Annotated in this window: 51 protein-coding genes, 2 pseudogenes and 1 riboswitch (2 of these 54 only partly in view); of the genes and pseudogenes, 22 read left to right on the plus strand and 31 right to left on the minus strand. The window is 45.8% G+C overall.

Features of this window, described 5'->3' with window-relative positions; translation table 11 throughout:
• The 3 genes from lepB to NYE56_RS05240 form a co-directional block, all read left to right on the plus strand.
• On the plus strand, positions 1 to 121 hold the 3' portion of the coding sequence (gene lepB, locus NYE56_RS05230) for a signal peptidase I (RefSeq protein WP_003233128.1). It extends 386 nt beyond the left edge of the window; the window shows 121 of its 507 coding nt (coding positions 387-507); its start codon lies beyond the left edge, outside the window; its stop codon occupies positions 119 to 121.
• 179 nt (positions 122 to 300) lie between these two features.
• The gene (locus NYE56_RS05235; protein WP_133953540.1) at positions 301 to 1800 is read left to right on the plus strand and encodes a monooxygenase; all 1500 of its coding nucleotides are present in this window, start codon (positions 301 to 303) and stop codon (positions 1798 to 1800) included.
• A 76-nt stretch (positions 1801 to 1876) separates the two neighbouring features.
• Positions 1877 to 2404 (plus strand): MarR family transcriptional regulator, encoded by a 528-nt coding sequence (locus NYE56_RS05240; protein WP_041335554.1) that lies wholly within the window; start codon positions 1877 to 1879, stop codon positions 2402 to 2404.
• Between the two features lie 156 nt (positions 2405 to 2560).
• Here NYE56_RS05240 and glcP read toward each other — a convergent pair whose 3' ends face one another.
• From glcP to ntdA, 4 genes are all read right to left on the minus strand, one after another.
• Positions 2561 to 3766 (minus strand): glucose/mannose transporter GlcP, encoded by a 1206-nt coding sequence (gene glcP / locus NYE56_RS05245; RefSeq protein WP_341283563.1) that lies wholly within the window; start codon positions 3764 to 3766, stop codon positions 2561 to 2563.
• Positions 3767 to 3837: 71 nt separating this feature from the next.
• Positions 3838 to 4890, minus strand: coding sequence for a glucose-6-phosphate 3-dehydrogenase NdtC (gene ntdC / locus NYE56_RS05250; protein ID WP_141949383.1), 1053 nt, complete (start codon positions 4888 to 4890; stop codon positions 3838 to 3840).
• 13 nt (positions 4891 to 4903) lie between these two features.
• Positions 4904 to 5752 (minus strand): kanosamine-6-phosphate phosphatase, encoded by an 849-nt coding sequence (gene ntdB, locus NYE56_RS05255; protein ID WP_341283564.1) that lies wholly within the window; start codon positions 5750 to 5752, stop codon positions 4904 to 4906.
• A complete protein-coding gene (gene ntdA / locus NYE56_RS05260) occupies positions 5724 to 7049 on the minus strand; it encodes a 3-dehydro-glucose-6-phosphate--glutamate transaminase (protein ID WP_341283565.1) in 1326 nt (441 codons plus the stop codon). Before ntdA ends, ntdB begins: the two co-directional genes overlap by 29 nt.
• 103 nt (positions 7050 to 7152) lie before the next feature.
• On the opposite strand from ntdA, the gene ntdR reads away from it, so the two are divergent.
• Positions 7153 to 8142 carry an NTD biosynthesis operon transcriptional regulator NtdR gene (gene ntdR, locus NYE56_RS05265; RefSeq protein WP_086343669.1) on the plus strand — a complete coding sequence of 330 codons (990 nt, stop codon included), beginning with the start codon at positions 7153 to 7155 and terminating at the stop codon, positions 8140 to 8142.
• A 212-nt stretch (positions 8143 to 8354) separates the two neighbouring features.
• On the opposite strand, the gene NYE56_RS05270 is transcribed toward ntdR, so the two are convergent.
• A complete protein-coding gene (locus tag NYE56_RS05270) occupies positions 8355 to 9509 on the minus strand; it encodes an AbrB family transcriptional regulator (protein WP_341283566.1) in 1155 nt (384 codons plus the stop codon).
• Between the two features lie 106 nt (positions 9510 to 9615).
• Positions 9616 to 10820 (minus strand): annotated as a pseudogene (locus tag NYE56_RS05275) (MDR family MFS transporter).
• A gap of 113 nt (positions 10821 to 10933) precedes the next feature.
• Here NYE56_RS05275 and NYE56_RS05280 point away from each other — a divergent pair.
• The gene (locus tag NYE56_RS05280) at positions 10934 to 12661 is read left to right on the plus strand and encodes an SgrR family transcriptional regulator (protein ID WP_341283567.1); all 1728 of its coding nucleotides are present in this window, start codon (positions 10934 to 10936) and stop codon (positions 12659 to 12661) included.
• A gap of 29 nt (positions 12662 to 12690) precedes the next feature.
• Here the strand turns inward: NYE56_RS05280 and NYE56_RS05285 are convergent, their stop codons facing one another.
• The gene (locus NYE56_RS05285) at positions 12691 to 13017 is read right to left on the minus strand and encodes a four-helix bundle copper-binding protein (RefSeq protein ID WP_009966950.1); all 327 of its coding nucleotides are present in this window, start codon (positions 13015 to 13017) and stop codon (positions 12691 to 12693) included.
• Between the two features lie 117 nt (positions 13018 to 13134).
• Positions 13135 to 13572, minus strand: a complete 438-nt coding sequence (locus NYE56_RS05290) for a ferritin family protein (RefSeq protein WP_003245806.1) — start codon at positions 13570 to 13572, stop codon at positions 13135 to 13137.
• A gap of 183 nt (positions 13573 to 13755) precedes the next feature.
• Between NYE56_RS05290 and addB the strand changes: the two genes are divergently transcribed.
• The 5 genes from addB (at position 13756) to hlpB (ending at position 25893) form a co-directional block, all read left to right on the plus strand.
• Positions 13756 to 17256, plus strand: coding sequence for a helicase-exonuclease AddAB subunit AddB (gene addB, locus NYE56_RS05295; protein ID WP_103803914.1), 3501 nt, complete (start codon positions 13756 to 13758; stop codon positions 17254 to 17256).
• Positions 17243 to 20941 carry a helicase-exonuclease AddAB subunit AddA gene (gene addA, locus NYE56_RS05300; protein ID WP_341283568.1) on the plus strand — a complete coding sequence of 1233 codons (3699 nt, stop codon included), beginning with the start codon at positions 17243 to 17245 and terminating at the stop codon, positions 20939 to 20941. The genes addB and addA overlap by 14 nt, the downstream gene beginning before the upstream one ends.
• 71 nt (positions 20942 to 21012) lie before the next feature.
• On the plus strand, positions 21013 to 22188 hold the full coding sequence (gene sbcD / locus NYE56_RS05305) for an exonuclease subunit SbcD (protein ID WP_341283569.1): 1176 nt from the start codon (positions 21013 to 21015) through the stop codon (positions 22186 to 22188).
• Complete coding sequence (gene sbcC, locus NYE56_RS05310) at positions 22185 to 25577, plus strand: exonuclease subunit SbcC (protein ID WP_341283570.1); 3393 nt, start codon at positions 22185 to 22187, stop codon at positions 25575 to 25577. Before sbcD ends, sbcC begins: the two co-directional genes overlap by 4 nt.
• A 13-nt stretch (positions 25578 to 25590) precedes the next feature.
• On the plus strand, positions 25591 to 25893 hold the full coding sequence (hlpB, locus tag NYE56_RS05315; protein ID WP_341283571.1) for an HNH nuclease-like protein HlpB: 303 nt from the start codon (positions 25591 to 25593) through the stop codon (positions 25891 to 25893).
• 36 nt (positions 25894 to 25929) lie between these two features.
• On the opposite strand, the gene NYE56_RS05320 is transcribed toward hlpB, so the two are convergent.
• From NYE56_RS05320 to NYE56_RS05355, 8 genes are all read right to left on the minus strand, one after another.
• Positions 25930 to 26148, minus strand: coding sequence for a spore germination protein (locus NYE56_RS05320; protein ID WP_003233096.1), 219 nt, complete (start codon positions 26146 to 26148; stop codon positions 25930 to 25932).
• 31 nt (positions 26149 to 26179) lie between these two features.
• Positions 26180 to 26581, minus strand: a complete 402-nt coding sequence (locus tag NYE56_RS05325; RefSeq protein ID WP_341283572.1) for a spore germination protein GerPE — start codon at positions 26579 to 26581, stop codon at positions 26180 to 26182.
• Positions 26581 to 26757, minus strand: coding sequence for a spore germination protein GerPD (gerPD, locus tag NYE56_RS05330; protein WP_014476380.1), 177 nt, complete (start codon positions 26755 to 26757; stop codon positions 26581 to 26583). The genes NYE56_RS05325 and gerPD overlap by 1 nt, the downstream gene beginning before the upstream one ends.
• Complete coding sequence (locus NYE56_RS05335; protein WP_014476381.1) at positions 26754 to 27371, minus strand: spore germination protein GerPC; 618 nt, start codon at positions 27369 to 27371, stop codon at positions 26754 to 26756. Before NYE56_RS05335 ends, gerPD begins: the two co-directional genes overlap by 4 nt.
• A gap of 22 nt (positions 27372 to 27393) precedes the next feature.
• Entirely contained in the window at positions 27394 to 27627 is a 234-nt protein-coding gene (gene gerPB, locus NYE56_RS05340; RefSeq protein WP_003233090.1) for a spore germination protein GerPB, read from the minus strand.
• 14 nt (positions 27628 to 27641) lie between these two features.
• A complete protein-coding gene (locus NYE56_RS05345; protein WP_003233088.1) occupies positions 27642 to 27863 on the minus strand; it encodes a spore germination protein in 222 nt (73 codons plus the stop codon).
• A gap of 422 nt (positions 27864 to 28285) precedes the next feature.
• A complete protein-coding gene (gene yisI / locus NYE56_RS05350) occupies positions 28286 to 28456 on the minus strand; it encodes an aspartyl-phosphate phosphatase YisI (protein WP_003233086.1) in 171 nt (56 codons plus the stop codon).
• A 145-nt stretch (positions 28457 to 28601) separates the two neighbouring features.
• On the minus strand, positions 28602 to 29525 hold the full coding sequence (locus NYE56_RS05355) for a CotH kinase family protein (protein WP_341283573.1): 924 nt from the start codon (positions 29523 to 29525) through the stop codon (positions 28602 to 28604).
• A gap of 154 nt (positions 29526 to 29679) precedes the next feature.
• On the opposite strand from NYE56_RS05355, the gene NYE56_RS05360 reads away from it, so the two are divergent.
• The 3 genes from NYE56_RS05360 (at position 29680) to wprA (ending at position 33906) form a co-directional block, all read left to right on the plus strand.
• Positions 29680 to 30585: a fumarylacetoacetate hydrolase family protein gene (locus tag NYE56_RS05360; protein WP_003245441.1), complete on the plus strand. Its 906-nt coding sequence runs from the start codon at positions 29680 to 29682 to the stop codon at positions 30583 to 30585.
• 115 nt (positions 30586 to 30700) lie between these two features.
• A complete protein-coding gene (locus NYE56_RS05365; RefSeq protein WP_003244937.1) occupies positions 30701 to 31057 on the plus strand; it encodes a YisL family protein in 357 nt (118 codons plus the stop codon).
• A gap of 167 nt (positions 31058 to 31224) precedes the next feature.
• Complete coding sequence (gene wprA / locus NYE56_RS05370) at positions 31225 to 33906, plus strand: cell wall-associated protease WprA (protein WP_341283574.1); 2682 nt, start codon at positions 31225 to 31227, stop codon at positions 33904 to 33906.
• A 30-nt stretch (positions 33907 to 33936) separates the two neighbouring features.
• On the opposite strand, the gene NYE56_RS05375 is transcribed toward wprA, so the two are convergent.
• A complete protein-coding gene (locus NYE56_RS05375; protein WP_123373639.1) occupies positions 33937 to 34518 on the minus strand; it encodes a DUF2777 domain-containing protein in 582 nt (193 codons plus the stop codon).
• 145 nt (positions 34519 to 34663) lie between these two features.
• Between NYE56_RS05375 and asnB the strand changes: the two genes are divergently transcribed.
• Entirely contained in the window at positions 34664 to 36508 is a 1845-nt protein-coding gene (gene asnB / locus NYE56_RS05380) for an asparagine synthase (glutamine-hydrolyzing) (RefSeq protein WP_335449127.1), read from the plus strand.
• A gap of 81 nt (positions 36509 to 36589) precedes the next feature.
• Positions 36590 to 37418 (plus strand): annotated as a pseudogene (locus tag NYE56_RS05385) (phytoene/squalene synthase family protein).
• 29 nt (positions 37419 to 37447) lie between these two features.
• On the opposite strand, the gene NYE56_RS05390 reads toward NYE56_RS05385, so the two are convergent.
• Positions 37448 to 38815 carry an MATE family efflux transporter gene (locus NYE56_RS05390; protein WP_003233074.1) on the minus strand — a complete coding sequence of 456 codons (1368 nt, stop codon included), beginning with the start codon at positions 38813 to 38815 and terminating at the stop codon, positions 37448 to 37450.
• Positions 38816 to 38938: 123 nt separating this feature from the next.
• On the opposite strand from NYE56_RS05390, the gene NYE56_RS05395 reads away from it, so the two are divergent.
• From NYE56_RS05395 to iolX, 3 genes are all read left to right on the plus strand, one after another.
• The gene (locus tag NYE56_RS05395) at positions 38939 to 39802 is read left to right on the plus strand and encodes an AraC family transcriptional regulator (RefSeq protein ID WP_268554856.1); all 864 of its coding nucleotides are present in this window, start codon (positions 38939 to 38941) and stop codon (positions 39800 to 39802) included.
• A gap of 17 nt (positions 39803 to 39819) precedes the next feature.
• Entirely contained in the window at positions 39820 to 40833 is a 1014-nt protein-coding gene (gene degA, locus NYE56_RS05400) for a transcriptional regulator DegA (RefSeq protein ID WP_003245813.1), read from the plus strand.
• 209 nt (positions 40834 to 41042) lie between these two features.
• Entirely contained in the window at positions 41043 to 42071 is a 1029-nt protein-coding gene (gene iolX, locus NYE56_RS05405) for a scyllo-inositol 2-dehydrogenase (protein WP_341283575.1), read from the plus strand.
• A gap of 50 nt (positions 42072 to 42121) precedes the next feature.
• Here the strand turns inward: iolX and NYE56_RS05410 are convergent, their stop codons facing one another.
• Positions 42122 to 42631, minus strand: coding sequence for a DinB family protein (locus NYE56_RS05410; RefSeq protein ID WP_038428145.1), 510 nt, complete (start codon positions 42629 to 42631; stop codon positions 42122 to 42124).
• A gap of 49 nt (positions 42632 to 42680) precedes the next feature.
• Positions 42681 to 43343, minus strand: a complete 663-nt coding sequence (locus tag NYE56_RS05415; protein ID WP_341283576.1) for a LysE/ArgO family amino acid transporter — start codon at positions 43341 to 43343, stop codon at positions 42681 to 42683.
• A 66-nt stretch (positions 43344 to 43409) separates the two neighbouring features.
• Between NYE56_RS05415 and NYE56_RS05420 the strand changes: the two genes are divergently transcribed.
• Positions 43410 to 44864 (plus strand): aminotransferase-like domain-containing protein, encoded by a 1455-nt coding sequence (locus NYE56_RS05420; RefSeq protein ID WP_341283577.1) that lies wholly within the window; start codon positions 43410 to 43412, stop codon positions 44862 to 44864.
• Between the two features lie 7 nt (positions 44865 to 44871).
• Here NYE56_RS05420 and NYE56_RS05425 read toward each other — a convergent pair whose 3' ends face one another.
• Positions 44872 to 45510, minus strand: a complete 639-nt coding sequence (locus tag NYE56_RS05425) for a pentapeptide repeat-containing protein (protein WP_014479410.1) — start codon at positions 45508 to 45510, stop codon at positions 44872 to 44874.
• 205 nt (positions 45511 to 45715) lie between these two features.
• Here NYE56_RS05425 and NYE56_RS05430 point away from each other — a divergent pair, with 205 nt between their 5' ends.
• Positions 45716 to 46522, plus strand: coding sequence for an alpha/beta fold hydrolase (locus NYE56_RS05430; protein WP_341283578.1), 807 nt, complete (start codon positions 45716 to 45718; stop codon positions 46520 to 46522).
• Positions 46523 to 46549: 27 nt separating this feature from the next.
• Here NYE56_RS05430 and cysC read toward each other — a convergent pair whose 3' ends face one another.
• The 3 genes from cysC to NYE56_RS05445 all read right to left on the minus strand — a co-directional run bounded on the left by cysC (position 46550) and on the right by NYE56_RS05445 (position 49137).
• Entirely contained in the window at positions 46550 to 47149 is a 600-nt protein-coding gene (cysC, locus tag NYE56_RS05435) for an adenylyl-sulfate kinase (protein WP_003245829.1), read from the minus strand.
• A complete protein-coding gene (gene sat / locus NYE56_RS05440; RefSeq protein ID WP_038829192.1) occupies positions 47146 to 48315 on the minus strand; it encodes a sulfate adenylyltransferase in 1170 nt (389 codons plus the stop codon). The genes cysC and sat overlap by 4 nt, the downstream gene beginning before the upstream one ends.
• A 111-nt stretch (positions 48316 to 48426) precedes the next feature.
• Positions 48427 to 49137: a phosphoadenylyl-sulfate reductase gene (locus tag NYE56_RS05445; RefSeq protein ID WP_341283579.1), complete on the minus strand. Its 711-nt coding sequence runs from the start codon at positions 49135 to 49137 to the stop codon at positions 48427 to 48429.
• 186 nt (positions 49138 to 49323) lie between these two features.
• On the opposite strand from NYE56_RS05445, the gene NYE56_RS05450 reads away from it, so the two are divergent.
• Positions 49324 to 50010 (plus strand): 2-phosphosulfolactate phosphatase, encoded by a 687-nt coding sequence (locus NYE56_RS05450; protein WP_341283580.1) that lies wholly within the window; start codon positions 49324 to 49326, stop codon positions 50008 to 50010.
• Positions 50007 to 50765, plus strand: a complete 759-nt coding sequence (locus tag NYE56_RS05455) for a phosphosulfolactate synthase (protein ID WP_021479581.1) — start codon at positions 50007 to 50009, stop codon at positions 50763 to 50765. Before NYE56_RS05450 ends, NYE56_RS05455 begins: the two co-directional genes overlap by 4 nt.
• A 44-nt stretch (positions 50766 to 50809) precedes the next feature.
• Here NYE56_RS05455 and NYE56_RS05460 read toward each other — a convergent pair whose 3' ends face one another.
• From NYE56_RS05460 to NYE56_RS05490, 7 genes are all read right to left on the minus strand, one after another.
• On the minus strand, positions 50810 to 51439 hold the full coding sequence (locus NYE56_RS05460; RefSeq protein WP_009966972.1) for a YitT family protein: 630 nt from the start codon (positions 51437 to 51439) through the stop codon (positions 50810 to 50812).
• Between the two features lie 95 nt (positions 51440 to 51534).
• Positions 51535 to 52650 (minus strand): mandelate racemase/muconate lactonizing enzyme family protein, encoded by a 1116-nt coding sequence (locus NYE56_RS05465; RefSeq protein WP_341283581.1) that lies wholly within the window; start codon positions 52648 to 52650, stop codon positions 51535 to 51537.
• A gap of 8 nt (positions 52651 to 52658) precedes the next feature.
• Complete coding sequence (locus tag NYE56_RS05470) at positions 52659 to 53927, minus strand: MFS transporter (protein WP_047182410.1); 1269 nt, start codon at positions 53925 to 53927, stop codon at positions 52659 to 52661.
• A gap of 111 nt (positions 53928 to 54038) precedes the next feature.
• The gene (locus tag NYE56_RS05475; RefSeq protein WP_341283582.1) at positions 54039 to 54887 is read right to left on the minus strand and encodes a GNAT family N-acetyltransferase; all 849 of its coding nucleotides are present in this window, start codon (positions 54885 to 54887) and stop codon (positions 54039 to 54041) included.
• 5 nt (positions 54888 to 54892) lie between these two features.
• Positions 54893 to 55342, minus strand: a complete 450-nt coding sequence (locus NYE56_RS05480; protein ID WP_029726279.1) for a GNAT family N-acetyltransferase — start codon at positions 55340 to 55342, stop codon at positions 54893 to 54895.
• A gap of 90 nt (positions 55343 to 55432) precedes the next feature.
• Positions 55433 to 57271: a bifunctional homocysteine S-methyltransferase/methylenetetrahydrofolate reductase gene (locus NYE56_RS05485; protein WP_003245847.1), complete on the minus strand. Its 1839-nt coding sequence runs from the start codon at positions 57269 to 57271 to the stop codon at positions 55433 to 55435.
• Positions 57272 to 57360: 89 nt separating this feature from the next.
• Positions 57361 to 57478: riboswitch (SAM riboswitch) on the minus strand.
• 106 nt (positions 57479 to 57584) lie between these two features.
• Positions 57585 to 57671, minus strand: the 3' portion of a protein-coding gene (locus tag NYE56_RS05490) for a YajQ family cyclic di-GMP-binding protein (protein WP_015715659.1). The gene runs 405 nt beyond the window's last position; only the last 87 of its 492 coding nucleotides appear in the window; the start codon falls outside the window, past its right edge; the stop codon is at positions 57585 to 57587.

Genomic DNA, 57671 nt, shown 5'->3' on the forward strand with positions numbered 1-57671 from the left:
CAAGGTGCCGAAAGGAAAATATTTTGTCGTTGGAGATAATCGCATATACAGCTTCGACAGCCGGCATTTTGGTCCGATAAGAGAAAAAAATATTGTCGGTGTGATTTCTGATGCCGAATAAAAAGACGCTAATGGAAGAGGCGTCTTTTTGTATGCCGTTTGGAAAAATGTGTTGAAGAAAAATTTGTAAGGAGCTATAATCAATATTGTTACCTGTGTAACAAAATTTAAATATTTTTTGATTAGAGGGCCGTTTTTATTGATTTTTGTTCGTTTTTCATGAAACAAAAGGAGTGGTGAATGATGATGAAATATGAAGCAGTGATTATAGGAGGAGGGCCGGTCGGATTTATGCTGGCTTCTGAGCTTGCGATGGCCGGAGTGGGAACATGTGTGATTGAACGGCTTGAAAAACCTGTTCCGCATTCCAAGGCGTTGACGCTGCATCCCCGAACGCTGGAGCTCCTTGAGATGAGAGGGATTTTAGAGCGGTTCGTATCCAAGGGAAGCAAGATACCTTCCGGACATTTTTCAATGCTGGATACCCGTCTGGATTTTTCAGGCTTGGATACGAGCTGTCCTTACACGCTTTTGCTCCCGCAGTCCAAAACAGAAAAGCTGCTTGAAGATCATGCACGAAGGCTGGGAACAGAGGTGTTTCGGGGTGCAGAGGCGCTGGCGATAACGCAAGACGGGGAAGCGGTCCAAACGATATTTAAGGATCGGGATGGCAGTGTACGGACGATCACAAGCAAGTTTGCCGTTGGGGCAGATGGCGCCGGGAGTACCGTCCGGAAACAGGCAAAAATTGAGTTTCCGGGAACAGACAGCACTGTCACCGCTGCGCTTGGGGATGTGGCGCTCCATTCTCCGCCGCCGTCAGGCGTGCTGTCCCTTTGCACAAAAGAGGGGGGTGTCATGATCGTTCCGCTTTCTCCGGGCCGATACCGTGTCGTCGTGATCAGCCCTTATCGCACGCAGACGCCGAAAGATGTGCCTGTCACTGAGGAGGAGCTGAAAACGGATCTCATACGAATTTGCGGGACTGACTTCGGTTTAACCGAGCCTTCCTGGATGTCACGGTTCGGGAACGCCGCACGCCAAGCGAAGCGGTACCGCGACGGCAGAATCTTCCTTGCAGGGGATGCGGCGCATATTCATTTTCCAGCTGGCGGCCAAGGGCTGAATGTCGGCCTTCAGGATGCGATGAATCTTGGATGGAAGCTGGCGGCGGCCGTCAAGGGCGCTGCGCCTTCATGGCTTTTAGACAGCTATCATGAGGAGCGGCACCCGGCTGCAGAAGGGCTCCTGAGGAACACGGAGGCGCAGACAAAACTGATTGATTTCACTCAAGCAGGCCTCCATTTGCGGAGTATGATGTCGGAGCTGCTTGCCTATCCTGAAGTGAATCGATATGTAGCGGGGCAAATTTCTGCGCTCGATGTCAGGTATGAAGCTGATCGTACCATGCCGCCGAATCGTTTGAACGGGGCACGGCTCCCTGACATGAAGCTGATTCTTTCCGACGGCAGTTCGGAATGGCTGTACAGCTTTCTCCAAAACGGGTCATTCGTTTTGCTGTCATTGAGGCAGGAAGCTGATGAGCATATCGAAGTGAAAGGCTTACGTACGGTAACCGCCTCGCTTGCCGAACCGAATGAAAAGTTGCGGGATGTGCATACCATATTGGTTCGTCCCGATGGACATGTAGCCTGGGCGGTGGATGCATCAGCGCCCGATTGTGCCGAGGTGATTCAAAAAGGGATCAGCCGCTGGTTTTCCGTCACCAGCCGAATATAATTCAATTCGATTGTTTCATCTGTAACAAAACGGTATGATAGAAGAAACAATCGAATGAAAAAGGATGGAAAACCCGATGAACACAGATCATACGAAACGCAATCTTTTTGAATTGTATGCGGAGCTCATTCATCAGCAGGAGAAATGGGAGGGGCTTATTAAAGTCTTTTTATCTGACGAATTGAGGAAGCTGGATGTAGAGCACGGGAGTAAATCTCAATTGACGATGACAGAAATTCATGTTCTATCCTGTGTCGGGGACAATGAACCAATTAATGTCACGTCGATAGCAGAAAAAATGAATACGACAAAAGCGACTGTATCACGCATCAGCACAAAATTGCTCGGCGCAGGCTTCCTTCACAGAACACAGCTCAGCGATAATAAAAAGGAGGTCTACTTCCGATTGACGCCTGCTGGAAAAAAGCTGCACAGTTTGCACAAATATTATCATCAGAAGGCTGAACAGCGTTTTCTGTCATTTTTTGACCGCTATACCGAGGAAGAGATTCTTTTTGCGGAACGGCTGTTTCGGGATCTGGTGACAAAATGGTATCCGTCGTCAGAAGAAATTGAAGGGGGTCTCCCGAGCATTTTTAAATAAAAAACACGCACTGCGGTGCGTGTTTTTCGCTTTTTTCTATCTTTTTCAAGGCTGTAACGTAAATCAGATTTCCTCTTGAAGAATGAAATTCAAGATGTTCAGGAATTTGCCCTGCTTATACGGTATGTCTATTAGTATCTTTAATTTACACGTTTTCTACTGTGTTTTTGATGCTTTGTTTTCAAGTGAAATAGGGTCTTCTGTTTTAGTTCTTCTAATCTTTACAGAAATACCTACTAGAATGACCGCCATAGTTGTAAATATTCCCATGGTTAATAAGATCGTATCCTGATTTAAACTCCATCCAATTAAGAAAGAGATGATCGCTCCTCCGAAACTTGCCGAGGCAATAAATAAACTTGTAACTTCGTCAACGTACTTCTGAATAATGATTGATGCTAGTGTTAAAGCAATGGGAAATATCCCCGCTATACTTAGGCCAATCAAAAATGTACCACTCAATTGAAGTATTGGGTTACTTATATAAGAGAAGGCAATCAACAAAACAATTAAACAACTACAGCTAAAAAGAAGGTATTTGGAAAAATCAAGCCTTCTACTTACGAAACCAATCAATATTCTTCCTATGATGATCCCTACCCAGAAAAAGGAGACACTTATAAGACTAATTTGTTCATTGTCTTGGTTTATCATGATTGAAGGTAAAAAGTTGGCAAAATTTGTTTCGATTCCAGCATATAGGAAAGCAAAAAATACAAAAAAGCCTAATTGCTTTGATTTTTTTCTATCTCCTATAAAGTATTGAAATGCTCCTCCGTCTGGAAAGGTCACTTGTTGGTTAGCATTCTTAGCGTACTTTCGGTTCTTGGACAAGAAAATGAACCACCCTACGAATAGGACGAATAAAAAGGTGAATATACAGTAATACGGTAAAAACCAGTTATTGATATCTATGAAGGAATTAATTAATAATGGGAAAGATAAAGCGCCTAATCCAAAGAGAACTTCCAGCTTACTCATTTTTTCTGCATTACTTTCGAAATTAGCAATAACAAATGAACCAACTGTCGTTTCTAATGTGCCTGCTCCATATCCTAAGAGAAAAGCCATTACAATAATATAATACCAATCCTTAGTTAGAAAAAAGATACTTAACGCTACAAGCATTATTGTCAAAGCTAAAGTAAGTGTCCTAAAATGACTGTATTTCTTGATCATTAACGGTGCGATTAATACTCCGCTTAGAAATCCGGTAAACTGAAAGAAGATTATGACCGAAATATCATCTGTTGTCTTGTTAAAAGCCTCTAATAGAAATGGTGTCAAACTCCCTGTTGATATATGGATAATACCTACTGTAAAAAAGAAAGCATATCCGAATAAATATGTCCCTCTTAACATTCATTACACCCCTATATGAAAAAGCAGGAAAGTAAATTCCTGCTTTTTTAGTAACTTCTCTCTTTGAAATACTAGTTGACTGCTGAAACAGACATTGGTTGAGAGTTGCTGTCTTTCTCAAAGAACATTTCTAACACTTCCTGAGATCTAAAACCATCACTAAAAGAAGGGATCTCAACCCAATCATTCTGAGTTGATGCAATCCAATTGATTAACTCGCTTCTAAAAGAATCAGCCCATCCATAAAACTCGTTTGGCGGATCGTTTAATAGGCTTTGCGGTACTGGGCAGTCTACCACGTTCAAGCCATCTATGAGCTTGTAAACGTGAGGATTACCTGTGTGGTATTTAAACTCTTTTTTGTGTCCAACTACCTCAATGCTAAAACCACAGTCTTCAGGTGCAGAACATTTTGATGTGATGATATTTACAAATACCTTGTTCTTCAGCTGGCCATAAATTTCTGCATAGTCATCTACTAGTACCTGTTTATCCTCTTTTGTTTTTACATTTGTGTTCATTTTTGCCCTTACTGATTCTGTGATGAAATCACTCTCGAACAAATACCATACCATGTCAATAAGGTGAATACCCAGATCCCCCAATGATCCACTCGTCTTCTTACTGTTAGCGTCATCTCTCCAAGTAAACTTCTTACGCCTAAGTGCACTATTTTTCTTGAAGTGTACTTTTATGGACAGTATGTTACCTAGTTCATTATTGATAATTAAGCTTTTTAAGATATTTACGTAAGATAAATATCTATAATTAAATCCCATACTGGCTCTTACGCTCAACCTTTCAGCAGTATCTTTCATTATGCTTGCTTCTTCAAGAGAAATAGCCATAGGCTTTTCACACAAAACATGCTTATGTTTTCCTAATGCTTGCAAAGCATGTTCTTTATGGCAAAAGTTTGGTGATGCTACAATTAAACCTTCTGAGGCATCAATTAGTTCATCTGCGTTTTCAAATGACTTCCCGCCGAAAGTTTTCACAAAGCTTTCTGCATTTTGTTGATTTATGTCATATACCCCTACCAACTCTGCATTTTTTATTGTAGATAAAGCAGTTGCATGCGCTCTTGCAATACCACCTGCACCTATGATGCCGATCTTCTTCATTTTAATTTCCTCCTCATGATCCAATTAATTTTTTTAAGGTATTAGTAATTCCTTTTGAGTACTCACTATCAGTTATAAGGTGGTGCAAGTTTTTGGCTTCTTGTGTTGCATTTTTTAGCAGATATCCATTCCCTACTGCCTGTAACATACGAACATCATTTCCACTATCCCCAAATGCGATAGCTCTTTCGGTATTTAGGTTGTATTTCTCTAACATAAACGTTACAATTTCATTTTTTCCTGTCCCTATGGGGATAAAATCTACATCATAGCTGTCTTCTGGATCGCCTGCTAAGGGATTACACCGATTTATATTTACTGAAACGCCATATTCCTCGCAGATTTTTTCAATTGCTAATAGGTTTTTCTTGTCGTTTACTTCATCTTGTTCCTGATAGTAGAAGTTATGCTTATACCGTGACTTTCCTAATTGAGTTTGAGGATTCAAAAGAATGTTGTGATTTTCATGTAGCTGTTTCACAAGTTTTTCAACCTTTTCTTTACTAAACCCTTCATTAATGCGACTGTTCCACTTGTTATCTTGCTGACCGAAGTTATGCTCTGAAAAGTACGTAATTTCAGTTCCAAGATCACTAGCTATAAAATGCGGAAAATATCTAAATTTTCCTCGTCCCATTTTATCGAGAATAGATTCTATACTGCTCCCAGTAACCCATCCGATTATTAGTTCCCCATCTTTACTTTTTTGTTCTAGATAGTCTTCGAGTTCATAGATGTCTTGTTGCTTTTGTTCGTCGATTGTATGCGGAAAATACGTTTCATCAAAATCACAAAAAACAATATATTGAGGATGTTCAACCGTGGATAACGTTTTATACTCCGATTTCTTGCTTAATAACATGAAACAGTCCCTCCATTACTCTGTCTTGTTCTTCTAAAGTAAATGACGGATATAAAGGCAAATGCAGTACCTGACTATGAGCCTTTTCCGTATGAACCAATTGGAGTCCTGCATACTTGTCCTGTACTAAAGGAGTTTTTTGCATATGAGACAGTATTGGATAATATACATCTGTTTGAACACCAAAATCTTCATTTAATTTAGTCATGATATCTGCCCTATCTTCTGTTCTTACCTTAATAGGAAACAGATGCCATACATGATCTTCACTTAATTCTGGTAATTCAATAAAGCCTTTATTCTGCAACTCTGCTAATTGGGTAATGTATCTATCCGCCAAGAACAGTCTTTTGAAGTTGTTTAATGAAAGGTACTTCATTCTCTCTAAACCAATTGCTGCCTGTAAATTGTCCATTTTTGAATTAAATCCAAAATTGATGACTTTCTTATTTTTCACATTTACTTCAAAACCATGATAACTAAATTGAATGCATTTTTTAGCGAGTTCTTCATTATCAGTTGCTATTGCCCCAGCTTTGCCACATACACCAAAATTCTTATAGGGATTAAAACTTAAAGTAGTGATGTCTGCATACTTTCCTAAGTCTGTCAGTCCAATTCCTTGGCAGGCATCTTCAATTACTTTTAATTTATAACGATTTGCGATTTGACGGATATGCTGCATGTCTGAATGTTTTCCGTATAAATGCACAGGTAGAATAAACTTGGTATAAGGAGTTATTGCTTCTTCAATTTTGTCAGGATCGATGGAGAATGTTTGTGGGTTAATATCTACATAGATAGGAACGCCTCCCAAAGCTAACACCGCATTTTCAGTAGCTGAAAAGCTATTAGCCGGCATGATAACTTCATCCCCTGGGTTTAACCCTAAAGCCAATAAACCTATCATAATAGCATCGGTTCCACTGCTGGTTGCAATTACATACCTTTTATGTAAATATGTAGATAAAACGTTTTCGAATTGCTCTAAATAGGGACCACTCGTAAATTTTCCAGTTGGCAAAACTTCAGTTAATGTATTTAAGATATCTTCCACTTCATCATTGGTTATTAATCTGTCTACAGGCAAAAAAGGGACTTTACTGATTTCACGATTTTTTTGATAGTTGAAAAGATCATGTTCAATATCTATCTTTTCTTTTAATACTTGTTTCCACCGCTCGTTTACAATACTGTCTTCAATAACAAGTTCTTTTCCTTGTACGTCACCTTTTAAGTGTTTTAATAGTGACATGTTTTCTTTGCTTTTACCTGAAATCTTAACCTGTTTTTGCATGAACAGTACCTCCAATGATTTTATAATCTAAAAATTTATTACAAATTTATCCTAATTTCTGAAATCGGTAACATGTCAACAACTTTTTTAAGGAAGGGAAAATATGCCTACAATTGATGAAATAGCAAAATTATGCAATGTGTCTAAAACCACAGTGTCAAGAGTATTGAATAATCATCCGTATGTGTCGAAAGAAAAAAGAGATATGATCTTAAAGGCAATTAACGAACTTGACTACACTCCCAATTATTTGGCTCGGAATTTTAGGAGAAATAAGACACAAACGATAGCTTTATCGGTTCCGAGTATCGACCATCCATTTTTTGCTCAATTAATAAAAGGGGTTTCTCATGAAGCACTGTTTAAGAATTACAAGGTAATTGTATTTCAGACCTTTTATGACAAACAGACAGAGCTAGAATTATTAGAGTTATTGAAACATAAAGAAGTGGATGGTATTATTCTTGGAACTTTAGAAAATGAATGGGATCAGATATCCCCTTTTTTAAAGTATGGTCCTATCTTATTATGTAATGAATATCATCACTCAGCGGACATAACGATAATTGGGTATGATGAATTTGAAGCTACATACATGGGGGTAGTACATTTAATTGAAAGAGGGCATAAAAAAATTGGGTTTTGTTTTGATACTCCATATAGCGAAGCTCAATGTCAGAGGAAAGAGGGTTATTTGAAAGCTTTACAAGATTACAATTTACATCATAGAAGCGAATGGATATTCGGCGAAATGTTTAATATCGAGGATGGCTTTCGTGTTTTTCATAAGATAAAGGATCTAAAGGACAGACCCTCAGCAATATTTACAGGAAATGATCAAGTCGCCGCAGGGATTATTAAACAGGCAATGAAAAATGGCTTTAAAGTTCCAGAAGACTTAGCTGTAATTGGTTTTGACAACCAATTGATTTGCCAAGTCGTTACTCCGACCATAACAACAATTGATATTCCCGTAATAGAATTAGGCCAACAGGCTGTGTTGAAAATCATCGAGTCCATTTCGGGTAATGCCTCTTTAAACAGAAGAATTATTAAACTGCCAACAAAGCTTATTATAAGAGAATCAACGTAACGATAGATTTCCCTTTATCATTTTATATCTTTATATAAGAAAAAGAGGTTATTCATTTTAACCTCTTTTTCAATAGTAAGTCGTCAATTATTTCTTTCATTTCACCCTCTGGCAGCACTCACTTCAAACCTGATCCATTAACAACGAAATATCCGCTTATATTTCCCCATCTCGATGGTTTGCGAATTAAAAGTTCTTGAACCTTTTTTCAACTAGGCACTACTGCCGCTGATTGAGCTCTTTTTGTCTTTTTTTTCACCATGAAGATGGTGAAGCAGGCGATAAAACGGCGGCAGCAGGGCAATAACCAGAATGACGCGAATGACCTGAACCGCAACGACAAAGGTGGAATCAGCATGTAAGGTAACTGACGTCGTCGCCATCTCTGCAATCCCGCCGGGCGCAAATGCCAGTACAGAAGTGATGAGCGAAATTCCTGTCAGCTCGGAAACGATCACGGCGCTCAAAAACATTGCTGCGATTAAACCGACGGACGAGACAAACCCGACGATGATAATACGGGTGACGCCGGCAAACATGCTTTTGTACATCTTAGAGCCGATCGTTGCCCCGAGAAATACTTGTGATACATGGTTAGCTTGTGACGGCCACCATGCCATCATGTCGTGCCCTGTCACCGCAGCTCTGCCAACATGTACAATTGCTACACCGAGCATGCTGCCGAGCAGCCATGGAGCTGGAAATTTTAAAAATTTCGCAGCTTTGCAAGCTCCCCAGGCAGCGAGAATAAGAATGACGGTCCACAAAACGGGAGCGAGCCTAAAATCTGTCGTTGCAGAAGAAATTGTCTCTGCTGCGGCACTTGCGGTACGATCTTGTTTTGTATAGATCAGAATGACTAAAAACGGAATGGAAAGCACCACGAGCAGCACACGCATCATTTGAACGAGGCTGACTATAGCGGTATTGGCGCCTACTTCCTGTGCGATGCTCGGCATGGCGGAAAGTCCGCCGGGAGCGGTGCCGACAAAGCTAGTCATCATATCCGTTTTGCTGAAACGCCAAAGCACATATCCTGACAGCATGGCCAGCAGGATAGACAATATCAGCATAACGCCGACTGAAAACCAATGGTCTTTGAGAACAGAGAGAACGGATAAATTCAGCTTTTGGCCCAATTCGATGCCGAGGATCATCTGCCCGAGGGCGAGCCATCGTCGGTTAATTCCTTTTTGGTCTGGTGCCATCATCAGCCATGCCGGCCGTATCATGGCGAGGCAGCAGGCGACAATCAGTGTTCCGATCATCCATCCAATTGATATTCCGGTTAATGAAAGAATAAACCCCCCGGCTGCACTGATTGCGATAAACCATAGATCTTTGAGGAGATTTTCGTCTTTCTTCAATGTAAAACCCTTCTTCCTTTTTCACGTAACACTCCAATTGTTCACGTAGTGAATGTATTTATTACTATAGTATATTTTTGTTGATAAAGAAATTATGAATTATTTTCTATAAGCGATTCACTTTTCTTATGACCTTGTGTTCGAGCTTTTCTATTGTGTAAGTCAGAGATAAACCCGCTGCCAGCAGACACACGGCGAGAGCGTAAAAAATCACTTCTCCGCCAAATGATGTCAGGATCAGCCCGCCTGCCAGCGGTCCGATTGAGCGGGATATATCCCAATGCAGACCATAGACAGCATAAAACCGGCCCAGCAAATGAGGCGGCGCCAATTTCGATATGAAGGTCTGGATGTGGGTTAGCCCGATGCTTTCGCCAACCGTCATTACCGCTGCTGTCACTAAAAGCATTGTCAGGGAGGTTGAGCATGCAAAACCGGCAGCCGCAAGGGAGTAGCAAATATAAGTAATGAAGAGGATCGTTTTCATTGAAAGCTTTTCGGTCCCTTTGACAAGAGGTACTTGGAGAACACAGCTGAATAAAGCTTTTGCTGCTGAATAGATGGTCAGCATGGACAGATAATCAGAAAACATGTTTTTGCTGAACAGCCTGTATGTTGTTTCTATTTGTGCATATAACATGCTGATGGGGAGAGAAAGCAGCAAAAGAAGCAGGACAGGCCTGTATATCGTAAAGCTCGCAGACATTTTCGGGTAACAGCTGGGTGTAGCGGCTTTGTCTCAGGCAGTTTCAGTGCGGCGATCAGAAAATAGATAAACAATGCTGCAGCATCTAATGCGAATATCCACACGGGGTTATGATTGTACAGTAGCATCCCGACAAGCGGCCCTGCCGTCAGGCCCGCTGAATAGATCGCATTGATGACCGCAAACACTTCCGAACGTCTGCTTTCCGGCGTGCTTTCAGCGATTTGGGCGCGGGAAGCGGGAATGTACAACGATCTTCCGATGCCATTCATGACATAGAGAATAGCGAAAACATACGCATGCTCAGCAAATATAAACCCTGTCACTGCCGCTGATTGAAGAAGCAATGCGGTCAAAATCGCTGTGCGCCGCCCAATCCGGTCCGCCGCCTTTCCTGCAGCGAGCGTCAGGAAAATATCAGCAAATGGCTGAAGGCTGATGATCAGCATTGGCATCATGATACTGCCGTTTAATTGTTCATGCAGATACAGCACCATAAAAGGTCCCATCATTGCACCTGTCAGGCTTGTCAGCAATTCGCCGAAAAAGCGGAGCCGAACGGGAGCGGTATATCTCGATTTTATAGAGTGAAAACTGGCCAACATGTGATTGCCGCCTTTCGCTGTTTGATATAGTAGTAGTGTATAGAAGGGGCGGCGGCCCAAAAAGTGAAGAAAAGAAGAGATAAAAGTTCCCCTTTTGTCGGGAGGTGCGGGGATTGAAGCTGATAGAGCACTACGTGGCGCTTGTAAAAACAGGCTGCGCCGAGTATGGACAAATGAACGAAATGACGCTCACTGAGATTGCCGACTGTTTATTTTGTACAGAAAGAAATGCAAAGCTCATTTTACATAAGCTGGAGAACAGCAATTGGATTATCCGGGAAAGCGGGGCGGGGCGCGGCCGCAAATCTAAAATCGCGTTTCTTCGGAGGCCTGAGGAACTGCTTCTTCAAACTGCAAAGGAATATACCATGTCAGGAAAGCTTAAAAAGGCAAAGGAGCTGCTTCAGCAGTATCAGTCCGCGTTTCCGGGGCTTCAAAACGAATATAACATGTGGCTTTCAGAGGTGTTCGGATTTGTGACGGAGACAGGCGAGAATGGGGCGAAGGATGTTCTGCGGCTGTTCATCACGCCCGAATCTGTCAGCAGTTTGGATCCATGCCACATATTTTTGCGGTCTGAGGGCCATTTCGTCAAACAGATATTTGATACACTCTTCACGTTTGATTCGGATATGCAGGAGCCAAAGCCTCATTTGGTTCATGGATGGGAAGAGGTCGAAAAAAAACAATGGAGATTTTTTCTTCGAAAAGGTGTGTCATTTCATAATGGACAGCCGCTGACATCGCGGGACGTTGTGTTTACGTTTCAACGCTTTTTGGAACTGGGTGACAACCCGTATAAATGGCTTCTGCACGGAGTGAAACAAGTCTTAGAAAAGAGCCCTTATTGTGTGGAACTCATACTCGATAAGCCGAATGCGCTTTTGCCGTATGCTCTTTGTGATGAACGGCTGTCCATACTGCCGGCAGAACAGGGCGGCGGGAAAAATGGAACAGGGCCTTTTCAGATGAATCAGCAACACAGCGGGATGCTTGTGCTTGAAGCCAATGAGCGCTACTTCAAGGGACGCCCCTATTTGGATCGCGTTGAGTTTGTGTTTTCTGAGCAAGCAGGAGAGATGAACGGTTTTACCATTCAAGAAAAACAAACATGCCCTGAGCAGCAAACTGTTTTTGATGAGCGGCATGTTCAGTATTTGTCGCTCAATCTGAAAAAGAAGGGGCCTCTTCAACATCGAAGCTTTAGAAAAGCGCTCCGGCTGCTGATTTCCTCTGAACGGCTCGTTCGTGAAGCGGGAGGGCACCGAAGAATCCCGGTTACGTCCTTTTTGCAACCGAGTTCTTTTGAGTGGGAGGGCGTTTCGCCATCTGAATTGTTGAAAAAAAGCGGATACGAGGGCGAAACAATCGTGCTTTATACCTTTTCAGAAACGGATCATCGTGAGGACGCCGAATGGATTCAAAATATTTGCGCCCAGCACGGTATCAGGCTTACACTTCAATTCTGTGATTCTGCTGATCTGCGACGGCCGGAAATCGTGCAGATGGCGGATATCATTCATGACAGTGCGACGTTTTATCAAGACAGCGAGTTTGGTTTTCTGCATTTGCTACTGTCGGAGAACAGTTTCTTGTATCAGCATCTATCTGAAAAGCTGACACAGATATGCTCAGGAATGACAGAGCAGATGTTTTCCATGCCTGACCGCTGTTCGAGAATCGACATCCTGCGTGACGTTGACCGGCAGATAATACAGGAGCTGAATGCGATTCCGCTGTATCAAAATGTGCTCCAGGTGACATCAAGTAAAAATGTAAAAGGCCTGGTGCTTGATGAAGAGGGATGGATTGATTTGTACTCCGTATGGCTGTCCAAATAAAAAGAGGGTTCTTTTTTGAACCCTCTTTTTTACGCTGCCATGCTGCGGCATTGTTCAGCACAGGTGAAGCAGGCTTTCGCACATGCTTGGCAATGATCATGATCGTGCTTTCCGCATTCAGTGCCGCATGCTTCACAAATATCGGCGCAAAGTGCACAAATTTCTTTCATAAACGGGCTGTCCGTTTGCATGGCTTTGACCGCCAGCGCGCAAATATCCGCGCATTCCCTGTCGAGCCGGATGCAGCCGCTGAGATGATGCTGCACGCTTTCTTCCAAGCATTTAGTGAAACAATGATTGCAAGCCTTCATACAATCGATGCAAGCCTCAATACAAGCTTCAGAATATTGCTCCATGGTTGATTCCCCCTGTATGACAGTATATGGTTTTATGTTTCCCGGCTGCATTTGAAAAAAACAGGGGAGTGTGTTTTTAGCTAAGGGGATATGTACATATACCCTGAACGGGTATATCTAACGTTCCATCAGATAGTATAGGAACCAGACAGCGTGATTTTGTTCATCACGTGCTGCGCGCGTAAAGACGCCTTTCGCTTTTAGGTTTGACGTTTCCTCGGCCGCACGCAAGTAAAAGTCGACGGTTTCTTGTTCATCTTTAAAAGCGGCGTCCAGTCCTCTTGTGAAATTGTCCGGGCATTCTTCCGTTTGTTTCGGCATGATGTGTTTGCCGGTAATTGATCCATACAGTGTGGAAAATTCACGGAGGTGGCGAATCTCGTCACGCCTGATTTCTTCAATCTGTTTTCTGACTTCATCGCTGTGGGCGAGTTCGGCAAGCTTGCGGTAGCATTGAATTGCACTGAATTCTCCGTTGATGGCCTTCTGCAAATTCCGAATCAAAACAGGATCTTCCCTGTATGGCACCGGATAGGGATAGTAGCTGTAATGCAAGGGGATTCAACTCCATTCTTAGGAATTGGGCTTCTGTAAAAGTATATGTTGGGCAGGGAGAGATGTGCGGAGATAATCAGCTTTTTATATGTGAAAAGGCCGTTTTTACCAATAGATCAGATTGGTCATTTTCGTCAACATTCGATAAAATATATAGAGATAAAAAGAGAGGGGTCTTCTAATTTGGGAGCAGAGTTTTTAGTAGGCAGGTCCGGGAGTGGAAAAACGAAGCTGATCATCGACAGCATTCAGGATGAATTGCGCCGGGCTCCATTCGGGAAGCCGATCATTTTTCTAGTCCCGGATCAAATGACGTTTTTAATGGAATACGAGCTTGCTAAAACGCCAGATATGGGCGGGATGATACGCGCTCAAGTGTTCAGTTTTTCACGATTGGCCTGGCGCATCCTCCAGCATACGGGAGGAATGAGCAGGCCGTTTCTGACGAGCACCGGCGTACAAATGCTCCTGCGGAAGCTCATTGAGGAGCATAAACAGGAGTTCAAAGTCTATCAAAAAGCGAGTGACAAAAGCGGGTTTACCGCACAGGTTGAGCGGATGCTGACAGAGTTTAAGCGCTATTGTCTGGAACCGGAGGATATCCGCCGGATGGCGGAAAGCGGAACGGCTTCTGAGTATCGCGGAGAACGAGTTTTATCTGAAAAGCTCCATGACTTATCAATTCTGTATCAGCAAATGGAAAAAAGCCTCGCAGACCAATATCTTCACTCTGAGGATTATTTGACATTGCTGGCAGAGCATATCCCGCTTGCGGAAGATATAAAAGGCGCCCATATCTATGTGGATGGCTTTTATCAGTTTACACCGCAGGAATTCAGGGTGTTGGAGCAGCTTATGGTTCATGCGGAGCATATCACGTTTTCGCTCACAGCGGACAAGCCGTCATATGAGCGGGAGCCGCATGAACTGGAATTGTTCAGAATGACGGGGAAAACCTATTACCGCCTGCATCAGAAGGCGAAGGAACTGAATTTGGACATTACGTATAAAGAGCTGAGCGGGACTGAGCGGCATACAAAGACGCCGGAATTGGCGCATCTAGAGGCACAGTATGAAGCGCGTCCGGCCGTTCCATACGCAGAAAAACAAGAAGCCCTTACTGTGATGCAGGCCGCAAACAGACGGGCTGAGCTGGAAGGCATTGCCCGGGAAATTCACGCCCTAGTCAGAGAGAAGGGATATCGCTATAAGGATGTAGCCATTCTTGCGCGCCAGCCGGAAGACTACAAGGATATGGTGAAGGAAGTTTTCGCAGATTACGAGATTCCTTATTTCATTGACGGAAAAGCATCTATGCTGAACCATCCGTTAATTGAATTTATCCGGTCAAGCCTTGATGTTCTGAAAGGGAATTGGCGTTATGAAGCGGTGTTTCGCTGCGTGAAAACCGAACTGCTATTCCCGCTCAATGAACCGAAGGCCAAAGTGAGAGAACAGGTCGATCAGCTCGAAAATTACTGTATCGCCTATGGTATTAAAGGCGACCGCTGGACAAAGGGCGATCGGTTCCAATACAGGCGTTTTGTGTCATTGGATGATGATTTTGCGCAGACTGATCAGGAAATCGAAATGGAAAACATGTTGAATGACACCCGCGATTGGATTGTTCCGCCGCTTTTTCAGCTTCAAAAACGCATGAAAAAAGCGAAGACGGTTCAAGAGAAGGCGGAGGCGCTCTATCGTTATTTAGAAGCGACGGATGTGCCGCTGAAGCTGGATCAGGAAAGGCAGCGTGCTGAGGATGACGGCAGAATCATTGAAGCGCAGCAGCATCAGCAGGCGTGGGACGCAGTCATTCAGCTGCTTGAGGAGTTTGTTGAAATGATGGGAGATGATGAGATTTCTCTTGATTTGTTTCAGCAAATGATAGAAGCCGGCGCGGAGTCGCTTACATTTTCTCTAATTCCGCCTGCGCTTGACCAGGTGTTTGTCGGCAATATGGATTTGTCCAGAATGTATGGCACCTCCTGCACCTTTGTGCTCGGGGCAAACGACGGCGTTCTGCCGGCACGCCCTGATGAAAACGGAGTCCTGTCGGATGATGACCGGGAATGGCTGAAAACGATTGGGGTTGAGCTATCCTCAGGCGGACGGGAGCGTTTGCTTGATGAGCATTTCCTCATCTACATGGCGTTTTCAAGTCCGTCTGACCGGCTTTACGTATCGTATCCGATTGCTGATGCGGAAGGAAAAACGCTTTTGCCGTCGATGATCGTTAAGCGGCTGGAAGAACTGTTTCCGCATCATAAGGAGCGCCTGTTAACAAATGAACCTGAACAGGTCAGCGATGAGGAACAGCTGATGTATGTCGTGAATAAAAGCGTGGCACAGTCCTTTACCGCGAGCCAGCTCAGGTTATGGACACGGGAATACGACATCAGCGACGTCTGGTGGAGCACGTACAATGTGCTGATGAGTGAGCCGGACAGGCTGCAATCGAAAAAGCTGTTCTCAAGCCTGTTTTTCCGGAATGAAGTGAAGCAGCTTGAACGCAGCGTGTCGAGACAGCTCTATGGAGAACGCATTCAGGGCAGTGTATCGAGAATGGAAACCTTTAACGCATGCCCATTTTCCCATTTTGCGTCACACGGGCTGCATTTGAAGGAACGGCAATTCTTCAAGCTTGAAGCACCGGATATCGGCCAGCTGTTTCATTCCAGCTTAAAGCTGATTTCTGACAGGCTGCGTGAGCAAAAGCTGGATTGGCGTGATTTAACGAAGGAGCAGTGCGAGCTGTTTTCCTATGATGCGGTAGAACGGCTGGCACCGAAACTGCAAAAGGAAATTCTGCTCAGCTCAAACCGGCATTATTATGTGAAGGAAAAACTGCAAAAAATTGTGACACGTGTGTCCGGCATTTTAAGCGAGCATGCGAAAGCGAGCGGATTCGTACCGATCGGGCTTGAACTGGGCTTTGGAGGAAAAGGGCCGCTTCCGCCGCTGACCTTTCAACTGAAAAACGGCTGTACGATGGAACTCGTCGGGCGAATTGACCGTGTTGATAAGGCTGAAAGCTCAAAAGGCCTGCTCCTCAGGATTGTCGATTATAAATCAAGCGACAAAGGCCTTGACTTAGCGGAAGTATATTACGGATTGGCACTGCAAATGCTGACGTACCTTGATTTATCGATTACACATTCAGCTGACTGGCTCGGGATGAGGGCGACGCCTGCCGGAGTGCTGTATTTCCATATTCATGACCCGATGATTCAATCTAATCTCCCGCTTGGGCTTGACGAGATTGAACAGGAGATCTTTAAGAAATTTAAAATGAAGGGCTTGCTCCTCGGTGATCAGGAAGTGGTTCGCCTCATGGATACAACCCTTCAAGAGGGACGGTCAAATATCATAAACGCCGGCTTGAAAAAAGACGGATCTCTTAGATCAGACTCGGCAGCAGTCGGTGAAAAGGAATTTGATCTTTTGACAAAGCATGTGCGCCGCACCTTCCAGGAAGCGGGCGAACAAATCACCGACGGGCGCGTATCCATTGAGCCGTACAAAATGAAGAACAAGACGCCGTGCACATACTGTGCGTTCAAATCAGTATGCCAATTTGATGAATCACTGGAAGAAAACGAGTATCGCCCATTAAAGGCTGAAAAGGACAAGACAATACTTGAGTGGATAAAAAAGGAGGCGGATGGCAATGAACATTCCTAAACCGGCAGACAGCACATGGACAGATGACCAATGGAATGCCATTGTTTCAACCGGCCAGGATATTCTTGTGGCAGCGGCTGCGGGCTCTGGTAAAACCGCTGTGCTCGTTGAACGAATGATTCGGAAAATCACCGCGGAGGAAAACCCAATAGATGTAGACCGTCTTCTCGTTGTGACATTTACAAACGCCTCAGCGGCAGAGATGAAGCACCGAATCGCAGAAGCCTTGGAAAAAGAGCTTGTACAGCGCCCCGGCTCGCTGCATATCAGACGCCAGCTGTCTCTTTTAAACCGGGCCAGCATTTCGACGCTTCATTCCTTTTGCCTGCAAGTGCTGAAGAAATATTACTACTTGATCGATCTTGATCCGGGCTTTCGGATAGCTGATCAGACGGAAGGCGAGCTGCTCGGTGATGAAGTGCTTGACGAGCTGTTTGAAGACGAATATGCAAAGGGTGAAAAGGCGTTTTTTGAGCTTGTTGACCGCTATACGACAGACCGGCATGATCTGGATCTGCAATTTCTCGTTAAACAGGTGTACGAGTATTCCCGATCCCATCCCAACCCGGAGGCGTGGCTGGAAAGCTTTGTTCATTTGTATGATGTATCAGAAAAGAGCGCCATCGAGGAGCTGCCGTTTTATCAATATGTCAAAGAAGATATTGCAATGGTGCTTAACGGGGCGAAGGAAAAGCTCTTGCGCGCGTTTGAGCTGACGAAAGCGCCGGGCGGTCCGGCGCCGCGTGCTGACAATTTTCTTGATGATCTTGCGCAGATTGATGAACTGATTCAGCATCAGGACGATTTCAGTGAACTATATAAGCGGGTGCCCGCCGTCTCTTTTAAGCGTGCCAAAGCAGTAAAAGGGGATGAGTTCGATCCAGCGCTCCTTGATGAGGCGACAGATTTGAGAAACGGCGCAAAAAAACTGCTTGAAAAGCTCAAAACCGACTACTTCACGCGAAGTCCTGAACAGCACTTGAAAAGCCTAGCCGAGATGAAGCCTGTCATTGAAACGCTCGTACAGCTTGTCATCAGCTATGGAAAACGGTTCGAAGCCGCGAAGCAGGAAAAATCAATCATTGATTTTTCTGATTTGGAGCATTACTGTTTAGCGATTTTGACAGCTGAGAATGACAAAGGTGAACGTGAGCCGAGCGAGGCTGCGAGGTTTTATCAGGAACAGTTTCATGAGGTGCTCGTTGACGAATATCAGGATACCAACCTCGTGCAGGAATCGATTCTGCAGCTCGTCACAAGCGGGCCGGAGGAGACTGGTAACCTGTTTATGGTAGGAGATGTCAAACAGTCGATTTATCGATTCAGGCTTGCCGAGCCGCTTCTTTTCCTCTCTAAATACAAACGGTTTACAGAGAGCGGAGAAGGCACGGGGCGGAAAATCGATTTAAATAAAAATTTCCGAAGCCGGGCTGATATTTTAGACAGCACAAACTTTTTATTTAAACAGCTGATGGGCGGCAAAATCGGTGAGGTCGATTATGACGAGCAGGCTGAGCTGAAGCTTGGTGCAGCGTATCCGGACAATGACGAGACGGAAACAGAGCTGCTGCTGATCGACAACGCAGAAGATACGGATGCAAGCGAGGAAGCAGAAGAGCTTGAAACGGTGCAGTTTGAGGCAAAAGCCATCGCTAAGGAAATTCGCAAGCTGATTTCATCGCCATTTAAGGTGTATGACGGAAAAAAGAAAACACATCGCAATATTCAGTACCGAGATATCGTGATTTTGCTCCGTTCGATGCCGTGGGCTCCGCAAATCATGGAGGAGCTGAGAGCACAGGGCATACCGGTTTACGCCAATTTAACGTCAGGCTATTTCGAAGCGGTCGAAGTCGCCGTCGCGCTTTCTGTGCTGAAGGTGATTGATAATCCGTATCAGGATATACCGCTTGCCTCTGTGCTGCGCTCACCGATTGTCGGAGCAGATGAAAACGAGCTGTCTTTGATCCGGCTTGAAAATAAAAAAGCGCCGTACTATGAGGCGATGAAAGACTACCTGGCTGCTGGTGACCGGAACGATGAGCTTTATCAAAAGTTAAATACGTTTTACGGACATCTGCAAAAATGGCGCGCGTTTTCGAAAAACCACTCAGTATCTGAGCTGATTTGGGAAGTGTACCGCGACACCAAATATATGGATTATGTCGGCGGCATGCCGGGCGGAAAACAGCGCCAGGCCAATTTGCGTGTTCTTTATGACAGGGCGCGTCAATATGAATCAACGGCATTTCGCGGCTTGTTCCGTTTCCTGCGGTTTATCGAACGCATGCAGGAGCGGGGCGATGATCTTGGTACGGCGAGAGCGCTCAGCGAGCAGGAGGATGTTGTCCGCTTAATGACGATCCACAGCAGCAAAGGGCTCGAATTTCCAGTCGTGTTTGTAGCAGGTCTCGGCCGGAATTTCAACATGATGGATTTAAATAAATCGTACCTGCTGGATAAGGAGCTCGGATTTGGCACGAAGTATATTCATCCGCAATTACGCATCAGCTATCCGACACTTCCGCTCATTGCGATGAAGAAAAAAATGCGCAGGGAGCTGCTGTCAGAGGAATTGCGTGTGCTCTATGTTGCATTAACGAGAGCGAAGGAAAAGCTGTTTCTGATTGGCTCATGTAAGGATCATCAGAAACAGCTCGCAAAATGGCAGGCATCCGCGTCCCAAACTGATTGGCTCCTTCCGGAATTTGACCGCTATCAGGCGAAAACGTATTTAGATTTCATCGGACCGGCTCTTGCCAGACACAGAGACTTGGAGGATTTGGCTGGCGTGCCAGCACACGCTGACATCTCAGGCCATCCGGCTCGTTTTGCGGTTCAAATGATTCATTCCTATGATTTGCTTGATGATGATTTGGAAGAAAGAATGGAAGAAAAAAGCGAACGTCTGGAAGCGATCCGCCGAGGTGAACCAGTTCCCGGCTCGTTTGCGTTTGATGAAAAAGCCCGCGAGCAGCTGAACTGGACATACCCGCATCACGAGGTGACACAAATTCGGACAAAGCAGTCGGTTTCTGAGATCAAGAGAAAAAGAGAGTACGAGGATGAATACAGCGGCAGGGCCCCTGTAAAACCGGCTGACGGAAGCATTCTGTACAGACGTCCCGCTTTTATGATGAAAAAAGGCCTGACAGCGGCAGAGAAAGGGACTGCCATGCATACGGTGATGCAGCATATCCCGCTGTCAAATGTGCCGTCGATAGAAGAAGCTGAGCAGACGGTTCACAGGCTTTATGAAAAAGAGCTTCTCACTGAAGAACAAAAAGACGCTATTGATATAGAAGAAATCGTGCAATTTTTCCATACAGAAATCGGCGGACAGCTGATCGGTGCTAAGTGGAAGGACCGGGAAATACCATTCAGCTTAGCGCTTCCGGCCAAGGAGATCTATCCTGATGCACAGGAGGCAGATGAGCCGCTTTTAGTGCAGGGTATCATTGACTGTCTCTATGAAACTGAGGACGGATTATATCTATTGGATTATAAGTCGGACCGAATTGAGGGCAAATTCCAGCATGGATTTGAAGGAGCGGCCCCGATCTTGAAGAAACGATATGAAACGCAAATTCAGCTGTACACGAAGGCAGTGGAGCAAATTGCAAAAACAAAGGTAAAGGGATGTGCGCTTTATTTCTTTGACGGAGGGCACATTCTGACATTATAGCGAGATCCATAAGCTCCGGAATTTCAGGCGGAGCGGGTCTCGTTTTCTATATAAAAGAGAGGTGAAAGCATTTGCGGATTTTACATACGGCTGACTGGCATCTTGGAAAAACGCTTGAAGGAAGAAGCAGGCTGAGTGAACAGGCCGATGTGCTGGATGAAATGAATACGATTGTAAAGGATGAGCAGATCGATGCCATTGTAATGGCGGGGGATGCATTTGACACCGTAAACCCGCCAGCTTTAGCCGAGCAGCTGTTTTATGAAAGCCTGTCTGCGCTTAGCGACAGAGGAAAGCGCCCGATCGTAGTCATTGCCGGAAACCACGATAATCCTGACCGTTTGTCCGCCGCTTCACCGCTGACACATGAAAACGGCATTCATTTAATCGGTTATCCGACAACAGAGCCGATTCATATTGAAGTGCCTTCAGCAGGAGAGCTTTTGGCGGTTGGAGCGCTGGCGTACCCATCTGAAGCGCGGTTAAATGAAGTGCTATCCGATACGTTTGATGAAAAGCTGCTCCGTGATCACTATGATGTGAAAATCAGGCAGGCGTTTGAGCATATGACAAGCCGGTTCCGGAACGATGCAGTGAAGATTGCCGCCAGCCATATTTATGTGGCAGGCGGAAACCAAACCGATTCAGAGCGGCCGATTGAAGTCGGCGGTGCATACACGGTGGCTGCTGAAAGCCTGCCGGCAGATGCCGCTTACGTTGCGCTCGGCCATTTGCATCGCCCGCAAACGATCAAGCGGGCGCGGACGCTTGCGCGTTATTCAGGATCTCCGCTTGCCTACAGCTTTTCTGAAGCGGGCTACGCTAAATCAGTGACGATTGTGGACGCAAAGCCTGGGGAAGAGGCCACTTGGCAAGAGGTGTTATTATCAAGCGGCAAGCCACTTGTGAAGTGGAAAGCGGCAAATGGATTAGGTGAGGTGTACAGCTGGCTGGATGAAGGCAGAGACCAGAATGCTTGGATTGACCTGGAAATCCGTGTCGCGGACCAGCTGTCACTTGAAGAGATTCACAGGCTGCGGAAGGCTCACCCGGGCTTTATCCATATCAGGCCGGTTTTTGAAGAACAGAACAAAGACCGGGAACGGATCGAGGTTAAACATGTCTCAATCGAGGCCCGCTTTAAGAAATTTTATGAAAAACAAACTGGCGGTGCGGTGCCGGATGAAGAAATGGTGAAGCTGTTTTTAGAGCTTGCATCAGGCGTTGAAGAGGAGGATGCGAAATGAAGCCGATCGCCTTAAGCATTAAGGGGCTCCACAGCTTTAGAGAGGAGCAGACGATAGATTTTGAAGGCCTTTCCGGTGCCGGTGTTTTCGGCATTTTCGGCCCGACAGGAAGCGGTAAATCCTCTATTCTCGACGCAATGACGCTTGCTTTATACGGAAAGGTGGAACGGGCGGCGAATAATACGCACGGTATCTTAAACCAGGCGGAAGATACGCTGTCTGTTTCCTTTACCTTTGCGCTTCAGACGAATCACCAAATCTCATACAAAGTCGAGCGTGTGTTTAAGAGAACGGATGAAATGAAGGTAAAAACGGCACTTTGCCGCTTCATCGAAATCAAGGACGAGCATACGGTGCTGGCTGATAAAGCCAGCGAAGTGAATAAAAGAGTGGAGGAGCTCTTAGGGCTGACGATCGATGATTTTACGAGAGCGGTGGTGCTGCCCCAAGGGAAATTTGCTGAATTTCTGTCTTTAAAAGGGGCAGAGCGCAGGCATATGCTTCAGCGTTTATTTAATTTGGAGCAATATGGAGACAGGCTTGTGAAAAAGCTGAGACGGCAGGCGCAGGAAGCCAATGCGAGAAAAAATGAAATGCTTGCTGAACAGTCCGGTCTCGGTGAGGCGAGCTCAGAGGCAGTTGAGCAGGCTGAAAAGGCTCTCGAACAAGCTGAAGCCCGGCTGGAAGCGATGAGGAAGAACCGTGATCAGGCGAAGGAGCGGTTTACAGAGCATCAGGAGATATGGAATGTCCAAAAGGAAAAATCCGCTTATGAAGAAGAGGAAAAACGTCTCGCAGAAGAACAGCCGCATATAGACAGCATGCAAAAACGCCTGCTGGAAGCAGAAACAGCAGCAGCCCTTAAGCCCTATGCGGACCGGTACGCAGAAGCGATCCAGCATGAGGAGCAAGCTGAAAAGGAACAAACGCTAGCCCAAAAGGATTTAGCAGACCGGACAGCTTTCTTTCAGCAAAAACATGAAGAGTATGAAGCGTGGCGCCAGCATAAAAACGAGAAAGAGCCTGAGCTTTTAGCCAAACAGGAACAGCTTTCACGCTTGCAGGAAATCGAAATCAAACTGAGTGAGGCCAAGCAAGAGGAAGAGCGCAAAAAGGCTGACCTTCGGCAGAAAGAAGAGGCTCTTCAATCTGTCATGAATGAATTAGAGACCGTAACAGACCGCCTGACACGAGGGCAAAACAGACAGACAGAATTGAAACAGCAGCTCAAATCCCTGCAGGTGACATCCGATGAGCGAAAAAGCTGCCAGCAGGCCGCAGAAATGGCATTGCGCATCAGACAAACCGAGGAGCAAATCAAAAAAGAGAAAAAACGAAGTGAAGAATTGAACCTCGTGCTGCGGAAGATGAATGAAGAGAAGAATACACTCGCTCAAAAGACGGAAGCGGAAGAAAACAACATCATTCAGGCATATGAGGCTGTACAAACTGTGTACCATTTGGTGTGCGAAACGGAACGCTCATTAACACGTATGACGGAAGTGGCTAGAAAGAGTCAACACACGCTTCACTTACAGCGTGAAAAAGCAAGGGTGGCACTGCTGACAAAAGAGTTAGCCCAAAAGCTGACTGCCGGAAAGCCTTGCCCGGTATGCGGTTCAACCGATCATGATCCATCTGCCTCAGTACATGAAACGTATGAAGCCGACAGCCATCTTGAAGAGGACATCAAACGGACAGATGGGTTATTGACGGAAGCTGCAGCTCTCAGCCAGGAGATTCTTTCAGCCAAAATTACGCTTGAAGAACAATCCGCGCGCTTTATTGAACAGTGTCCGTTTTTGCAGACAATTCAAGCACAGAACCTTGAAGCGGCAGCTTCCTTCGAACATCAGCCGGTGTATGAAGCATTTGAAACTGCCACATTTGAATGGAAACGAATCAAGCAGGACATTCTTTCTGTTAAGACACGAATGGCACAAATGATCGGCGCCTATCAGGAGTCTTTAAAAAAGGCCGAGCAGCTTAATGAAAAAATCGGTTTTGAAAAAAGAGAAGCTGACCGTATTGAAAGCATCATCAACGAGCTTCAATCCTCAATGGACAGCAGTCTGAACATGTTTAAAGAAGCATTTCAGAATCAATCTGTGGACGAAGCAGAAAAATGGCAGCAAGCCATTGAAGAAAAGGACCGGGCTGCAGAAGAATGTGAAAAACGAATTGAGAAGAGTATTGCGTTTCTTGCTGAGCATGAAGCACAAAAGGAAAAACTCCGGGAATCGGGACACCGGCTTGAGCGGGAAAAGCTGGAGCTTCATTATGCGGCTGAACGCATAAAGAGCGTGATAGCTGATTATGAGCACGAACTCGGAGATTATGCAAAAGGAGATTCGATTCAAATCAAACTCCGCTCTGTCCAGCAGGATCTAAAGCTGTTAAAGGAAAAAGAACAATCTTTATATGAAGAACTGCAAAGCGCCCAAATGAAGCTCAACCAGGCCAAAAGCCGCGCTTCGGCAAGCGAGCTCACTCTTCAAGAGGCGAAGGGCAGATTGGAAAAAGCAAAAGCTGCTTGGCTTGAGCATACAAAAAACACCTCCATTACCCGGACTGAGGAGGTTGAACAAAGTCTCATCCCAGCCGATGAACTTGAAAAGATGAAAACCGGCATAGACCAGTTTATGGATAAACTGAAGCAAAATGCTGCAAACTTAAAACGAGTAGCAGAGATACTTGCCGGCAGAGCATTATCAGAGAGCGAATGGAACGAAACCGTTGCAGCATTACAAGAAGCTGAGGACGCATTTGGCGCTGCTATAGAGGAAAAAGGCGCGGCAGCAAAAGCACTGGCTGTCATTCGCGACCATCATAAACGGTTTAATGAAATTGAAGCTGAACTGAAAAAATGGCAGACGCATATCGACAGGCTGGACAAGCTGCAAGCTGTGTTTAAAGGCAATACCTTCGTCGAATTTTTAGCTGAGGAGCAGCTTGAAAGCGTTGCGAGGGACGCCTCAGCAAGACTCAGTATGCTGACAAGACAGCGCTATGCCATCGAAGTAGATTCAGAAGGCGGCTTCATGATGCGGGATGACGCGAATGGAGGCGTAAGACGCCCGGTTTCCAGTTTGTCTGGAGGAGAGACCTTCCTCACCTCGCTTTCACTTGCTCTTGCGCTGTCTGCGCAGATCCAGCTTCGCGGGGAATACCCGCTTCAGTTCTTTTTCTTAGATGAAGGCTTCGGCACACTGGATCAAGATCTGCTTGATACGGTTGTAACGGCTTTAGAAAAACTTCAGTCAGACAATCTGGCTGTCGGTGTCATCAGCCATGTACAGGAACTGCGTGCACGGCTTCCGAAAAAGCTGATCGTCCATCCGGCTGAACCGAGCGGCCGCGGTACGCGGGTATCACTTGAGTTGATGTAAGGGAGGAGCGGGTATGGCAAAGCAGACTGCCGGAATATGTGAGCTGTGCGGCCGGAGCAATGTCCAGCAGACAGAGCATCATCTCACACCGAAAGAGGAAGGCGGAACGTTTTTGCCGACAGCGATGCTCTGTATTCCTTGCCATAAACAGATTCATGCCTTATATACCAATCAAGAGCTCGCTGTACGTTTAAACGGAATGGCTGAACTCAGAAGCGATCCAGAGCTTGCCCGATTTGTCAAATGGATCAGAAAACAGCCGCCTGAGAAGCTGATCAAAACAAAGAAATCAAATGAACGAAAAAAGAAAAAATGACTAAAAAGCAGCCCTCTCTTTGCAGAGCGGCTGCTTTTATCCGTTTCCAACCATATCCTGATCGTTGACATCGGGGTCTATATAATTTGTCGCGTTGACTGCGTTATTTAATAGAAGGAAATCTCCCGTGTTTCCTGCTCCCGAACCGAGCGCAGATTTTGAAGAGCTTTTCGGAGAAAGGTAAAAGGAATCACCAAAGTTTACGACTCCGCCCGATATGGAATTGATAGCTATAGGCCCGACAATTGCTGGCATAAACGACACCCTTTATCGAAGTCTCTGTTTATTATATGTTCTTGGCGGGCGATTGTGAGCGCGGAGACTGAATCTGTCTGATATGTTTGATTCTCGCATCACCGCGGATAAGCGAAGCTGAACCAGCATGTAAAACAGAAGAGGCGGACACCCCTTGAATTTTAATGCTGCGAACATAAATAGCCGGCACCTCGTGGCAAAATGCGCTTTGTACACCTGTTTCGGGAATCGGCTTCACTGCCTGCTGCTGAAAGATCTGATATTCCTTTTTGTTAAATGAGCCTTCATTAATGTAAAACGTGGACAGAGAACGCTGAACAGCAAATACTTTTACACTCATATCGATTTCATTTGTGTCGCCAACTTGAAACACACTTGCGATCCCGAGGGAATTAAACTTAACTAGTCTGATGCGTGATATGCGTTTAAGCATTATTCTGGAGCAATCGGAGCAAACGGCCCGATAATAAGAGATTCAGGCGGTGTATCAAAAATAGAAGACAGGTAAATGGATTCAGTGTCTCCGATGTGGAAAACGGAGGAACTGGACACACCGTTCATCCGGATGTCCCCGACTTCCAAGCTGCGGTTGATGACTGTAAAGATCATGCTTGCTCATCTCCTTTCATTTCTGATGGAATATGCTCCAGAAAGTGTTCTACAGCGCGGATGACATCACGCTTCACATGCTCAGCGATATGTTCTGCATATTGTGCAGGCGGTGTATTTTCTTCTTTTTTGATATGGGACATATAATAGTGAATCCGGCTGTCCATTTGTTTTCTGATGTCTTCAATAACATGATGTCTGTTTGTATCGTCAAGTCTGCTGTCATATTGATTTTCAAGCTGTTCCAAAATATCTGGGATTTCCTCAGTTAAGTACATGTCGACATTCTGGCGGATCTGCTGCATGAGCTGAGCGCTCTCTTCCTGCTGCATCATCCCGATTTGCGGTGTCGACTGGCTGACTTCAAAGTTTTGGACGCTGTTCGGGTCAGTCGGATTTAAGCCGATGTTCAAAGTCCCGTCGAGCCTTTCAATTTTCAGCTGATCAAATTTATACTCCACACGCTCAATGGTAGTGGCCGGCCGCTGTTTCATCGTATTCATTTCAGTTTGAATCTCTTTCAGCTGACGTTCGAGCTGCTGAATGTGAATCGCCTGCTGCTGAACGAAGGAATTCAAGTTTTGCAGGTAAGAGGAAACAGATTGATCATACATGTTCTTCACCTCTTTCATATGATTAACGGCCAGGAGGCTGGAGCGGGACCAATGAACCTGTGTCGGGCTCCTGCAGCTGGAGCGGTTGCCCTGAGCCAGAAACTTCTGGTGCCGGTTCTACATAACTCCCTGTATTATACAAATTTGACAGAGACTTGATTGATCCGGCGCTCCCGATTTGCAGAATGGAGGAGTTGCTGATTGATTCCAGCCGGAGATAGTTGATTTGAATGGTTTGATTAATATAGAAGTTCATGAGTCTCACTCCTTTTACGCATTGGCCACGATCGGCTGATCAACCGCATCATTGTCATACACATTCGTCGCGTTTTGATAATTCATCACCTTGAGGCTGTCGCCGGTATTAAAGCTGCCAGCACCGGCAAACGTTCTGACCTGAGCCTGAGGAGAAATCGTAATGCAGTCCCCGATGTGAACGACTCCGCTCGTACCAATCGCATTAATTTTAAACGCTCCGACAATGGCCGGCATACGAGCACATCCTTTGTTGAAAAATTAAAAAAAGACAGGTAAAGTGAAATGACAATTCTGATTTCAATTGGGCTATTCACGATAGCTTATGACAAACGCACATATGTGTGAGAGAAATTTAAAGGGGACATAAGGGCTCTTGATGAAAGCGTTTTATTTTTTCGGGCCGTTATGTTTAAACATGGCAAAAGAGGATGTTGGGTATAAATTGAGCGGAAATGCGGCGAAGGATGCCGCTATCCGCCTATGGTGATTTTTGTTTATTTCTTTGGTGTTTTTGCGTGTAGAATGCTTTTTGGAGTATGTCGTGCTGCGGTATTCGATTTTTGGGCGGGCACATTCTCGCCCTGAGGTATATCCCAGAAGTGCTGAGCAAAAAGCGGAGTTACATGTGGTGTATTCTAATTGTTATAGAAAATGATTTACATACGGGAGTTTTCAAGATATCTCCCAAAAATCATTTCTTCTTTAATCCGGGTATTCAGCAGGATATCCAGCTCTTGGCTGCATTGAATCGTTTCCTTTGAATTCATGCCGTATTTTTGTGCGGTTTCAATTAGTGTGATCCTCATTTCTTCAATTTTACTGTTCATTACGCTATCTCCAATTCTAGATTTTATTTTGATATAAATACAGGATATCGTTAGTATAACCTATTTTGGCTCAAAAGGTTGCCTTTCGTCAATTTGACTAAAAAAGCGACAATTTTTGCTGCGGCCTTTTTTAATGGAGAAAGGACTAAAGTCTTGCTAAGTGTGCTTGCAAAAAGTCCTGCCGTTCCTCAATTTCTCTAAGTATGTTTGTCTGCTCCTTTTCGATCTGAAAGGGGCTTTTTTTGATAAAAGGATCATCAGCAGCACTTTGACAAATGTCAAGGTGCCATTCGTTGATGAGAGGAGATAATCGTTCAATAGTAAACGACCGCTTCAGCACGTTTTTCATTAAGGTATGATATTGCGACCGGAAGGCGGGAATGGATAGAAGCCTTGACGAAAGCGTCTTTCCTTTTGTCAGAAGCGGGTCTTCTTCATACCATTCTTGTACGGCAAGCGATCTTGTCTCCATCGGGGAAACGTAAAGCCGGCCTGATTCGTTTAAACAAAATGTGTAGTAAAAGCCTTGATTGGTGCAGGCGTTGCCGATCAGCCACAAAAAAAACAGCTTGACATCCAGATACAATTTAATCCTTTCAGCCAATTCGTCATCTCCGGCTGTGCGGATCAGTATGAAAAATTCATGTAAGAATGCCGAGGAATCATTGTTAAAAAGGGACAACGGAACCCTTGGATCGGCCGTCTTTGCTTCGTAACTCGTTTTACCGGCTGGCTGATGGTTCTTGATGTTCAAATAAATGCCTTCAGGCTGGCCATTGATGGTCAGAAAGCTGTACGAGGCAGCGGGAGCAGGTACGCCGATCTGGTCAAAAAAACAATAGGCGAGTCTGCGCCGCATCAGGGACGGATCATCCTGTTCTGCATTCAAAAAAAGTGTCCTTTCACCAAGCAGAGACTTTTCCCAGCTGATTTCATAGGATGCCTTTTCCGCTCTGTCACGCTGTGTGAGAAGAATGGGAGAAACAGATTGATCTGTTACGAAAAGCCCCTTGGCAGTACCTTTACTTTTCAGCTGCTCCCGATGAAAAAATAAATGCACGCGCTCCATATTCTTTCCTCCTTCTCAAAACGACATTTGTATGATATGTAGAGCAAGCCCGTCCTGAAACGAAATGAAAACGGAATTGAGAAAAAGGGATTTCAGCATTCGACAGAGAATACATGAAGGAGCATTTTGATTTAAAAGATGATGGAGGAATAACATGAAATTTGCGACAGGGGAACTTTACAACCGAATGTTTGTCGGCCTGATCATTGACGATGAGAAAATTATGGATTTGCAAAAGGCTGAAAAAAAACTGTTTGAACTTGAGACGATTCCGGGATCGCTGATTGAATGTATCGCAGAAGGGGATAAATTCGTTGCGCATGCAAGGCAGCTGGCCGAGTGGGCAAAGAAACCGAATGATGAGCTGGGATCATTTATGTATTCATTATCTGAGGTGAAGCTCCATGCACCCATTCCGAAGCCATCAAAAAATATCATCTGCATCGGCAAAAACTACCGGGATCACGCGATTGAAATGGGGAGCGAGGCTGATATTCCGGAGCATCCGATGGTATTTACAAAATCACCGGTAACGGTTACGGGGCATGGTGATATCGTAAAGAGCCATGAAGAGGTTACCTCTCAGCTTGATTATGAGGGAGAACTTGCTGTCGTGATCGGAAAAAGCGGGACCCGCATTTCAAAAGAAGATGCCTATGACCATGTTTTCGGATATACGATTGTGAATGATATCACGGCGCGTGATCTGCAAAAAAGGCATAAGCAGTTTTTTATCGGAAAAAGCTTGGATACGACATGTCCGATGGGGCCCGTGCTTGTACATAAATCATCTATTCAGGAGCCAGAGCGCCTCAAGGTTGAAACAAGAGTCAACGGCGAGCTGCGCCAATCCGGTTCGGCAAGCGATATGATCTTTTCCATTCCGGAATTAATTGAAACCCTCTCAAAGGGGATGACGCTTGAAGCGGGCGACATCATTGCCACCGGTACGCCGTCTGGTGTCGGCAAGGGGTTTACGCCTCCAAAATTCTTGCGGTCAGGTGACAAAATTGATATTACAATTGACCCGATCGGAACGCTGTCAAACCAAATTGGCTGAATAAAACTGGAGGGCGGACCCGGACCCGCCCGTTTTTTCTGATAATCATCTTTGTGGCAGAGGACAAGTTCATGGTACTATAAGTGGGGTAATTTATCTGATAGGGGGAACATATATGACACACCTACATATTACGACATGGGTGGTAGCGCTGATTCTGCTTTTCGTCAGCTACTCGCTGTATTCGTCAGGAAGTGCAAAGGGCGCAAAAATCACTCATATGATTCTGCGGTTATTCTATATCCTTATTATTTTGACAGGAGCTGAGCTGTTTGTCCGTTTCGCCAACTGGAACGGAGAATACGCCGGCAAAATGATTCTGGGCATTATCACCATCGGCCTGATGGAAATGCTCCTCATCCGCAAGAAAAAAGAAAAATCAACAGGAGGCCTGTGGGTCGGCTTCGTCATTGTCCTTTTGCTGACAGTGCTGCTCGGTCTGCATTTGCCAATTGGTTTTCAATTGTTTTAATAGAAAAACCTATGAACCCGGCTCTTTGATAGAGTTGGGTTTTTTTATATTTATCCCCTCATATTCCAAATCATTTAAAATAACCTTAAAATTCCCTGTAAGCGGTATCTCGTCCTATGAAATTATGATACCTTCAAGGAGATTCATTATTTTGCAGGAGGGATAACATGAAACGCAGAAAATTCAGCTCGGTTGTGGCGGCAGTGCTTATTTTTGCACTGATTTTCAGCCTTTTTTCTCCGGGAACCAAAGCTGCAGCGGCCGGCGCGATCGATCAGGCGGCTGCTCTGGAAAACGGCAAAGAGCAGACAGGCGCCATGAAGGAGCCGGAACAGGTGAAATGGTACAAAGTGACCCCGGGAGCAACGGATATTCAGAAAAACTCACATATGGCACTGACCGTAAAGAGTGATTCAGTACTGAATGTATCTGTATATCCAAGTAAGGAAAAAGCGCTTAAAGATGAAACGTTTGAGATGTACCGTTCTTTCACAGCGGAGGATGGAAAAAGCGAAGTCATTTTTCCATACGCGTGGAGCGGCCCTTACTATGTAAAAGTTGAATACCTCGGAGAAGAACCAGAGGACGGCGGAACGGCAGAAGCAGCTGCAGAAGCCAAGTATACGATCGGGTATAAAGGCACCAAAAAACAGCCGTCAGATTTAGAAGAGGAAGAAGCTTGTCCGGTTGAAATGAGTGTCGATCAGAAGAAATCAGGAAAAGGCATCCTGGATAAGCTGAGAGCGATTCGTGATGAGCAGCTGAGCCAAACAGCTGAAGGCAAAGAACTGACAAGCCTTTATTACAAAGCAGCACCGTTTATCGTTGCAAAGCTCGCACTCAATAAAACAGCAAGAAATGAAATCTATCAGGATCTTGTGACATTAAAGCCGTTATTTGACGATGTGTCAGAAAACGGAGCATCATCTTCGTATAAGGTCACTGAAAAGGATCAAAAAGCGATCAACCGGCTATATGATAAAGCTTTACAATCAGTCCCGTCATTCCTTAAAGAGGAGATAAAGAAACAAGCGGACCGACTAAATATGAAGCAGCTGCAAGGCAAAACAGCCGGAGCCATTTTAACAGAAAACAATATTGCAGCAAAAAGTGAAGTTCAGACAACAAAGGTTATTTTCAAGGTGAAGGACAATAAAAGCCTCTCATCCGTACATAATGAAATGAAGGGCTTTTCTGCAAGCGCGCAATCGAAAAAAGACATATCCAATGTGAAAAAGGCAAAGAAACTGTTTGACAATCTGTATTCATTTGAACTTCCGAAAGACGAGAAACAGAACGGCGCATATACGGCAAGCGCCAAAAGGGTCAAAAGCGCTGCTGCGACACTATCCAAGATGTCCAATGTAGAGTTTGCGGAACCCGTGCAGGAATACAAAAGCCTGGCAAACGATATTCAGTACCCTTATCAATGGCCCCTTAAAAACAACGGTGAAACCGGCGGTGTCAAAAATGCGGATGTGAAATATGAGCCTGCCAACACATTGCTGTCCAAACGCAAGCTTAACGATACACTCATTGCAGTAGTAGACACAGGCGTAGACAGCACGCTTGCCGATTTAAAAGGAAAAGTAAGAACAGATCTCGGACACAATTTTGTCGGACGGAATAACAATGCAATGGATGATCAGGGGCATGGGACGCATGTCGCAGGCATTATTGCGGCCCAAAGCGATAACGGCTATTCAATGACTGGATTGAATGCCAAAGCAAAAATCATCCCTGTAAAAGTGCTTGATTCCGCAGGTTCCGGAGATACTGAACAAATTGCTCTCGGCATCAAATATGCTGCTGACAAAGGAGCAAAGGTGATTAATTTAAGTTTAGGCGGAGGCTACAGCCGCGTGCTTGAATTTGCTTTGAAGTACGCAGCTGACAAAAATGTGTTGATTGCCGCAGCCAGCGGGAATGATGGAGAAAATGCCTTATCTTATCCTGCATCTTCTAAATATGTGATGTCGGTCGGCGCAACGAACCGCATGGATATGACCGCTGATTTCTCTAACTATGGAAAAGGTCTGGACATCTCTGCTCCAGGGTCGGATATCCCGAGCTTAGTGCCGAACGGAAATGTCACGTACATGAGCGGAACGTCTATGGCGACGCCGTATGCTGCAGCTGCTGCAGGATTGCTGTTTGCTCAAAATCCTAAACTGAAAAGCACAGAAGTTGAGGATATGTTGAAAAAGACGGCAGATGATATTTCCTTTGAAAGTGTCGATGGCGGAGAAGAAGAGTTGTATGACGATTATGGCGATCCGATTGAAATTCCGAAGACACCTGGTGTAGACTGGCATTCAGGCTACGGGCGGCTGAATGTCATGAAGGCTGTCAGCGCAGCTGATTTACAGCTTAAGGTCAACAAGCTGGAAAGCACTCAAACAGCTGTCAGAGGAAACGCGAAGGAAGGCACACTTATCGAGGTGATGAACGGCAAAAAGAAACTCGGCAGCGCCAAAGCCGGAAAAGACAATGCGTTCAAGGTTAATATCGCGACTCAAAAACAGGATCAAGTACTGTATGTGAAAGCAACAAAAGGCGATGCGAAAACATCGTATAAAGTTGTCGTCGTCAAAGGAAAACCTTCCGGCACACCGAAAGTAAACGCGGTGAAAACGAAGGATACGGCAGTAAAAGGGAAGGCAAACAGCAAAGCGATGATCAGAGTGAAAAACAAATCAAAGAAAGTCATTGCTTCTGCCAAAGCTGACGCGAAAGGAACGTTTTCGGTGAAAATCAAAAAACAAAAAGCCGGAACGGTGCTGTACGTCACGGCTGCGGATACAGATAAAAAAGAAAGCAAGGAAGCAAAAGTTGTTGTTGAAAAGTAACCAAAAAGCGGTGCTCGATGCACCGCTTTTTTATTTGCGCCCCCGTTGGACTGCTGAATACATAATGGATCGCTTTCCGTTTGAAGCCGTCCATTCAAAACGGTCTCCTGTCCCTTCGCTGCTGTAGTGATGCTGCATCGCGCATTGTGCGGTGTCATTTGAAAAGTGATAAAAGGACACACCCTGCCCCGCCGAAGTATTCGAAAAGACTCCTTTATTATAAGAAAAGACGCAATCGAATACCGATAAGCCGAAGCTGTGCAAGTGCTGTAGAAATGCGAGAAAGGTTTCGTCGTCAAGCGAATCCAAAAGCGCCATGAGCGGCCGCTTGACTGATTTCTCATAGCGGATGCGTTCTCCCCCGGAAAGGGAGATGTTTTCTTCACCGCATGCCAGAACCAATTGATCTTGGAAGCCGGCTTGCTCCCACTTTCCTTTATGATGGATCCAGATTGGGCTGTGTTGGAGACTGTCCGCCAGCAGTATATCGCCTTCACCGTTTTCGATTAAGCAGATGCCGTCTTCAATGAGGATGGTGCCGTATTCCCACTTTCGTTCCTCTGTATATAACAATTGTTTCCGTTTCATCCATGCTGTCTCCTTTTTCTTCATTCCTCTCTTTTCTTTCCAATTCAAGCCTGTCCCATACAACTCTTTTATGGACAAATCAACTATCTGCCTATAGATGCATAAACTTACTAAGGTGCTGAAAGAAACGAAATTGTTACGAAAGAAACGGGATTGGAGCTGATGTCACATGTGTGGAATTACGGGTTGGGTCGATTTTAAAAAGCAGCTCGTCCAGGAAAAACAAACGATGGACAGAATGACAGACACTCTTTCCAAACGAGGGCCTGATGATTCAAACGTTTGGGGGGAGCACCATGTTTTATTCGGACATAAAAGACTTGCGGTTGTTGATATTGAAGGCGGACGCCAGCCGATGGCGTGTACCTATAAAGGCGATACGTACACCATTATTTACAATGGCGAGCTTTATAACACGGAAGATTTGCGCAAAGAATTGCGGGCGCGGGGCCATCAATTCGAACGTACGTCAGATACCGAGGTGCTTCTGCACAGCTACATCGAATGGCAGGAAGACTGTGTCGACCATCTCAATGGCATATTCGCTTTCGCTGTGTGGGATGAAAAGCGTAATCTGCTGTTTGCCGCGAGAGACCGTCTCGGCGTAAAGCCGTTTTTTTACACGAAGGAAGGCTCTTCATTTCTCTTCGGATCAGAAATTAAGGCAATCCTCGCGCACCCTGATATAAAAGCGCGAGTGGACAGAACGGGACTTTCTGAAATTTTCGGTCTTGGACCGTCCAGAACCCCGGGCACTGGCATATTTAAAGGCATAAAAGAAATCCGCCCGGCTCACGCGCTGACATTTTCCAAAGACGGACTTAATATTTGGCGTTATTGGAATGTTGAAAGCGAAAAACATACGGACAGTTTTGATGACACGGTTGCCAATGTCAGATCGTTATTTCAGGACGCGGTGACGCGGCAGCTTGTGTCGGATGTGCCGGTTTGCACATTCCTATCAGGCGGTCTGGACTCAAGCGCAATTACAGCGATTGCGGCGGGCCATTTTGAAAAGAAAGGAAAAGCACCGCTTCATACTTATTCGATTGATTACGAAGAGAACGATAAATATTTTCAAGCAAGCGCTTTTCAGCCGAATGATGACGGACCATGGATTGAAAAAATGACAGAGGCTTTCGGCACAACGCACCACAAATGCGTCATCAGCCAAAAAGATCTCGTTGATCATTTGGAGGAAGCTGTACTGGTCAAAGACTTGCCGGGAATGGCGGATGTCGACTCATCTCTGCTGTGGTTTTGCCGGGAAATCAAAAAGGACTTTGTCGTCAGCCTATCGGGAGAGTGCGCGGATGAGATTTTCGGCGGATACCCGTGGTTCCATACGGCAGATGTTGAGTCTGGCTTTCCATGGATGAGATCAACGGAGGAGCGGATCAAGCTGCTTTCTGACTCATGGCAGAAAAAATTGAATCTGAAAGAATACGTAAATGCCAAATATGAAGAAACCTTGGCAGAAACGCCATTATTAGATGGTGAAACGGGTGTGGATAAAGCAAGAAGACAGCTGTTCTATTTAAATATGCTTTGGTTTATGACGAACCTTTTGGATCGGAAGGATCGCATGAGCATGGGGGCGAGCCTGGAAGTGCGGGTGCCGTTCGCCGATCACCGGCTTGTGGAATATGTTTGGAATATTCCGTGGGAAATGAAAATGCATGATAATCGGGAAAAAGGCATTTTACGCAAAGCGCTTGAAGGTATTTTGCCTGATGACATTCTGTATCGCAAAAAAAGCCCGTATCCGAAAACACATCATCCGGAATATACAAAAGGCGTCAGCGAATGGCTGAAAACGATCAGAAGCCAAAAGGACTCCGTGCTCCATACCTTGCTGGACAGAAAACAATTAGATCAGCTTTTAGAAACGGAAGGCTCCTCCTTCAAGGTGCCGTGGTTCGGGCAGCTCATGAAGGGGCCTCAGCTGATCGCCCATCTTGCTCAAATTCATACATGGTTTGAAGCGTATCGCATTGATATTGATGAAGGATAAAGAAAAAGCCGATTCTGCTCAAAGGAATCGGCATTTTCTTCATATACAATTAGGAAAAAACATACTAGACTTGAAGAAGCAGTGATACATAGGAGTGAGAAAAATGAAAGAGATAAAAGAAGCTTATCAGCAATGCGGCCAGATCGTCAGCGCCTGCGAACCAGCCTGTTACAAAGCATTTTCGTTTCTTCCGCTGAAGCAAAGGCAGGCAGCTTGGGCGTTTATGGCGTTTTGCCATACGGCGGCCAATGCGGATGAGAACACGTTATCTGCCATTGAAGCTGAGGCGGAAAATGTTTTTTCCGGGACGTATAACGGGAATCACTTTTTGTGGAAGGCTTTCGGCCATGCGTACCAAACCTTTACTCTGGACAGCGAGCCATTCCGTGAGTTCATTGCTGCACAGAAAGCGGAAGATAAACCGTTTGGAAACCTTGATGAATTGCTCATGCACGCATACCAGACAGGCGGCGCAGCCGGATTGATGCTGCTCCCGATTATGGCGCGCCGGCATCAGAAACAGCTGACACACGCAGCCGGTTCTCTCGGTTTAGCGATTCAGCTGATTCGGATTCTGAGAGATATCGGCACTGGCCAACAGCAAAAAAGCCGTATTCCGCGGGAAGTGATGCAGCAATTTGGATATACAGAGGACGACCTTCAAAAGGGAGTCGTGAATAAGGCGTTCACAATGACGTGGGAGTATATCGCTTTTGAAGCAGAAGCCTACCTTGAAGAGTGTCAGGATGCCTTGCCGCTATTTCCGCAGTATTCTCAAAAAACGGTGAAAGCCGCTCTTCATTTGCACCGGGCTGTTTTAGAAAAAATCCGGGCAAAGCAGCACGATGTATTTCAACATCACTTCGCTCTTACAGAGACCGAAGTGAAGCAGATTCTGTCTGATATCTAAAAAACACCCGGCCTTGATTGAGCCGGGTGTTACGCCATACCTTTTTGAATCCAGATACGTGAGCGCCATCTTCTGTACATTAAGATTCCCCGGACCCATTCATCAGCGATAAAAGAAATCCAAATGCCGGCAAGACCGAAACCGAGGTGGATGCCGAAAAGATAAGCAAGCGGGAGGCCAATGCCCCACATTGAAATCATTGCCATGTAAACCGGGAATTTCGCATCCCCCGCGGCCCGCAGAGAGTTAATGATAATGACATTAAACGAGCGGCCTGGTTCAAGGATAATGGTCATGGCAATCAATAGGCTTGCAGTTGCTATAATGTCAGGGCTTTGTGTGAAGAGCCCGATCAGGTCTTTTGAAAAGATCGTCATCAAAACAGAGGTAGCCGCAGCAATTCCGAGTGCCCAATATAAGCTCTTCATGCAGCGCTCATAAGCGGCATCAAATTGTTTGCCGCCGATATAACGGCCGATTAAGATTTGTGTACCCTGGCTGATCGCAGTGCCGAACAGCAAAATAAACATCGTGATATTTTGCGTATACACTTTTGTTGTCAACGCCTGCGCGCCCATGATGGCGATAAAATACGTGACAATCATTTGCGAAAGGTTGTATGAAAGCTGCTCTCCCGCAGAAGGAATGCCGATTTTCAGCAGTTTGCGCAAATGCTCTTTATGCATATGAAAGACTTTTTTCAGCGACATCTTCAGCTGAATGCGTTTGTTGACAATCACAATCATCGCGATTAATCCGATGACGCGGGCGATAGATGTGGACATGGCCACACCGGCAACGCCGAGAACAGGAAAGCCGAACAAACCGAAAATCACAACAAAGTTTCCGGCAATGTTTAAAATGTTCATGCCGATAGTGACAAACATTGTATCTTTTGTGTAGCCGTAGCTTTTTAAGATCGCGCTGAATGTCATGATTAAAGCCTGAATAAAGGACAGACCTCCGACAACTTGTAAAAAGACTTTCGCATCAGGCATCAGTGCGTCTGATAATCCCATCATATGAAGCAGAGGGACAGCCGCGAAAAAGACGACGGCGCTGATGGCCAGGCTGATGAAGAAGTTGGCGCCGATTGACACATAAGCGACTTCCATGGCTTCTTTCTTTTGCCGTGAGCCTAGAAATTGTGAAATGATAACGGTCGTTCCTGTTGCGATAAAGCTGAACATCACGATAATTAAATTTAAAATCTGGTTGCTGACGCCGACTGCTGCCACGCTGTTATCCGAGTATTGGCTGAGCATCAGTGTATCGGCATTACCCATAAACATATATAATGAGACCTCAATAAAGATCGGCCAAGTAAGCGAAAATAATGAGAACGTTTTGTCAGCGGGTTTTTTCAAAGCAGTTGATTTGAAGACAGCTTGTTTCATAGTGTCTAACCCCTTTCGTAAATAAAATCAACGTTTTAAAGTGTACCTCCATTTCCTTATAATAAAAAGGGATAGAAACGATACTTCTTGTAAAAATCCGACTTAAAAAGGAGGATGATTCAAATGCCTCGCATCCTGTTTACAGTCCCGCCTTTTCCGGTATTTATCGCAGCTGGGGAAGGGGTTTTTAAAAAAGGAGAAACCCATGTGAAACGTGTATTCTCCGTATTTGATCTGATATATGTCAAACAGGGAACGTTATATATAACGGAAAATGAAACATCGTTTTCTGTTGAAGGCGGCGAGTACATCTTGCTTTCTCCCGGTCTTGAACACTACGGGACGAAGGGCAGTGATGAAGCAACCTCCTACTATTGGCTTCACTTCGATGAACATCGATATGAATTTACGGCAAAGGGAGGCAGCAACTGGTCTGAGCTTCAGCAGGAAAAAGGGAGCTTCGAAGAGCCGGCCCGCTACGGATTGGCCTTGCCGAGAAAAGGCAAGGTGCAGCGCCCGCAGTTTATGGCGCAGCAGTTTGAAAAGCTGATCGATTACTCCGCGGAAAACTCTGATTTGCCGCTCAGAAAGCAAATCTTATTTGAGGAGCTGTTGCTGCATCTTCAAAAAGAAGCGTTCCAAATACCGTCTGCGAAAGAGCGGGTAGCCTGGGAGGCGGCCCGGTACTTACAGGAGCACTATAAGGAAAAGACGACAATCAAGGATCTGTCGCTCGCCCTTCACTATCATCAGGATTATGTGAGCCGCTGCATGCAGCAGGTGCTCGGCGTAACTCCGGCACAATACACGAACCGGGTGAGAATGACGGAAGCGAAGCGTCTTTTATCCTCTACAAATGATAAAATGGGCGTTATTGCGGAAACGGTCGGAATGGAAGATCCGACATACTTTTCAAAACTCTTTAAGCAGATAGAAGGCATTTCACCAATTGAATACCGGAAAATTGTCAGCCGGAAAGTTCAATAACCAGACGAGGGATGAACATGAAAACAACAATTTACGATGTGGCAAAGGCGGCGGGTGTCTCGATCACAACTGTGTCCCGTGTGATAAACAATACGGGGAGAATCAGCGATAAAACACGGCAGAAGGTCATGAATGTCATGAATGAAATGGCATACACGCCCAATGTCCACGCCGCGGCGTTAACGGGAAAACGAACGAATATGATTGCTCTCGTGGCGCCTGATATTTCTAATCCGTTTTACGGCGAACTGGCCAAAAGCATTGAGGAAAGAGCGGATGAGCTCGGTTTTCAAATGTTGATTTGCAGCACCGATTACGATCCAAAAAAAGAAACAAAGTATTTTTCTGTGCTGAAACAGAAAAAGGTGGATGGCATTATTTTTGCAACAGGGATTGAAAGCCATGACAGTATGTCTGCTTTGGAGGAAATCGCCAGTGAACAAATTCCGATTGCCATGATTTCTCAGGATAAGCCGCTTCTTCCGATGGATATTGTTGTGATAGATGACGTTCGTGGCGGATATGAGGCTGCCAAGCATCTTCTGTCACTCGGCCACACGAACATCGCCTGCATTATCGGAGACGGGTCAACGACAGGCGAAAAAAATAGAATCAAAGGCTTCCGTCAGGCGATGGAGGAAGCGGGCGTGCCCATTGATGAATCACTTATCATCCAGACGCGGTTTTCCTTGGAAAGCGGCAAGGAAGAAGCGGGAAAATTACTCGACAGGAACGCTCCGACTGCTATTTTTGCCTTCAACGACGTATTGGCTTGTGCCGCCATACAAGCTGCGAGAATAAGAGGCATAAAAGTGCCGGATGATCTTTCTATCATTGGTTTTGATAATACGATACTCGCAGAAATGGCGGCTCCGCCCCTGACAACCGTAGCCCAGCCGATAAAAGAGATGGGGCGGAGCGTCATCGAACTGCTGGCAGAAGCAATAGAGGGAAAACGAAAGGCGAAACAAAAAATAGTGCTCCCGCCTGAGCTTGTAGTCAGACATTCTACATCACCGCTCAACACATGAGCCCGCTAATGAGCGGGTTTTTTCATTATGACAGTTGAAGCAAAAAAAACATATTGCGTGTAAACCAATGGCAGTGTAAAATGAAACCATCTTTTGAGAAAGCGCTTGCGCAAAATGGCAGAGCGGATAGAATCGCTGTTTTTTTTAGTTGTTAAGAGAAAGCGCTTTCTCAAAGCGAGCCTGAAATGAGATAAAGGAGAGGATGGGACGTGGAACATCAAGTAAGATGTGCAGTATTGGGATTAGGAAGGCTCGGTTATGATCATGCGAAAAATCTCGTCACCAGTGTACCGGGGGCAAAGCTGGTTTGTGTCAGTGATCCGTTAAAAGGGAGAGCGGAGCAGGTTGCCAGAGAATTCGGTATCGAAAAATGGTCAGAGGACCCGTATGAGGTGTTAGAAGATCCCGGCATTGATGCTGTCATTATCGTAACGCCGACAAGCACACATGGTGATATGATCATCAAAGCAGCTGAGAACGGCAAAATGATCTTCGTTGAAAAACCGCTGACATTAAGCCTTGAGGAATCTAGAGCAGTTTCTGAAAAAGTGAAAGAGACAGGTGTTATCTGCCAAGTCGGCTTTATGAGACGGTTCGATCCAGCATACGCAGATGCCAAACGGCGGATCGACGCTGGAGAAATCGGCAAACCTATCTATTATAAAGGCTTTACGCGCGACCAAGGCGCGCCTCCCGCAGAATTTATCAAACACAGCGGTGGAATTTTTATCGACTGTTCCATCCATGACTATGATATTGCCCGTTATTTGCTGGGGGCGGAAATCACTTCTGTTTCAGGACACGGCAGGATTCTGAACAATCCGTTTATGGAGCAGTATGGTGATGTGGATCAGGCGCTGACGTATATTGAATTTGACTCCGGCGCAGCGGGGGACGTCGAGGCAAGCAGAACCTCTCCATACGGACATGACATCCGGGCGGAGGTTATCGGGACAGAGGGCAGTATTTTCATAGGGACATTGAGATATCAACATGTGACCATCCTATCGGCTAAAGGGAGCAGTTTTGATATCATTCCAGACTTTCAAACTCGTTTTCATGAAGCCTACTGCTTGGAGCTTCAGCATTTCGCCGAGTGTGTCCGGAATGGAAAAACACCGATTGTGACTGATATTGATGCGACGATCAATTTAGAAGTGGGTATCGCCGCAACCAATTCCTTTCGAAGCGGCATGCCGGTACAGCTAGATGTGAAGCGCGCTTATACAGGTATGTAAAAGCTAATATGTTGCATTTGAGGCTTTCCGCAAAAAAAAGCAAGGACATTTTAGCCCTTGCTTTCTCTTTTCTCATATAAATAGTACATATAATCAGTAGGTATGCCTGAATGGCCCAGCTGTCTCAGCATGGCGGTTACGTTCCCTCTGTGGTAAGTGCCGTGATTGACGACATGCAGGATGGTGTCTGCATAGGTTGATTCCAGTGTACCTAGTTTCGGATGCTGCATTGTGAAGGTCTGTTCTAAGTCTGTCTGGCGGCTGAAGAAATCATGATACTGTGACTCCAGCTCGGCAGCGTGCTGTTTAATCGCTGCCATATTACCTTGCGCGGACTCTAATTTGCCTGCGCTGTCTATAATCTCTTGGTAGGCCACTCCCGAAAGAACATTCAGCCAAATGTAGTCAGCCCTGCACATATGAAGCAGCACGTCGCTGACAGAAGGAAATACGCTCTTTACTTCTTGGTAGGCAGTTTCCTCCGGCAGGTTTTCGATATGGGTAAATATTTTCTTGTTTGCCCAAGAATGATAGTCATAAAACTGTTTTGCATCAGTCATCAGCATGCCCCCTTTTCTAAGAAATTCGTTTTTTTCATCTGTTTCTCCTTCAATTGCAAAAGAGTGACACCCCAAAATATCCTGCCGCTGCCCACATTACCGCTGCAGAGCATTTGTTTACGATCAGCATAAGCCTGCCGCTCGTATCTATCGCCTGAAACAGCCGGCCCGCTATTGCAAGGCTGATAAACCAAATCCAAGACACAGCGATGCAGGCGGCCATAAAGAGCCATTTCTCAAGCCCCGAATATTGAAGAGAGCTCGTGCCGATGACGCCGATCGTGTCCAGAATGGCATGCGGGTTTAAAAGAGAAACAGCGGCCGCAAACGCAGCTTGCTTTTTTGGTGTGAACGTATGTTTCTCGTTTTGGCTTGTGTTCGGACGGCTGTTCCAAGTCACCCAGCCCATATAGAGCAAAAATAAAAATCCGCCGGCCATCATGACTGTCTCAAACACAGGCAGCTCCTGCACAATGACAGATACGCCCGCAACGGCTAATACGATTAACAGGGTATCGCAGACTGAAGCACTGATGACAGCTGGGAGAGCCCGCCAAATATGCTTTTGCCACGCGCCTTGCTGAAAAATAAACACATTCTGCACTCCCAGCGGCAAAATTAAGCCAAACGCGAGCACAATTCCGTGAATGATTGCATTCATGCTGAAAAAGCTCCCTTCACATTTTTTTTCAATCATAAGAGAGATTGTCACTAAAGTCTCCAGCCATTTGGTTGGGTTAGGAACCAGCCAAATGTATAATGTGTAAAAAAGGGGGGCATGACCTTGTCGCAATGGCAGCCAAGCCGAAAGTCGGATGTTCCGCTGCATCGGCAGATCGAACAATATATGAAAGACAAGATTCTTCACGGAGAGTGGGCTGTAGGGACGAAAATCCCCTCACAGAGAACGCTGGCCGGCATGTTTCAAGTCAACCGCAGCACAGTCACAGCAGCCATAGATGAACTCACGTCTCAAGGCTTGTTAGAGGGAAGAAAAGGCGGCGGTACGAAGGTTGTAAACAGTACTTGGAGCGTGCTGGCGGCTGAGCCTCCGCTTGATTGGAGCGATTACGTCCGTTCGGGCATTCATCGCGCCAATTCTTCCATCATTCAAGCTATTAATCAGAACGAACCAAGAGCGGATATCATCAGATTAGGGACTGGAGAACTTTCACCGGATCTTGTGCCTGCTGACACAATTGGACGGATGTTTCAGCAAATCAATCCGGGCGCCCTGTCTTTAGGATATGAGCAGCCGAAAGGAAACCGTAAACTGCGGGAGGCAGTGGCCGACCATTTAAAAGGAAAGAAGATCCATGTGTCACCGTCTGCAATTTTAATTGTGTCCGGTGCACTTCAGGCACTTCAGCTCATCTCAATTGGACTTTTAAAACGAGATTCTGTCATTTTGACGGAGAAGCCGTCCTACCTTCAATCCTTGCATGTATTTCAATCAGCTGGGATGCGGCTTCGCGGCTTGCCGATGGATGATGAAGGGGTCAAAGCGGGGCTTGTTTCTTCTAATCGAAAACAATATGGAGGACAGCTGCTTTACACGATTCCGTCGTTTCATAATCCGACAGGCACAGTCATGTCAGAGCAGCGAAGGAAAGAGATCATCAGCCTGTCAAAAAAAGAGCAGCTGCCCATCATTGAGGATGATGCGTACGGTGATTTATGGTTTGAAGAAAAACCTCCGCAGCCGTTGAAAGCAATGGATCATGAGGGCAATATTCTGTATCTGGGCACGTTTTCAAAAACGGTTAGCCCCGGTCTGCGAATCGGCTGGCTTGCCGGTCCGGAGCCGGTTATTGAAAGGCTGGCGGACATTAAAATGCAGACAGACTACGGATCAAGCGGCCTGTCCCAGTGGGCGGCTGCCGAGTGGCTGTCACAGGGATATTATGAAGAGCATCTGACTTGGGTACGCAGGAAGCTTAAAGAAAGGAGAGACGCCGCCGTTCATTTTCTCGAGCGGTATGCCGGGGACATTGCCACGTGGCGGATTCCCGCAGGCGGCTTTTATATTTGGGTGACATTTCACAAAAACCTGCCTGTCAGCCGTTTCTTTTATGAATTGCTGAAACGGCAGGTGCTTGTGAATCCCGGCTACATTTATAACGGTGAAGACCGAAACAGCATCAGGCTGTCATATTCCTATGCATCTCTTGGAGATTTGGAAACTGGCATTAAAGTGGCAGCTGAAACAGCACGCCGCCTGATGATGTTCTAAGCTTTGGTTATACGATGACAGCTCCCAGTGCCCTGGCGAAGGCAATCGCATGCTCAGGTGCGATTTTGCAGCCTTTCAATTTGTCGAGGGAGACATGAAGCTGTTCAAAACGGCACGTGCTGATGTCCATGTTTTGAAGGGACGTGCCGGTAAAGCTGGCGCCTTCCAATTCGCATCCGTCAAAGTGTGTCTGCTGGAGCACCGTATTGCTGCATTCACTTTGCATAAGAGCACAGTGATCAAATCGAACTTGTTTCATATTTGAGTACGAAAATGAACTGAAATGTCCGTGGCATTCCTCGAATGAAACATTCCGGAGCGTTGCTTCCGCCACATTCATTCCAACCATTTTTGACTGCTTAACTGAAGTTCTGTGAATGACAGCCCCGCTGAAATCGGCGTTTGATAAATCGCATTTTTCAAAGATCACATCGGTCAGTTCAATATGCCGAAAAGACACATCGATAAAGACGACATTTCTAAATACCGTTTTTTCAACACAGAGTCTTTCGATATCTTCGCCGCAGATTGTACAATCTTCAAACAGATGCATGCTGATTACATCATCCTGCGTCACGGCATCATGAAAATCTGCGGTTTGCAGGTTTTCTGGTATGTTTGGTTTTTGAATTGCGATTTTATTCATGTGATGACATCCTTTGCTGCCCGAAAAACAGAGGCTTCCGGGTTCAATTTAATAGATCGTTAAGGAAATTGATACATATAGTAAATCGTGAAGAGCCTTTTCTTGGTATAGCAGCCCGCTTGTTTTGTAAGCATAAATGGAAAGATTCCTATACGTCAAGGCGTTTACAGGCCGAAAAAGCCAAGGGGAACAGGAGGAATGCGGAATGGGGCATTACATCAAAACCGAGGAGCATGTGACACTGTTTGTAGAGGATATCGGACATGGAAGGCCGATCATCTTTTTGCACGGGTGGCCGTTGAATCATAAGATGTTTGAATATCAAATGAATGAGCTTCCGAAAAGGGGATTTCGTTTTATCGGCGTTGATTTGCGGGGATATGGGCAATCTGACCGCCCTTGGGAAGGCTACGATTATGACACGATGGCCGATGATGTGAAAGCAGTCATTTATACGCTGCAGCTTGAGAATGCGATTCTTGCCGGTTTTTCAATGGGCGGCGCCATTGCACTCCGTTATATGGGACGGCATGAAGGAGCCGATGTTGATAAGCTGATTTTACTGTCTGCGGCGGCCCCCGCGTTTACAAAACGCCCGGGTTATCCGTACGGGATGAGGAAGCAGGATATTGACGATATGATTGAATTGTTCAAAGCTGATCGGCCCAAAACACTGGCTGATTTAGGGAAACAGTTTTTTGAGAAAAAAGTGTCTCCAGAGCTTAGGCAGTGGTTTCTCAATCTGATGCTGGAGGCCTCCTCCTACGGGACGATCCACTCGGGCATCGCATTAAGAGACGAAGATCTCAGAAAGGAACTTGCTGCAATCAAGGTGCCGACGCTGATCCTGCACGGGAGAAAGGATAGAATTGCGCCGTTTGATTTTGCGAAAGAATTGAAGCGCGGCATCAAACAGTCGGAATTGGTTCCGTTTGCAAACAGCGGGCACGGAGCATTTTATGAGGAAAAAGAGAAGATCAACAGTTTGATTGCGCAGTTCTCCAACTCATAAGAAAAAACCCGACATTGATCGGGTTTTTTATATAATTCCTCTGTTTTGCAGTGCGTTAATGATGAGATCAGCTCCATCGGAAATAGAGGTCTGGTCTGACTCAATGATGAAATCGGGTGAAAGCGGCGCTTCATACGGAGAATCGATCCCGGTGAAATGTTTGATCTCTCCGTTTCGCGCTTTTTTGTAAAGCCCTTTTGGATCGCGCTGTTCACAAACATGCAGCGGGCACTTCACATAAATTTCGAAGAACTCACCTTTAGGAAAGAGTGCTCTAACCATGTCCCGATCCTCTCTGAATGGAGAAATAAAAGCCGTTAAAATCATTTGCCCGCTGTCGACAAACAGCTTCGCCACTTCTCCGATCCGGCGGATGTTTTCAATCCTGTCACCAGTCTGAAATCCAAGATCTTTGTTTAAGCCGTGGCGGATATTATCACCGTCAAGCACATAGCTCTGAATGCCCTTGCGGTAAAGTTTTTCATCGACTGCATTGGCCAGCACCGATTTTCCGGAGCCGGACAAACCTGTAAACCAGAGGACGCAGCTTTTGTGTCCGTTTAAGGACTGTCTGTCAGACTTTGAGATGGCAGCGGGATGCCAAATGATGTTCGGATTGTGTGTCATTGCAATTCCCCGCTGTTTTGCTTGATGGCAACAGGCTGTTGGTGAAGTCCCTTGATCAGCACGGCTGCGACCTCAGGCCGGCTGAATTCTTTAGGCGGCTTTTTGCCTTGGCGGAGAAGCTCTCTCACTTTTGTGCCTGATAAGTGGATGTGGTCTCTTGAGCTGTGCGGACATGTTTTGGAGGTGCCCATGTTTCCGCATTTTCGGCAATAAAAGCTGTGCTCAAAAAACATCGGCTTGATGCCCAGCTCTTCCTCTGTGAATGATTGAAAAATATTTTGGGCGTCGTATGTTCCATAGTAGCTGCCGACACCCGCGTGATCACGGCCTACAATAAAATGGGTGCAGCCGTAATTTTTTCGGACGAGCGCATGGAAAATCGCTTCCCGCGGACCTGCATAACGCATGGCGGCAGGGAAAACCGATAACATGACACGATCCTTTGGATAATAGTGATTAAGCAAAGCCTGGTAGCTCTCCATTCTGATATCGCTTGGGATATCGTCTGACTTTGTTTCTCCGACAAGCGGGTGAAGCAGCAGACCGTCGACCGTTTCTAATGCTGTTTTTTGAATGTATTCATGCGCTCTGTGAACAGGGTTCCTGGTTTGAAAGCCGACAATCGTCTTCCAGCCGAGTTTTTGAAAGGCCGCTCTTGTTTCTGCGGGCGTTGCATAAAACTGTTCGAAAGATTTGTCAGGCAGGCGGCTGACCGTGATAGGCCCTCCGATATAGTAATCCGGGCGCGCCAGCAATTTTTTTACGCCTGGGTGGGCAGGATCGTTTGTTTTAAAAACAGACAGTGCTTCTTGTGTTTTATCAGGCTGGTATATATCGGTGACTGTGATCATGCCGTAGGTAACACCGTCTTTCACAAGCTTGACGTGATCTCCGGCAGACAGCTGTTTTGCTGTTTTTTCTCCGACAGGCAGCGTAATCGGCAGGCTCCACGGCAAGCCGTTTGCCAGCCTCATTTCCTTCACAACACGATGATAATCTTTTTCTCCCAAAAAACCTGTTAACGGGCTGTATCCGCCGATCGCGATAAGCTCCAGATCACTCAGTGCAAGCTGATCCAGCTCTGCTTGGCACGCGCACCCTTCAAAATGGCATGCGGGATCACAGCGGTTGATTAATACCCCTCCGTGGGGTTCGTTTCCATTCAACGTGTTCAACCTCCATTTATACGTTTCCTTGTTTTCTTTTCTGCAGTTAATGAAAGTTTGACATCAGCGCCTCAACATCATTTCGATTCTCATAGCCAGAACCTGCCGTCGCTATTCTTGATGCAGGCCGCATTCTGTTTTCTCCCGTCCGGCCCATCTTCCAGCCCTCTCATCGTTCGGGTCCGGGGAAGGCGATGTACACATTTCACAGCCTATGCTCGGGTAATGTTGATCGTGCAGTTTGTTATAAGGCAAATTGTGCAGGCGGATGTACGTCCAAACGTCATCCCATGTCCAGTGGATGAGCGGGCAAATTTTGATGAGCTCAAACTTCTGGTCCAGGTTTACGTATTGAATATGCTTTCTCGTTGGCGACTGCTCCCGGCGCAGTCCTGAAATCCAAGCTGTCATGCCGGACAGGTGCTTTTTGAGCGGTTCAATTTTCCGCAATTGGCAGCAGAGGTTCGGGTTATGTTTCCATAGCTCTCCGCCGTACTTCGTCCCCTGTTCTGTTAAGCTCAGATCGGGTTCGAGCATCTGGATTGCAAATCCCGGATATCGCTCTTTGACGGTCTCGATCAGCTCATATGTCTCCTGAAAATGAAGCCCGGTATCCAAAAAGATGATGTGTGCATTTTTGTTGATTTTTGATATTAAGTCGAGAAGCACCATTCCTTCTGCGCCAAAGCTGCAGGCATACACAATCTTTTCTCCGTACGTTCGGTAAGCCCACTTCAACACATCGAGCTCATCGATCAATTGATCCGTTATCTGTTTGGACAGCATGTCGTTCCATGTGTCATATGTGATGGTTTCGTTCAACGTTTTCCCCCCGTTTGCATCTGCTTTTTTTATCTATTGATCGAGTTATAGGCAGACTATTCATTTTTTGCATAAAGGTTCAGGGTTTTTACGTGCCGCGCCCGCCTAAAATGAGGTGCGGAACCATTAAGAGCCCGGCTGAATATGCTTTTTAGCAAAATGGTTTTATGCCCAAGGAGAGGTAGTATGCCGATTGCCATTTATCAGGGGCATCATCATTCGCTTGCCCCGGCGGACATTAACATCGTCATTGATGTCATCAGAGCCTTTACGGTCGCCCATTATGCGTTTATCGGCGGGGCGAAAGAGATTTTGTTGGTCCGGACAGCTGATGAAGCCTTTGCGCTGAAAGACACCTATCCGGATTATGTTTTGACGGGAGAGGAAAAGGGGGTCGGTATCAGCGGTTTTGATTTAGATAATTCTCCAAAACGTATGGCTGGGCAGAATATGGCGGATAAAAGCCTGATCCAGAAAACAACAAACGGCGTCACAGCAGCATTGGGGGCGCTGAACGCAAAGCATCTGTTCGTAACTGGATTTTCCAATGCCAAAACAACGGCACAGCATGTGAAAAAGCTCGCCGCAAACGATTGTGTCATAAACATTGTGGCTTCCCATCCATCCGGTGATGACGATATGGTGTGTGCGGAGTATATCAAAGGCATCATTGAAGGGACAAATGCGGTAACGGCTGAGGAGGCGATTGAAAGAATAAAACGCTCTTCTGTTGCGGAGAAGTTTTTTGACAGCCGCCAGCCATTGTTTGATTCGGAAGACATCGTTTACTGTACAAAAGAACTGACGGGCGATTTCGTGATGAAAGTGAAACAAGATGGAGAAGTTCCAACGATAGAGAGGGTCATAATATGAATGATTTTTCACTAGAATTGCCAGTGAGAACAAATAAGCCGAGAGAAACCGGGCAGTCCATTTTAATTGATAACGGCTATCCCTTGCAATTTTTCAAAGATGTCATAGCCGGAGCGTCCGACTATATTGATTTTGTGAAATTCGGCTGGGGCACCTCATTACTTACGAAAGATCTTGAAGAAAAAATCAGCACACTGAAAGAACATGACATTACATTTTTCTTTGGCGGCACACTGTTTGAGAAGTACGTAAGCCAGAAAAAAGTGAATGAATTTCATCGGTACTGCACCTATTTCGGCTGTGAATATATTGAGATTTCAAACGGTACGCTCCCGATGACAAATAAAGAGAAAGCGGCTTTCATTGCCGATTTTTCTGATGAATTTCTTGTGCTCAGTGAGGTGGGCAGCAAGGATGCGGAATTAGCAAGCCGGCAAAGCTCTGAGGAATGGCTTGAATATATCGTTGAGGATATGGAAGCGGGCGCGGAAAAAGTGATTACAGAAGCCAGAGAAAGCGGAACGGGAGGGATCTGTTCCAGCAGCGGCGATGTCAGATTTCAAATTGTTGACGACATCATTTCCTCGGATATTGATATCAACAGGCTGATTTTTGAAGCGCCTAACAAAACGCTTCAGCAAGGGTTTATTCAAAAAATCGGGCCGAATGTGAATCTGGCCAATATTCCATTTCATGATGCCATCGCGTTGGAAACGCTGCGTTTAGGGCTAAGATCCGATACCTTTTTTCTGTAAAATAGCGGCTGCGGGGCTCTCGTCGTGAAGAGAGCCTCTGCCTATTATTTTTTATGGCGGTACATAGGCGTGAGATAGGGAAGTGAGGTCAGACGGATGTTGTAGATGAAGTCGATGACTCTTGTCGATATCACTTGGCATATGAGGGCTTGAATGACGATGCCCCAGTCAATAATAGACGCGGTGACCATAAAAATGATGCAATTCATGATGAGCAGGATCGTTCCGGGATTCCCGCCGCGGTAGATAGAAATCATCAGAGCAAGTGCTCCGAATCCTCCGTTCGAAATTTTATATTTGTATAAAAGTCCGATGCCGAGTCCCAATAACACTGCGCCGCTTGCCAGATCAAGCCACAGATTAGATGTGATATCCGGAAAAACCGCATCAAAGATCAATACCGAGACAGAGGTGACGGTGATAGAAGCGAGGGTGCCGGTGAATGTTCTCATCTCCAGCCATTTTAAAGCGGTAAAAAGCATTGATACATTCACAGCCCACACTGAAAATCCGTGGGGGATTTGAAACAGATAATGCAATAGCACCGCAATACCTGCTGCACCGCCTGTCGGAATATCATGCGGAAATAAAAACAAGGACATGCCGAGTCCCTGTAGTACGCCGCCTACGACAATCATAAACGTAAGTTTTGCTTTCATCAGCAGTTCAGCCATTAAGTCATTTGCTCCTTTATGAAAAGACTTGTCCGCTGTTTTCATTTTATGAGGCTGTCCATTATTTATGTCTCAAAATAAAGAAATGGCCCAGCTTAATATGCTGAGCCATCCCACTTGTAGCGATTGACGATCTCCATATTGATCTCTGTTCCAATGCCTTTTCCTTTCGGGATGTGGACCATTCCTTTTGAAGGCTGCAGGCTGACGAGATCGGTAAAAGGATTCTCCATGACGTCCCACTCGATCGGTTCAATGTGATCGTTCTTCATTTTAGACCATGGGGGCAGACAGGCTTGTGCAAATAAAGCATAGAGCCGTGAAAGCGATCCGTCATATGCATGGGCGGATGCTCTGATGCCAAAATAACGCGCGAGCTGGAGGCAGTCCCGAAACTCATCAATTCCGTTGACATGCATGACATCGGGCTGAATGATATCCAAACAGCGCTGTGAAAGGAGAGACACAAATTGTGCCGGGCTTTTCATGTTTTCTCCGCCGGCAACAGGAACAGACAAACGGCTTCGAAGCATAGCGTAATCCTGAGGCTGATCAAAGGGCAAAGGCTCCTCAAGCCAGCCAATGTTCGTCCATTCGGAGAAATAGCGCTCCCATTTAAAAGCCGCAGCGGCATCGTAGCTTTGGTTTGCGTCCAGAATCATCGTAATGGAGCTGCCTGCTGTATGCTGCAGCGCATTGATGTGCCGGACATCCTCTTTGAATGAAGTTCCGCCAATTTTGACTTTGATTTGCTCAAAACCTTTTTTCAACTGGGCTTCAACATTGGAGACTGAGCGGCTGATCCATTGCGGGGAGTCTGAGTACGATTGAAAAGACGCGTATACAGGAATCTCCTCTCTGTATAACCCGCCCCATAATTCGCATACCGAACAATCCGCAGCTTTGGCTGCAATCTCTGTCAGCGCCATGCTTACAGCGGAGGCCGCCCGCTGGTGCCATTTTTGAATCGTGCGCACTAATGACAGGCGGCTGCCAGCCTGTTTTCCTAATAGAAACGGGATGATCCGCTTCGTAAAACCGACATGGAGAGCAGGGAGCCAATCAACGCATTCTCCCCAGCCGTCTATCCCGCTTTCGGTGATAATCCTGATGAGATAACAAGTCCGATATCGTTTAAACCCATTGGCATCTCCGTATGGCTTTTCTAATCGGTGAAATAGCGGAAAGGTTTCAATCCGTACAATTTTCACACTGGGTGCTACCTTTCCTCAGCGGGCTGTAGCCGATTTCCAGCCATTTTAGGGTCTTCTTTTTCTTTTGTTTCTTCATTGTTTTGCTTCACATGGATGAGCATCATCACAAGAATCCCGACAACGAGAGTCAATCCCGCAATGCTTAAAAACATGCCGGGTCTGGACCATTGCATCAGGCGGCCGAAAATCGGAGGACCGATCGCTACCCCTAAGAAACGTACAGAGCCGTACAGCGAGGTGACAAATCCCCGTCTTTCCTTGCCAACAGCCCCGGTAATGAAACTGTTCACACAAGGAAGGACAAGACCTGAGCCGATACTGCTCAGTACAAGAACACTGATAAAAAGGACAAGATTTTCAATGAATGACAGTGCCGCGTAGGATACGGTCATGAACGCCAATCCAAGTACGATCAGCTTTTTCATTAACGATTGCTTTTGCCCGATTTTGCTTCCTGTTGTATAGGACGTCACACACATAACCAAAAGCGGGATCGCTAAAATTAAGCCTTTTTTCACGCCGTCGGTGTCGTATGTTTTTTCAAGAACATCTGAGAGATAAAACAGGATGCCGAATAAAGTAAACAAACAGGTCGCACCGGCTAAATAAGCGGTAAACAGCCATCTGCCTTCATGTTTAAAGACACTTAACAGCCCTTTTGCATATTTTCCGATTGGTGGCGGTTCTTTTTCCTTTTTCTTTTCTTTAATAAAAATCCAAGTCAGCACGATTGAAATGATACAAAACACAGGGAAGGCAAAAAACGCGCCATACCAGACAAGCAGGGCGATCAGCGAGCCAATGATCGGCGATAGCACTTTCCCCATGCCGTTTGAAGCTTCAACAAGGCCGAGCACCTTGCTCTCCTGGGCGCCTTTAAACAGATCTCCCGTCAGTGCCATGGCAATTGGGCCGGTTCCGGCTGCCCCGATTCCCTGAAGCGCACGTCCTGCCATGACCCAAGGAAAGGCATTATCAAAAAAACCTGCCGCAAACCCGGCTAACAAACCGCCGGCACCATACAAAATTAAGCAGGGAATAATGATGACTTTCCTTGAGAATCGGTCTGCGAGATAACCGACAATCGGAATCGCAAATGCTGCAATCAAGGAAAATACTGTGATCACGAGACTGACTTGAAATTGTGATAAATGAAGTTCAGATTTCATTTTTGGCAAAATCGGAATAAGCATCGAGTTTCCTAGGGTTAATATTAAAGGGATTGAACCGATTGCTACAATCGTCATTCCGTTATTTTGTTTTGATGATTCCATCTCAGAGCACACTCCTTTTCTTCTGCTTAGAATGTCCCTGATGGCTTCGTTTATTCAGCGATCAGACAGCAAAAAACCGAACAGAAGATACCTGTTCGGGAAAAAAGAGGGTTAACCGAGAGCCTGTGAAATCAAAGCATATAAGTGTCCATTTTGAATAGGCGCTTTTTTCTGATAGAACAAAAGCGGAGGTTCATCATCTTTATGAAATCCCATTTCTATCAGGCTGTCATGCAGAGACGTGTGTTCACTCGGTATATCGATTCGCATCGGCCCTTGTTTGCCGGCCGCCAGCCTGTTAATTATTTGTGCTGCAACATCTGATGATGGAGCGATGATGGGGCCGAATTTCAAATTGGCCGGTGTCTGTACAGAAAGTCCGTAGCCAATTAGCTGTCCGTCCTGATTTCTGGCGATGATACATTCGCATGAAGCAGAAATAAGCTGCTGCAAAAGGTTTGATCGATCTCCGCCAAAGGCAGCCAGATCCGCCGCGGTTAAGTCGTGAAAGTCTTGTTCTCTAAAGGATGTCAGTTCAGCGTCAAGCTTTTTTGTATAAGGTTGAAAACTATGACAGCTGTACTTTCGCACTGAACCTGCCGTATGAAAACCTGCTTTTTCATAAAGCGGCAAACCTTCTTTTGTGGCGCAAAGCCTGATGGCGGTGTTTTCACCCGTTTGGGTGATACAGGCGTTTACCATACGCCGGCCGAGACCGAGCCGTTGATATTCCTTGTCCACGATCACGAGGCCGATAGAAGCAAGACGGCCAAACAAAAACAAGCCGATGCAGGAAATAATATCACCGCTGACATTTTGATAGCCGAAAAAGCGTCCTTGCTGGACAAGCAGTGCCAGCTCTTGTTCGCCGTAATCCGGCCACCCGGCTTGCCTGCAAAGCCGCAATAAACTAGGGGTATGTTCTTCATGAAGCTTAATCAGCTCATCGATTACCCTCATACAGATCACCTGCTTGTTTCGAGTTTTTTATACATGATGATATGTGTGCCTATGCCGGGAATCTCAAACGGTTCGCCGAGTTCTTCCCAGCCAAGTTTTGAATAGTAGCCTTTCACATGGCTTCTGGCATTGCACCAGACTGCCTGAACGCCGTTCTTTGCCAGTTTCTCTTCCGCGTGTTTGATCAGCGTACTCCCGCCTTTTTGATCGCGATATCCTTCAAGCGTTGCCATGCCTCTCAGCCGATATGCTGGGGATTCTGTTATTAATGGCTGATTTTGCGGGGAAAAAGAAGCGATGCTGATCAGCTTCCCTTCAAAAAACGCGCCGAGATGAAAGGAGCCTTTTGCATGATCCTCTTCATATTTGCATTGTTCAATGGATTGATGGGGGCGCAGAATGCGGTGCCGGATTTCATATGTATCTTCCGCGGAAATGGTTTTGACTTCGAGCATAATGTTCCTCCTCATGACTGTTTTTCTATATCGTAACACGAATCCCGTTGAAAAAGACCGCCCGATTGGATCAGACAGTCTTTTAAGGGATTAATGCAAAAAGATATTTTGGCGCTGCTCATCTTTTTGCTGAATATATGAAGTGAGCTCAGCGGTTAAGTCAGATCTGAGGAAAGGCGTTATCAAGTAGATGCCGTTAAACAGCTCGCATGCCGTATCCAGCAGGGAGCGTGCAATTGCAAGGCCTTCCGCCTTTTGCTTTTCTTTATCTTCACCGGCATGGGCCATTTTTTCGCGAATCGTATCAGACAGCTTAATGCCGGGAATTTCATTATGGATGAATTCTGCATTCCGGCTGCTTGTCAGCGGCATGATGCCGATATAGATCGGCGTCTTCAGATGTTTTGTTTCGTTATGGATATCGACAAGCTGCTGCTCGGAATAGACAGGCTGAGAAACAAAATAATCTGCGCCGCAATCTATTTTTTTCTCAAGCCGTTTTACCGCTTTATCCAGATGGCGGACGTTAGGATTAAATGCGGCCGCAACTGAGAAATTCGTTTTCTTGCCGAGCGGTTTTCCAGACAAAGACAGACCTTCATTGAATTGTTTGATCAGCCTGATTAAATCAAAAGATGTTAAATCATATACAGACGTCGCACCAGGAAAATCCCCGATTTTAGAAGGGTCACCTGTAATAGCAAGCACGTCATTCAGCCCTAACGTATCAAGGCCCATTAAATGTGACTGTAAGCCGATAATGTTACGGTCACGGCACGTAATATGGACAAGGGAACGCATATCGAGCTGCTGCTTGACAAGGGCGCCGCAGGCAACATTGCTGATCCGCGGGGTCGCCAAAGAATTGTCGGCGAGTGTCAGGGCATCGATTCCCGCTTCTTTTAATTCAGCAGCCGCCGATAGAAATTTGTCAAAGCTTAGTTTTTTCGGCGGGTCCAGTTCTACGATAATAGAGCGTTTTTTCGCTGCGATCTCATCCAGGCCGGGCTCGGTTCGCTCGTGATGAACAGAAATGAATTCTTTCGCCCGGGTTTTGACTTCTTTTTCCGTAATCGGAGCCAGCCCGCCAACCGCTTCCGCCATCGCCCTGATGTGATTCGGCGTTGTGCCGCAGCAGCCGCCGATAATCCGCGCGCCTTGCTTACGGAATTCTGACGCGCTGTTTTGAAAATACGTGTCGTCTGTTTCATAGACGAGCCGTCCCTCTTCAAGCGAAGGAAGACTGCTGTTCGGATAAACGGATAAGAATACGTCATCAAAAATCGGCACTTCGCTGAGCGCTTCAATCATGTGATAAGGGCCGAGGCGGCAGTTAATGCCGACAATATCAGCTCCGAGATCCGCAATCGAGCGCAATGCGTCAGAAAGCGGCGTTCCGTCCTGCAATACGCCTTGCTCGTGCATGGAGACATTGAGCATAATCGGAAGATCAGTCTCTTTGCGCGCGATTTTCAGCACTTCACGGGCTTCTTCCAAATCATAATATGTTTCTAACAGCAAGCCATCCGGCTCTTCATGCAGCAGCAGATACAACTGCTCGCGGAAGCTGCGCTTAATTTCGTCAAGACTGTACGCGTTTTTATTAAATGTCCGTATGCCGCCCATCGTTCCAAGCACGTATGCATCGCCTGCTGAAGCCCGCGCGATCTTTACGGCCTCCTGATTCATTTTTTTGATGTCATCCTCAAGACCGTGTCTGGATAATTTAATATAGTTGGCCCCGTACGTATTCGTTTGAATAATGTTGGCTCCCGCTTCAACATACGCTTTATGTATGCGTTGAATTTCCTCCGGCTTTGAAATATTGAGCTCCTCAAAACACCTGTCAATGCCATAGGAGTAAAGGAGTGTCCCCATGGCGCCGTCACCGATTAACACCTGTCTTTGCAAATCTTCTAAAAGTCCCATTGTCTGCCTCCTTTATTCACGTCAGCAAGGAAAAAAGAGAAATAAAAAAAGTCCTCTTAAGAAGAAGACTTTGTCAGTGATTTTGTCTCTTCTTATCTTCCAAGCTGTTCGAGCTTGCTGGATTTAGCACCTTGGTCATGGCTGATCGCCATTACACCGGTTGCTGAAGCTTCGTCGGGCCAGTCCCTCTGCTTCTCTTGATAAGAACGGATATGAAATTTTCGTGTCAGGAAGTGCCAAAAGATACCTGGCGTTTTTCCCTTTCTCCAAATTTACCGAAAATAAAGACAATAATCAATAGGAATCAGAAAATTTATCTGAAATTTATAAATTGAACGTCAATTGGCAGATCTGCTCCCCGCACAGCTGAGATAATCTGCTGCAGGTCATCTTTGTTTTT

Source organism: Bacillus sp. FSL R5-0603, from assembly GCF_038050295.1.
GTDB lineage: Bacteria > Bacillota > Bacilli > Bacillales > Bacillaceae > Bacillus > Bacillus subtilis.

What these genes read in the sequence shown, in the direction of transcription:
- NYE56_RS05460 (WP_009966972.1), bottom strand. Translation starts at nt 51,439, where the DNA reads ATGGCTGAACTGCTGATGAAAGCAAAACTTACGTTTATGATTGTCGTA.
- cysC (WP_003245829.1), bottom strand. Translation starts at nt 47,149, where the DNA reads ATGACACACAATCCGAACATCATTTGGCATCCCGCTGCCATCTCAAAG.
- hlpB (WP_341283571.1), top strand. Translation starts at nt 25,591, where the DNA reads ATGGCAAAGCAGACTGCCGGAATATGTGAGCTGTGCGGCCGGAGCAAT.
- NYE56_RS05450 (WP_341283580.1), top strand. Translation starts at nt 49,324, where the DNA reads ATGCCGATTGCCATTTATCAGGGGCATCATCATTCGCTTGCCCCGGCG.
- NYE56_RS05420 (WP_341283577.1), top strand. Translation starts at nt 43,410, where the DNA reads ATGACCTTGTCGCAATGGCAGCCAAGCCGAAAGTCGGATGTTCCGCTG.
- NYE56_RS05365 (WP_003244937.1), top strand. Translation starts at nt 30,701, where the DNA reads ATGACACACCTACATATTACGACATGGGTGGTAGCGCTGATTCTGCTT.
- ntdC (WP_141949383.1), bottom strand. Translation starts at nt 4,890, where the DNA reads ATGAAGAAGATCGGCATCATAGGTGCAGGTGGTATTGCAAGAGCGCAT.
- addA (WP_341283568.1), top strand. Translation starts at nt 17,243, where the DNA reads ATGAACATTCCTAAACCGGCAGACAGCACATGGACAGATGACCAATGG.
- ntdR (WP_086343669.1), top strand. Translation starts at nt 7,153, where the DNA reads ATGCCTACAATTGATGAAATAGCAAAATTATGCAATGTGTCTAAAACC.
- wprA (WP_341283574.1), top strand. Translation starts at nt 31,225, where the DNA reads ATGAAACGCAGAAAATTCAGCTCGGTTGTGGCGGCAGTGCTTATTTTT.
- degA (WP_003245813.1), top strand. Translation starts at nt 39,820, where the DNA reads ATGAAAACAACAATTTACGATGTGGCAAAGGCGGCGGGTGTCTCGATC.
- NYE56_RS05475 (WP_341283582.1), bottom strand. Translation starts at nt 54,887, where the DNA reads ATGAGGGTAATCGATGAGCTGATTAAGCTTCATGAAGAACATACCCCT.
- NYE56_RS05375 (WP_123373639.1), bottom strand. Translation starts at nt 34,518, where the DNA reads ATGAAGAAAAAGGAGACAGCATGGATGAAACGGAAACAATTGTTATAT.
- yisI (WP_003233086.1), bottom strand. Translation starts at nt 28,456, where the DNA reads ATGAACAGTAAAATTGAAGAAATGAGGATCACACTAATTGAAACCGCA.
- asnB (WP_335449127.1), top strand. Translation starts at nt 34,664, where the DNA reads ATGTGTGGAATTACGGGTTGGGTCGATTTTAAAAAGCAGCTCGTCCAG.
- NYE56_RS05425 (WP_014479410.1), bottom strand. Translation starts at nt 45,510, where the DNA reads ATGAATAAAATCGCAATTCAAAAACCAAACATACCAGAAAACCTGCAA.
- NYE56_RS05485 (WP_003245847.1), bottom strand. Translation starts at nt 57,271, where the DNA reads ATGGGACTTTTAGAAGATTTGCAAAGACAGGTGTTAATCGGTGACGGC.
- ntdA (WP_341283565.1), bottom strand. Translation starts at nt 7,049, where the DNA reads ATGCAAAAACAGGTTAAGATTTCAGGTAAAAGCAAAGAAAACATGTCA.
- NYE56_RS05455 (WP_021479581.1), top strand. Translation starts at nt 50,007, where the DNA reads ATGAATGATTTTTCACTAGAATTGCCAGTGAGAACAAATAAGCCGAGA.
- glcP (WP_341283563.1), bottom strand. Translation starts at nt 3,766, where the DNA reads ATGTTAAGAGGGACATATTTATTCGGATATGCTTTCTTTTTTACAGTA.
- NYE56_RS05360 (WP_003245441.1), top strand. Translation starts at nt 29,680, where the DNA reads ATGAAATTTGCGACAGGGGAACTTTACAACCGAATGTTTGTCGGCCTG.
- NYE56_RS05325 (WP_341283572.1), bottom strand. Translation starts at nt 26,581, where the DNA reads ATGCTTAAACGCATATCACGCATCAGACTAGTTAAGTTTAATTCCCTC.
- NYE56_RS05285 (WP_009966950.1), bottom strand. Translation starts at nt 13,017, where the DNA reads ATGGAGCAATATTCTGAAGCTTGTATTGAGGCTTGCATCGATTGTATG.
- NYE56_RS05390 (WP_003233074.1), bottom strand. Translation starts at nt 38,815, where the DNA reads ATGAAACAAGCTGTCTTCAAATCAACTGCTTTGAAAAAACCCGCTGAC.
- NYE56_RS05240 (WP_041335554.1), top strand. Translation starts at nt 1,877, where the DNA reads ATGAACACAGATCATACGAAACGCAATCTTTTTGAATTGTATGCGGAG.
- NYE56_RS05410 (WP_038428145.1), bottom strand. Translation starts at nt 42,631, where the DNA reads ATGACTGATGCAAAACAGTTTTATGACTATCATTCTTGGGCAAACAAG.
- NYE56_RS05470 (WP_047182410.1), bottom strand. Translation starts at nt 53,927, where the DNA reads ATGGAATCATCAAAACAAAATAACGGAATGACGATTGTAGCAATCGGT.
- NYE56_RS05395 (WP_268554856.1), top strand. Translation starts at nt 38,939, where the DNA reads ATGCCTCGCATCCTGTTTACAGTCCCGCCTTTTCCGGTATTTATCGCA.
- NYE56_RS05320 (WP_003233096.1), bottom strand. Translation starts at nt 26,148, where the DNA reads ATGCCAGCAATTGTCGGGCCTATAGCTATCAATTCCATATCGGGCGGA.
- ntdB (WP_341283564.1), bottom strand. Translation starts at nt 5,752, where the DNA reads ATGTTATTAAGCAAGAAATCGGAGTATAAAACGTTATCCACGGTTGAA.
- gerPD (WP_014476380.1), bottom strand. Translation starts at nt 26,757, where the DNA reads ATGATCTTTACAGTCATCAACCGCAGCTTGGAAGTCGGGGACATCCGG.
- NYE56_RS05480 (WP_029726279.1), bottom strand. Translation starts at nt 55,342, where the DNA reads ATGCTCGAAGTCAAAACCATTTCCGCGGAAGATACATATGAAATCCGG.
- NYE56_RS05355 (WP_341283573.1), bottom strand. Translation starts at nt 29,525, where the DNA reads ATGGAGCGCGTGCATTTATTTTTTCATCGGGAGCAGCTGAAAAGTAAA.
- sbcC (WP_341283570.1), top strand. Translation starts at nt 22,185, where the DNA reads ATGAAGCCGATCGCCTTAAGCATTAAGGGGCTCCACAGCTTTAGAGAG.
- NYE56_RS05345 (WP_003233088.1), bottom strand. Translation starts at nt 27,863, where the DNA reads ATGCCGGCCATTGTCGGAGCGTTTAAAATTAATGCGATTGGTACGAGC.
- NYE56_RS05430 (WP_341283578.1), top strand. Translation starts at nt 45,716, where the DNA reads ATGGGGCATTACATCAAAACCGAGGAGCATGTGACACTGTTTGTAGAG.
- NYE56_RS05335 (WP_014476381.1), bottom strand. Translation starts at nt 27,371, where the DNA reads ATGTATGATCAATCTGTTTCCTCTTACCTGCAAAACTTGAATTCCTTC.
- gerPB (WP_003233090.1), bottom strand. Translation starts at nt 27,627, where the DNA reads ATGAACTTCTATATTAATCAAACCATTCAAATCAACTATCTCCGGCTG.
- NYE56_RS05235 (WP_133953540.1), top strand. Translation starts at nt 301, where the DNA reads ATGATGATGAAATATGAAGCAGTGATTATAGGAGGAGGGCCGGTCGGA.